General features: G+C 70.4%; 55 protein-coding genes and 1 tRNA gene (2 of these 56 cut by a window edge). 25 read left to right on the top strand and 31 right to left on the bottom strand.

The window, feature by feature from the left end:
* On the top strand, positions 1-1,629 hold the 3' portion of the coding sequence (locus AB0F81_RS02985; RefSeq protein WP_360189938.1) for a DNA repair helicase XPB. The gene continues 33 nt to the left of window position 1, outside the view; only the last 1,629 of its 1,662 coding nucleotides appear in the window; the start codon falls outside the window, past its left edge; its stop codon occupies positions 1,627-1,629.
* Here AB0F81_RS02985 and AB0F81_RS02980 read toward each other — a convergent pair.
* The 3 genes from AB0F81_RS02980 to ligD (AB0F81_RS02970) are packed head-to-tail and all read right to left on the bottom strand — an operon-like array spanning position 1,612 to position 4,243.
* Entirely contained in the window at positions 1,612-2,340 is a 729-nt protein-coding gene (locus AB0F81_RS02980; protein WP_360189935.1) for a GntR family transcriptional regulator, read from the bottom strand. The genes AB0F81_RS02985 and AB0F81_RS02980 overlap by 18 nt on opposite strands.
* Positions 2,341-2,364: 24 nt before the next feature.
* Entirely contained in the window at positions 2,365-3,303 is a 939-nt protein-coding gene (gene ligD, locus AB0F81_RS02975) for a non-homologous end-joining DNA ligase (protein WP_360189932.1), read from the bottom strand.
* Positions 3,296-4,243 carry a non-homologous end-joining DNA ligase gene (gene ligD, locus AB0F81_RS02970; RefSeq protein ID WP_360189929.1) on the bottom strand — a complete coding sequence of 316 codons (948 nt, stop codon included), beginning with the start codon at positions 4,241-4,243 and terminating at the stop codon, positions 3,296-3,298. Before ligD (AB0F81_RS02970) ends, ligD (AB0F81_RS02975) begins: the two co-directional genes overlap by 8 nt.
* Positions 4,244-4,341: 98 nt before the next feature.
* Here ligD (AB0F81_RS02970) and AB0F81_RS02965 point away from each other — a divergent pair, with 98 nt between their 5' ends.
* From AB0F81_RS02965 to AB0F81_RS02955, 3 genes are all read left to right on the top strand, one after another.
* A complete protein-coding gene (locus AB0F81_RS02965; protein WP_360189926.1) occupies positions 4,342-5,280 on the top strand; it encodes a Ku protein in 939 nt (312 codons plus the stop codon).
* 52 nt (positions 5,281-5,332) lie between these two features.
* Positions 5,333-5,821 carry an NUDIX domain-containing protein gene (locus AB0F81_RS02960; RefSeq protein WP_360189923.1) on the top strand — a complete coding sequence of 163 codons (489 nt, stop codon included), beginning with the start codon at positions 5,333-5,335 and terminating at the stop codon, positions 5,819-5,821.
* Positions 5,822-5,885: 64 nt separating this feature from the next.
* Entirely contained in the window at positions 5,886-7,178 is a 1,293-nt protein-coding gene (locus AB0F81_RS02955; protein ID WP_360189920.1) for an MFS transporter, read from the top strand.
* A gap of 64 nt (positions 7,179-7,242) precedes the next feature.
* Here AB0F81_RS02955 and AB0F81_RS02950 read toward each other — a convergent pair whose 3' ends face one another.
* The 3 genes from AB0F81_RS02950 to AB0F81_RS02940 form a co-directional block, all read right to left on the bottom strand.
* Positions 7,243-8,016, bottom strand: a complete 774-nt coding sequence (locus AB0F81_RS02950; protein WP_360189917.1) for a hypothetical protein — start codon at positions 8,014-8,016, stop codon at positions 7,243-7,245.
* Positions 8,017-8,243: 227 nt separating this feature from the next.
* The gene (locus AB0F81_RS02945) at positions 8,244-8,795 is read right to left on the bottom strand and encodes a type 1 glutamine amidotransferase domain-containing protein (protein ID WP_360189914.1); all 552 of its coding nucleotides are present in this window, start codon (positions 8,793-8,795) and stop codon (positions 8,244-8,246) included.
* A 39-nt stretch (positions 8,796-8,834) separates the two neighbouring features.
* Complete coding sequence (locus tag AB0F81_RS02940) at positions 8,835-9,290, bottom strand: DUF2231 domain-containing protein (RefSeq protein WP_360189911.1); 456 nt, start codon at positions 9,288-9,290, stop codon at positions 8,835-8,837.
* Positions 9,291-9,681: 391 nt separating this feature from the next.
* Here AB0F81_RS02940 and AB0F81_RS02935 point away from each other — a divergent pair, with 391 nt between their 5' ends.
* From AB0F81_RS02935 to AB0F81_RS02915, 5 genes are all read left to right on the top strand, one after another.
* Entirely contained in the window at positions 9,682-10,119 is a 438-nt protein-coding gene (locus AB0F81_RS02935; RefSeq protein WP_360189908.1) for a DUF6232 family protein, read from the top strand.
* A 232-nt stretch (positions 10,120-10,351) separates the two neighbouring features.
* Entirely contained in the window at positions 10,352-11,221 is an 870-nt protein-coding gene (locus tag AB0F81_RS02930) for a helix-turn-helix transcriptional regulator (RefSeq protein WP_360189905.1), read from the top strand.
* 55 nt (positions 11,222-11,276) lie between these two features.
* On the top strand, positions 11,277-11,471 hold the full coding sequence (locus tag AB0F81_RS02925) for a DUF397 domain-containing protein (protein ID WP_360189902.1): 195 nt from the start codon (positions 11,277-11,279) through the stop codon (positions 11,469-11,471).
* A 202-nt stretch (positions 11,472-11,673) separates the two neighbouring features.
* Entirely contained in the window at positions 11,674-11,874 is a 201-nt protein-coding gene (locus AB0F81_RS02920) for a DUF397 domain-containing protein (protein ID WP_360189899.1), read from the top strand.
* A gap of 149 nt (positions 11,875-12,023) precedes the next feature.
* Positions 12,024-12,542, top strand: a complete 519-nt coding sequence (locus tag AB0F81_RS02915; RefSeq protein WP_360189896.1) for a DUF6226 family protein — start codon at positions 12,024-12,026, stop codon at positions 12,540-12,542.
* A 41-nt stretch (positions 12,543-12,583) separates the two neighbouring features.
* Here the strand turns inward: AB0F81_RS02915 and AB0F81_RS02910 are convergent, their stop codons facing one another.
* Complete coding sequence (locus AB0F81_RS02910; protein ID WP_360190009.1) at positions 12,584-13,729, bottom strand: geranylgeranyl reductase family protein; 1,146 nt, start codon at positions 13,727-13,729, stop codon at positions 12,584-12,586.
* Positions 13,730-13,790: 61 nt separating this feature from the next.
* On the opposite strand from AB0F81_RS02910, the gene AB0F81_RS02905 reads away from it, so the two are divergent.
* Positions 13,791-14,984: an MFS transporter gene (locus AB0F81_RS02905; protein WP_360189893.1), complete on the top strand. Its 1,194-nt coding sequence runs from the start codon at positions 13,791-13,793 to the stop codon at positions 14,982-14,984.
* Positions 14,985-15,054: 70 nt separating this feature from the next.
* Positions 15,055-15,381 (top strand): hypothetical protein, encoded by a 327-nt coding sequence (locus tag AB0F81_RS02900; RefSeq protein ID WP_360189890.1) that lies wholly within the window; start codon positions 15,055-15,057, stop codon positions 15,379-15,381.
* Between the two features lie 33 nt (positions 15,382-15,414).
* On the opposite strand, the gene AB0F81_RS02895 is transcribed toward AB0F81_RS02900, so the two are convergent.
* On the bottom strand, positions 15,415-15,849 hold the full coding sequence (locus AB0F81_RS02895) for a DUF6228 family protein (protein WP_360189887.1): 435 nt from the start codon (positions 15,847-15,849) through the stop codon (positions 15,415-15,417).
* Positions 15,850-16,161: 312 nt separating this feature from the next.
* Positions 16,162-16,238 (bottom strand) — tRNA-Thr (locus tag AB0F81_RS02890).
* A 102-nt stretch (positions 16,239-16,340) separates the two neighbouring features.
* On the opposite strand from AB0F81_RS02890, the gene AB0F81_RS02885 reads away from it, so the two are divergent.
* The gene (locus tag AB0F81_RS02885) at positions 16,341-18,086 is read left to right on the top strand and encodes a metallophosphoesterase (protein ID WP_360190006.1); all 1,746 of its coding nucleotides are present in this window, start codon (positions 16,341-16,343) and stop codon (positions 18,084-18,086) included.
* On the opposite strand, the gene AB0F81_RS02880 is transcribed toward AB0F81_RS02885, so the two are convergent.
* Entirely contained in the window at positions 18,083-18,613 is a 531-nt protein-coding gene (locus tag AB0F81_RS02880) for a hypothetical protein (RefSeq protein ID WP_360189884.1), read from the bottom strand. The genes AB0F81_RS02885 and AB0F81_RS02880 overlap by 4 nt on opposite strands.
* Before the next feature lie 42 nt (positions 18,614-18,655).
* Between AB0F81_RS02880 and AB0F81_RS02875 the strand changes: the two genes are divergently transcribed.
* Entirely contained in the window at positions 18,656-19,090 is a 435-nt protein-coding gene (locus AB0F81_RS02875) for a MarR family transcriptional regulator (protein ID WP_360189881.1), read from the top strand.
* A gap of 182 nt (positions 19,091-19,272) precedes the next feature.
* On the opposite strand, the gene ricT is transcribed toward AB0F81_RS02875, so the two are convergent.
* Positions 19,273-20,112, bottom strand: coding sequence for a regulatory iron-sulfur-containing complex subunit RicT (gene ricT / locus AB0F81_RS02870; RefSeq protein WP_360189878.1), 840 nt, complete (start codon positions 20,110-20,112; stop codon positions 19,273-19,275).
* A 157-nt stretch (positions 20,113-20,269) separates the two neighbouring features.
* Here ricT and AB0F81_RS02865 point away from each other — a divergent pair, with 157 nt between their 5' ends.
* Positions 20,270-22,129: a hypothetical protein gene (locus tag AB0F81_RS02865; RefSeq protein ID WP_360189876.1), complete on the top strand. Its 1,860-nt coding sequence runs from the start codon at positions 20,270-20,272 to the stop codon at positions 22,127-22,129.
* Between the two features lie 337 nt (positions 22,130-22,466).
* Here AB0F81_RS02865 and AB0F81_RS02860 read toward each other — a convergent pair whose 3' ends face one another.
* From AB0F81_RS02860 to AB0F81_RS02850, 3 genes are read right to left on the bottom strand one after another with little or no spacing between them, the layout of a single operon-like run.
* On the bottom strand, positions 22,467-23,078 hold the full coding sequence (locus tag AB0F81_RS02860; protein ID WP_360189874.1) for a hypothetical protein: 612 nt from the start codon (positions 23,076-23,078) through the stop codon (positions 22,467-22,469).
* Positions 23,078-23,374 carry a hypothetical protein gene (locus AB0F81_RS02855; RefSeq protein WP_360189871.1) on the bottom strand — a complete coding sequence of 99 codons (297 nt, stop codon included), beginning with the start codon at positions 23,372-23,374 and terminating at the stop codon, positions 23,078-23,080. Before AB0F81_RS02855 ends, AB0F81_RS02860 begins: the two co-directional genes overlap by 1 nt.
* Before the next feature lies 1 nt (position 23,375).
* Entirely contained in the window at positions 23,376-23,702 is a 327-nt protein-coding gene (locus AB0F81_RS02850) for a YbaB/EbfC family nucleoid-associated protein (RefSeq protein ID WP_360189868.1), read from the bottom strand.
* 453 nt (positions 23,703-24,155) lie between these two features.
* Between AB0F81_RS02850 and AB0F81_RS02845 the strand changes: the two genes are divergently transcribed.
* Positions 24,156-25,352: a DNA polymerase III subunit delta' gene (locus tag AB0F81_RS02845; protein WP_360189865.1), complete on the top strand. Its 1,197-nt coding sequence runs from the start codon at positions 24,156-24,158 to the stop codon at positions 25,350-25,352.
* A 936-nt stretch (positions 25,353-26,288) separates the two neighbouring features.
* Positions 26,289-27,554, top strand: a complete 1,266-nt coding sequence (locus AB0F81_RS02840; protein WP_360189862.1) for an SGNH/GDSL hydrolase family protein — start codon at positions 26,289-26,291, stop codon at positions 27,552-27,554.
* 85 nt (positions 27,555-27,639) lie between these two features.
* Here AB0F81_RS02840 and tmk read toward each other — a convergent pair whose 3' ends face one another.
* Positions 27,640-29,733 carry a dTMP kinase gene (gene tmk / locus AB0F81_RS02835; RefSeq protein WP_360190003.1) on the bottom strand — a complete coding sequence of 698 codons (2,094 nt, stop codon included), beginning with the start codon at positions 29,731-29,733 and terminating at the stop codon, positions 27,640-27,642.
* A gap of 207 nt (positions 29,734-29,940) precedes the next feature.
* Between tmk and AB0F81_RS02830 the strand changes: the two genes are divergently transcribed.
* On the top strand, positions 29,941-31,146 hold the full coding sequence (locus AB0F81_RS02830) for an amino acid deaminase/aldolase (protein ID WP_360189859.1): 1,206 nt from the start codon (positions 29,941-29,943) through the stop codon (positions 31,144-31,146).
* A 4-nt stretch (positions 31,147-31,150) separates the two neighbouring features.
* Here AB0F81_RS02830 and AB0F81_RS02825 read toward each other — a convergent pair whose 3' ends face one another.
* Complete coding sequence (locus AB0F81_RS02825; protein ID WP_360189856.1) at positions 31,151-31,780, bottom strand: TetR family transcriptional regulator; 630 nt, start codon at positions 31,778-31,780, stop codon at positions 31,151-31,153.
* Positions 31,781-31,936: 156 nt separating this feature from the next.
* Here AB0F81_RS02825 and AB0F81_RS02820 point away from each other — a divergent pair, with 156 nt between their 5' ends.
* Complete coding sequence (locus AB0F81_RS02820) at positions 31,937-33,235, top strand: D-arabinono-1,4-lactone oxidase (protein WP_360189853.1); 1,299 nt, start codon at positions 31,937-31,939, stop codon at positions 33,233-33,235.
* 8 nt (positions 33,236-33,243) lie between these two features.
* Here AB0F81_RS02820 and topA read toward each other — a convergent pair whose 3' ends face one another.
* The 6 genes from topA to AB0F81_RS02790 form a co-directional block, all read right to left on the bottom strand.
* Positions 33,244-36,060, bottom strand: a complete 2,817-nt coding sequence (gene topA / locus AB0F81_RS02815) for a type I DNA topoisomerase (RefSeq protein ID WP_360189850.1) — start codon at positions 36,058-36,060, stop codon at positions 33,244-33,246.
* Positions 36,061-36,259: 199 nt separating this feature from the next.
* The gene (locus AB0F81_RS02810) at positions 36,260-36,925 is read right to left on the bottom strand and encodes a hypothetical protein (protein WP_360189848.1); all 666 of its coding nucleotides are present in this window, start codon (positions 36,923-36,925) and stop codon (positions 36,260-36,262) included.
* A gap of 58 nt (positions 36,926-36,983) precedes the next feature.
* Entirely contained in the window at positions 36,984-37,514 is a 531-nt protein-coding gene (locus tag AB0F81_RS02805) for a hypothetical protein (RefSeq protein WP_360189845.1), read from the bottom strand.
* A 108-nt stretch (positions 37,515-37,622) separates the two neighbouring features.
* Positions 37,623-40,037, bottom strand: coding sequence for a sodium-translocating pyrophosphatase (locus AB0F81_RS02800; protein ID WP_360189843.1), 2,415 nt, complete (start codon positions 40,035-40,037; stop codon positions 37,623-37,625).
* Between the two features lie 338 nt (positions 40,038-40,375).
* Entirely contained in the window at positions 40,376-40,816 is a 441-nt protein-coding gene (locus AB0F81_RS02795) for an ATP-binding protein (protein ID WP_360189840.1), read from the bottom strand.
* Complete coding sequence (locus AB0F81_RS02790; protein ID WP_196417014.1) at positions 40,813-41,169, bottom strand: STAS domain-containing protein; 357 nt, start codon at positions 41,167-41,169, stop codon at positions 40,813-40,815. The genes AB0F81_RS02795 and AB0F81_RS02790 overlap by 4 nt, the downstream gene beginning before the upstream one ends.
* A gap of 111 nt (positions 41,170-41,280) precedes the next feature.
* Between AB0F81_RS02790 and AB0F81_RS02785 the strand changes: the two genes are divergently transcribed.
* On the top strand, positions 41,281-43,815 hold the full coding sequence (locus AB0F81_RS02785; RefSeq protein ID WP_360189837.1) for a DEAD/DEAH box helicase: 2,535 nt from the start codon (positions 41,281-41,283) through the stop codon (positions 43,813-43,815).
* On the opposite strand, the gene AB0F81_RS02780 is transcribed toward AB0F81_RS02785, so the two are convergent.
* From AB0F81_RS02780 to ssd, 7 genes are all read right to left on the bottom strand, one after another.
* Positions 43,793-44,125: an Rv3654c family TadE-like protein gene (locus tag AB0F81_RS02780; protein WP_360189835.1), complete on the bottom strand. Its 333-nt coding sequence runs from the start codon at positions 44,123-44,125 to the stop codon at positions 43,793-43,795. The two genes, AB0F81_RS02785 and AB0F81_RS02780, sit on opposite strands and share 23 nt — an antisense overlap.
* Positions 44,126-44,377: 252 nt before the next feature.
* Positions 44,378-44,737 carry a TadE family type IV pilus minor pilin gene (locus tag AB0F81_RS02775; protein WP_360189832.1) on the bottom strand — a complete coding sequence of 120 codons (360 nt, stop codon included), beginning with the start codon at positions 44,735-44,737 and terminating at the stop codon, positions 44,378-44,380.
* A complete protein-coding gene (locus AB0F81_RS02770; RefSeq protein WP_360190000.1) occupies positions 44,734-44,862 on the bottom strand; it encodes a DUF4244 domain-containing protein in 129 nt (42 codons plus the stop codon). Before AB0F81_RS02770 ends, AB0F81_RS02775 begins: the two co-directional genes overlap by 4 nt.
* A gap of 115 nt (positions 44,863-44,977) precedes the next feature.
* A complete protein-coding gene (locus AB0F81_RS02765; protein ID WP_360189997.1) occupies positions 44,978-45,541 on the bottom strand; it encodes a type II secretion system F family protein in 564 nt (187 codons plus the stop codon).
* A gap of 580 nt (positions 45,542-46,121) precedes the next feature.
* Positions 46,122-46,871 carry a hypothetical protein gene (locus AB0F81_RS02760; RefSeq protein WP_360189829.1) on the bottom strand — a complete coding sequence of 250 codons (750 nt, stop codon included), beginning with the start codon at positions 46,869-46,871 and terminating at the stop codon, positions 46,122-46,124.
* Positions 46,868-48,043, bottom strand: a complete 1,176-nt coding sequence (locus tag AB0F81_RS02755) for a TadA family conjugal transfer-associated ATPase (protein ID WP_360189994.1) — start codon at positions 48,041-48,043, stop codon at positions 46,868-46,870. The genes AB0F81_RS02760 and AB0F81_RS02755 overlap by 4 nt, the downstream gene beginning before the upstream one ends.
* An 11-nt stretch (positions 48,044-48,054) precedes the next feature.
* Positions 48,055-49,131: a septum site-determining protein Ssd gene (ssd, locus tag AB0F81_RS02750; RefSeq protein WP_360189826.1), complete on the bottom strand. Its 1,077-nt coding sequence runs from the start codon at positions 49,129-49,131 to the stop codon at positions 48,055-48,057.
* Positions 49,132-49,315: 184 nt separating this feature from the next.
* Between ssd and AB0F81_RS02745 the strand changes: the two genes are divergently transcribed.
* Together AB0F81_RS02745 and AB0F81_RS02740 are read left to right on the top strand one after the other, a co-directional pair.
* Positions 49,316-49,681: an STAS domain-containing protein gene (locus AB0F81_RS02745; protein WP_360189823.1), complete on the top strand. Its 366-nt coding sequence runs from the start codon at positions 49,316-49,318 to the stop codon at positions 49,679-49,681.
* Between the two features lie 321 nt (positions 49,682-50,002).
* Positions 50,003-50,809, top strand: a complete 807-nt coding sequence (locus tag AB0F81_RS02740; RefSeq protein WP_360189820.1) for an HAD-IB family hydrolase — start codon at positions 50,003-50,005, stop codon at positions 50,807-50,809.
* Between the two features lie 434 nt (positions 50,810-51,243).
* On the opposite strand, the gene AB0F81_RS02735 is transcribed toward AB0F81_RS02740, so the two are convergent.
* Both AB0F81_RS02735 and AB0F81_RS02730 read right to left on the bottom strand, forming a co-directional pair.
* Positions 51,244-51,720, bottom strand: a complete 477-nt coding sequence (locus tag AB0F81_RS02735) for a PH domain-containing protein (RefSeq protein WP_360189817.1) — start codon at positions 51,718-51,720, stop codon at positions 51,244-51,246.
* Between the two features lie 20 nt (positions 51,721-51,740).
* The gene (locus AB0F81_RS02730; RefSeq protein ID WP_360189814.1) at positions 51,741-52,472 is read right to left on the bottom strand and encodes an oxidoreductase; all 732 of its coding nucleotides are present in this window, start codon (positions 52,470-52,472) and stop codon (positions 51,741-51,743) included.
* Between the two features lie 231 nt (positions 52,473-52,703).
* Between AB0F81_RS02730 and acs the strand changes: the two genes are divergently transcribed.
* From acs to AB0F81_RS02710, 4 genes are all read left to right on the top strand, one after another.
* Positions 52,704-54,665: an acetate--CoA ligase gene (gene acs, locus AB0F81_RS02725; RefSeq protein WP_360189811.1), complete on the top strand. Its 1,962-nt coding sequence runs from the start codon at positions 52,704-52,706 to the stop codon at positions 54,663-54,665.
* A gap of 75 nt (positions 54,666-54,740) precedes the next feature.
* Positions 54,741-55,142: a hypothetical protein gene (locus AB0F81_RS02720; RefSeq protein WP_360189809.1), complete on the top strand. Its 402-nt coding sequence runs from the start codon at positions 54,741-54,743 to the stop codon at positions 55,140-55,142.
* A 116-nt stretch (positions 55,143-55,258) separates the two neighbouring features.
* Entirely contained in the window at positions 55,259-55,726 is a 468-nt protein-coding gene (locus AB0F81_RS02715) for a hypothetical protein (protein WP_360189807.1), read from the top strand.
* A 66-nt stretch (positions 55,727-55,792) separates the two neighbouring features.
* Positions 55,793-56,343, top strand: the 5' portion of a protein-coding gene (locus AB0F81_RS02710; RefSeq protein ID WP_360189805.1) for an alpha/beta hydrolase. 376 nt of this gene lie beyond the right edge of the window; only the first 551 of its 927 coding nucleotides appear in the window; its start codon is at positions 55,793-55,795; the stop codon falls past the right edge of the window.

Raw genomic sequence — 56,343 nt, 5'->3', positions numbered from 1 at the left:
AAGACTCTGCTTCTGGAGGTGGACCATCCGGACGCGCAGGCCTGCCGGATGGCGATCGCGCCGTTCGCGGAACTGGAGCGCTCGCCGGAGCACGTCCACACCTACCGGCTGACGCCGCTCGGCCTGTGGAACTCGCGGGCCGCCGGGCACGACGCGGAGAGCGTGGTCGACGCCCTGATCAAATTCTCCCGCTATCCGGTGCCGCACGCGCTGCTGGTCGACGTCGCCGAGACGATGGACCGCTACGGCAGGCTGCAGCTGCTCAACGACCCGGTGCACGGGCTGGTCCTGCGCGGCCTCGACCGGATCGTGCTGATCGAGGTGGCGAAATCGAAGAAGCTGGCCGGGATGCTCGGCGCCCGGATCGACGACGAGACCATCGCGGTGCACGGCTCCGAGCGCGGCCGCCTCAAGCAGGCGCTGCTCAAGCTCGGCTGGCCGGCCGAGGACCTGGCCGGTTACGTGGACGGCGAGGCGCACGAGATCGCCCTGAAGGAGGACGGCTGGACGCTGCGGTCCTACCAGCAGGAGGCGGTCGACGGTTTCTGGGCCGGTGGCTCCGGCGTCGTGGTGCTCCCCTGCGGCGCCGGTAAGACGCTGGTCGGCGCGGCAGCGATGGCGACCGCGAAGGCGACGACCCTGATCCTGGTGACGAACACGGTCGCCGGCCGGCAGTGGAAACGGGAGCTGATCGCCCGCACCTCGCTCACCGAGGAGGAGATCGGGGAGTACAGCGGGGAGCGCAAGGAGATCCGCCCGGTCACCATCGCGACGTACCAGGTGCTCACCTCGCGCCGCGGCGGCGCCTTCACCCACCTGGACCTGTTCGGCGCCCGCGACTGGGGCCTGGTCATCTACGACGAGGTGCACCTGCTGCCCGCGCCGATCTTCCGGTTCACCGCGGACCTGCAGGCCCGGCGCCGGCTCGGCCTCACCGCGACGCTGGTCCGGGAGGACGGCCGCGAGGGTGACGTCTTCTCGCTGATCGGCCCGAAACGCTACGACGCGCCGTGGAAGGACATCGAGGCGCAGGGCTGGATCGCCCCGGCCGAGTGCGTCGAGGTCCGGGTCACCCTCACCGAGGCCGAGCGGATGGCGTACGCGGTGACCGAGGCCGAGGAGCGCTACCGGGTGGCGGCCACCGCCCGTACCAAACTGCCGGTGGTGAAGGCCCTGGTCGAGCGGCATCCGGGCGAGCAGGTGCTGGTCATCGGCGGCTTCCTGGACCAGCTGCACGAGCTCGGCGAGTTCCTGGACGCGCCGATCGTGCAGGGCTCGACCACGAACAAGGAGCGGGAACGGCTCTTCGACGCCTTCCGTGACGGCTCCCTGCGGACCCTGGTGCTGTCCAAGGTCGGCAACTTCTCCATCGACCTGCCCGAGGCGGCGGTGGCGATCCAGGTCTCCGGCACGTTCGGCTCCCGCCAGGAGGAGGCGCAGCGGCTCGGCCGGGTGCTGCGGCCCAAGGGCGACGGGCGGCAGGCGCACTTCTACACGGTCGTCTCCCGCGACACCATCGACACCGAGTACGCGGCACACCGCCAGCGCTTTCTCGCCGAGCAGGGGTATGCGTACACGATCGTCGACGCCGACGACGTGCTCGGCCCGCCGCTACCCCAGATCGACTGACGGCTGCCCGGCCCACTGCAGTGACAGCCGGGTGGCGGCCCGCTCGGCCCGGATCTCCATCAGGTCGCCGAGGATGATCGCCTGGTCCACCACGACCGGGCGATCGTCCAGGCCGAAGGTGGTCCGCTCGCTGACGAAGACCGCACTGCCGGCCGGCCGGCGCAGATGCTGCGCCACCGCGGCGTCCAGCAGGCCGGGGACGATCCGTTCGGTGGCCCGCGCGATGGTCACCCCGGCCCCGGCGAGCGCCGCGTACAGCGACGTCACCCGGAAATCCGCGCCGCTCACCGCATCGGCGTAGGGCTGCGGCACCCAGGACGTCTGGTGGATCGCCGGCTGCCCGCCCAGCCGGCGCAGCCGCTCCAGCCGCAGCCCGGGTTCGGGCGCTTCTTCGACCGCGACGGCCAGCACGTCGGTCGTCACGTCGTGCCCCTGCTCGCGCAGGTCGTCGACGAAGCTGCGCAGCGTGTCCATCCGGTAGGCGGCCTGCACCGGGGCCACGAAGGTCCCCCGGCCGGGCTGCTGCACGATCAGCCCTTCGTCGCGCAGCTCCTGCAGCGCCTGGCGCAGCGTCATCAGCGTCACGCCGTAACTGGCGCTGAGTTCCCGCTGCGCCGGCAGCGCGTCCCCGGGCCGGAACTCGCCGGTCCGGATCCGCTCGGCCAGGTCAGCCGCGATCCGCCGATACGCCGGCGTCCGGGTCAGGCTCATGGGCCCCAGTCTGGCCCATGCCGGTCAAGCAGGGACCGGCGGTCCGGGCCGCAGCAGATCGTCGAGCAGGTCGCCGTGTTCCTCGACGCGGTCCAGCACCTCGCCCGCGCCGAACTGCCGGGCCGGCATCTCGCCGGTCGCCATCGCGATGACCTCGTCCCAGGTCAGCGGCGCTGAACCGGTCGGCCGCTCCCCCGCCCGCAGCGAATACGGGGTCACCGTCGTCTTCGCCGCGTTGTTCTGGCTCCAGTCGATGAAGACCTTCCCGGGCCGGATGGCTTTCGCCATCTTCGCGGTGATCGAGCCGGGCACCATCGCCGCCAGCTCCTCAGCGACCTTCTTGGCGTACGCCGAGACGACCTCCGCGTTCTGTGTGCCGGAGATCGGGCAGCACAGTTGCATGCCCTTCTTCCCGGACGTCTTGGGATAGGCCTCGATGCCGTCCTCGGCGAGCCGGTCCCGCATCAGGGTGGCCACCGCGCAGCACTCCTTGAGCCCGGCGGGCGCTCCCGGGTCCAGGTCGACGACCATCAGGTCGGGGTCGGCGCCGATCCGCCACTGCGGCGTGTGCAGCTCGATCGCCGCGAGGTTGGCGAGCCAGACGAGGGTCGGCAGGTCGTCGACGACCACGAAGTCGATGGTCTCCCGGCTTTTCGTCGACCCGGGGACCGGCAGCGTCTCCAGGCGCACCCAGTCCGGCGTACCCCCGGGTTTGTTCTTCTCGAAGAAGTGCGCGTCCTCGACGCCGTTGGGATACCGGATCCGGGTGACCGCCCGGTCCCGCAGGTGCGGGAGCAGCACCGGCGCGACCCGGGTGTAGTAGTCGATCACCTCGCCCTTGGTGAAGCCGGCCACCGGGTACATCACCTTGTCGAGGTTGGACAGCTCCAGGTCGCGGCCGTCGACGGTGACGGTGAAGCGCTCCCTGGGTTTTCCGCCGCGGGCAGGCTCAGGATCAGGCATCCTCGCCCTCCTCCGCGCACTCGTCGGCCGCCTTGTCGTCGCGCAGCCGCAGGAACCGGGGGAACCGCAGCCGCTTGTCCGGCGTGCGGTTGCCGTACCGGATCTCGGCGACCAGCTCCGGGCGCACCCAATGTGCCCCGCGGGAATCCTCCCGGGGCACCGCACCCGGCACGAAGGGTGATTCCCCGACCGCGAGCGGTTCCAACCTGGCCAGCAGCTCTTTCTCGGCGGCCGCGCCGATCCCGCCGCCCACCCGCCCGCGGAAGGCCAGCCCGTCCGGGGTCGGCACGCCCACCAGCAGGCCGCCGAGCTTGCGGGCGCCGGGCCGCCAGCCGCCGATCACGTAGTCCCCGGTCCGGTCGAACTTGACCTTGACCCAGTCCGGCGAGCGGCTCCCCGGCAGGTAGACCGAGTCGCTGCGCTTGGCCATCACCCCCTCCAGCCGGTTCTCCCGGGCGGCCGACGCGGTGGCCGCGCCGTCGCCGAACGACGGCGGCACCATCCAGTTCGGCCCGGCCAGGCCGAGCTCTTCCAGCCGTTCCCGGCGAGCCAGGTACGGCAGCCCGGTGTAGTCGTTGCCGTCCAGATAGAGCAGGTCGAAGACGAGGTACGTGACCGGCGCGGTCACCGCCAGCCGGGCGGCCCGGTGGCGCTCCCGGACGTGCATCCGCTCGGCGAGCGCGGTGAACGACGGCCGGCCGGCCGTGTCGAAGACCACCATCTCGCCGTCGAGCAGTGTCCCTTCCGGCAGATGCAGGCCGGCGATTTCCGGGTACGCCGCGGTGACCACCGCACCGGAGCGGGCGAACAACTGCGGGGCGTCGCCGGTGAACAGGGCCAGCACCCGCACGCCGTCCCACTTGAACTCGTAGCTCCAGCCCGGCCCGGTCGGCAGCGGGCCGGAGGTGGCGAGCATCGGGGACAGGGGTGGACCCGGCACCCGATCACCATAGGCAGAAGCATTCACCTTACGCAGGCGTCCCAGGAATGCCATTCTGATCAGGGGTCCGGACACTCGACATCGATGAGGAGTCGAACATGCGAGCGATCTGGAAAGGCGCGGTCTCATTCGGCCTGGTGTCGATCGCGGTGAAGCTGTACTCGGCCACCGAAGAGAAGGACATCCGCTTCCACCAGGTGCACCGCACCGACGGTGGCCGCATCAAGTACCAGCGCACCTGCTCGGTCGACGGCGAGGTGGTCAGCTACGACGACATCGCCAAGGGGTACGACATCGGCGGCGGCGAAATGGTGATCTTGACGGATGAGGACTTCGCCGATCTCCCGTTGAGCACCTCCCGCGCCATCGACGTGCTGGAATTCGTGCCGGCCGAGCAGATCGACCCGATCCTGTTCGCCAAGGCCTACTACCTCGAGCCGGAGGGCCAGGCGGCCAAGCCCTACGTGCTGCTGCGCGACGCGCTGCGCGACGCCGACCGGGTGGCGATCGTGAAGATCGCGATCCGTCAGCGGGAACAGCTCGCCACCCTGCGGGTCCGCGACGACGTGCTGGTGCTCAACACCATGATGTGGCCCGACGAGGTGCGCACCCCCGACTTCGGCTTCCTCGACGAGGACATCGAGACCCGCCCGGCCGAGCTGGCGATGGCGAGTTCGCTGATCGACTCGATGGCCGGCAGCTTCAAGGCCGACGACTTCACCGACAACTACCGGGCCGCCCTCCAGGAGGTCATCGACGCGAAGGTGGAGGGCCGCGAGGTCATGCAGCCCGAGGAGGGCGAGGAGGAGCCGGCCGCGGCGATCGACCTGATGGCGGCCCTCAAGGCCTCCGTCGAACGCGCGCGCAAGGCGCGCGGCGAGGAGAGCACCGATTCGGGTACGGGTGACAAGCCCGCGAAGAAGTCGGCACCCGCGAAGAAGGCCGCACCGGCGAAAAAGACCACGGCGGCGAAGAAGGCGACCACCACCGCGAGGAAAGCCACGCCCGCCAAGAAGCCCGCCAAGAAATCGGCATAGCTAATCTCGTCCCCATGGTTGTGATTCCGGTTCTCCGCCGTGGGGTAGCACAGTGGCATTGACGTGGGCTGAGTCGTACCTGGGCAAAGTGCGGGCGAGTGTCGGCGACATCGACACGATCTTCTTCGTGGGGGCGCGCACGCTCGTGCTCGACGAACAGAACCGTCTGCTGCTGATCCAGCGTTCGGACAACCGCCGCTGGGCGATCCCGGCCGGCGCGATGGAGCTCGGCGAGAGCATGGAGGAGTGCGCGGTCCGCGAGCTGTGGGAGGAGACCGGTCTGCGGGCCACCTCCCTCGAGCCGTACGCGTTCTACACGTCGTACACCTACACCAACGAGTACCAGCACACGTACCAGCAGGTGCTGATGAACTTCCTGGTGCACTCCTGGGAGGGCGAGCTGCTGCGGCAGACCGACGAGAGCGTGGACGCGGGCTTCTTCGCGCTCGACGCGCTGCCCGGCGGGAAGTCGTTCATCATCGACGAGGCCCTGGCCGACCTGGCGACGTTCCAGGCCACCGGCCGTCTCGTGATGAAGTGAGTGCGACCGGCATGACGTAAATCGCGGTGCGGGGTAAGGGTCGCCTAAGGCAGGATGGCCCTCCGTGACATCCCGCAAACGCCGGCTCGCGCTGGACCTGACCCCGCTTCGCACGTCCCGGGACTTCCGGCTCGTGTTCATCGGCGGTGTGGTGACGGCCTTCGGGTCCTTCATCAGCTATGTCACCATCCCGTTCCAGGTGGCGAAGCTGACCGACGACCCGCTGATGGTGGGCCTGATCGGGGTCTGCGAGCTGGCCCCGCTGCTGATCATGTCGTTCGTCGGCGGCGCGCTCGCGGACTACATCGACCGGCGGTTGCTGGTCCGCGGCAGCGAGGCGGCGCTGGCGCTGATCTGCGGCATCCTGCTGTTCAACTCGCTCTCCGAGGAGCCGCACCTCTGGCTGCTCTATGTCGCGGCGTTCCTCACCGCGGCCGTCGCGGGCCTGCAGAGACCCGCGCTGGACGCGATGATCCCGCGCCTGGTGAAACCGGAGCAGCTGCCGGCCACCATGTCGCTGCAATCGCTGGGCATGCAGTTCGCCCAGCTCTTCGGCATGCCGCTGGCGGGCATCCTGCTGGCCAGCTTCGACCTCGCCTGGGTGTACGCGTTCGACCTGTGCACCTTCGCGGTCTCGCTGATCTGCCTGAGCCTGGTCCGCGCCGTTCCGCCGCCGCCGGCCGCCGACCGCCCGTCGGTGAAGAGCGTGGTCACCGGCCTGAAGTACGCGAAGTCCCGCCCCGAGCTGCTCGGCACCTACCTGGTCGACATCAACGCGATGTTCTTCGGCATGCCGTCCGCGCTCTACCCGTTCCTGGCCGACCGGCTCGGCGGTCCCGGCGTGCTCGGCCTGCTGTACGCCGCGCCCGCCGTCGGCTCGCTGCTCGCCACGATCGGTTCGGGCTGGACCGCACGGGTGCACCGGCACGGCCTGATGGTGCTGGTCGCAGCCGCCTTCTGGGGTGTCGGCATCATCGGCGTGGGCCTGTCCGGCACGCTCTGGCTGACCCTGTTCTGTCTGGCGTTCGCCGGCGCCGCCGACATGATCTCCGGCATCTTCCGGATGATCATCTGGAACCAGACCATCCCCGACCACCTACGCGGCCGGCTGGCCGGGATCGAGATGCTGTCCTACACCACCGGGCCGCTGCTCGGGCAGCTGCGCGCGGGTGCGATGGCGCGAACCTCGCTGGGCGTCCCCGGCGCCATCTGGCTGGGCGGTGTGCTCTGTGTGGCGGGCAGTCTGGTGCTGGCCGCGGCTCTGCCGAAACTGGTCCGCTACAACGGCAAGGACGGCATGGCCCTGAAGAAGGCCGCCGACGAGGAGTGGGCCGCCGCGGCCGCCTCCCGCGGCTGAACCTTCGGGCGAACGAGCAGCCGCCCGGGCCGATCGGCGACCCGGGCGGCTGTGCTTCGTACGGTCAGCGCTTGACCTTGACGGTGTCGTACTTGGTCTGCGGCTGCTTGGTCGAGCTGCCCGCGTAGACGACCTTCCAGATGCCCGACTTGGTGGCCTTGATCTTCTTGTTGTACTTGCCGTTGGCCGTGGTGACCGTCTTGCCCTTGTAGACGTAGGTCTTCGAGCCGTTGGCCTTGAAGTAGAACTTCAGCGTGACGCCCTTGGCGCCCTTCTTCGCGCCGTAACCGACCGGGTCGATCTTCAGCTGGCCGGAGTGGGTCAGCTTCGCGCCCTTCTTCACCGGCTCGGGCGTCGCGTTGTAGGTCAGCGAGGTCGGCCGCTGCAGCGAGAACGAGTCGCTGCGCTCGATGACGTGATCGTCGTAGTTCTCATCCCACCAGGTCAGCTCGGTCTGCACCTGGTATCGGCCGGGCGCGTGCAGGCCACCGCAGAGGAACACGTTGTCCGTGTAGTAGACGTAGTTGCCGCTGCGTGACGACTGCGACGGGGTGAGGATGTCCACGATGTCACCGTTGGCCGCCACGACGTCCGCATTGACGCTCGGGCTCAGGAACTCTTCATCGCCGCTGGCCGGGTTGTACACCTTGAAGGTCACCTTGAGCCGGTTGCCACAACCGGCGTCGCCGTCGAGCACAACCGTGCTCGACGACAGCGTGACGCCGGCGAGCTTCACATCGGCGGCCTGTGCCGGCGAGGAGGCCAGTGCCACCGCGCCCAGTCCGGTGAAGACGGCCAGAGCCGCCGCGGCACCGCGGCGGACGAGAGACTTGCGCATGAGTATCCCTTTCCCGAACGACCGGACGGGTACGTTCCGTCGTTACGCATCAGGGAGTCTCCATGGCCTTCGCCACCGTTTCCAGACGCCGTGCGAACTTCTGACCTCGGGTACGGCCGACCCTGGCCGAACGGGTGGCAGGAAAGAACCGAAACGCCTTAGCCGCTTACACGCCGACGTGCGCGAGGGCCCGCGGCACACGCCACGGACCCTCGTTCACGCAACTGTTACGCGGGCACCGTCTCGGCCACCCGCTCGACCAGCGCGGCACAGAAGGCCGGCAGGTCGTCCGGCTTGCGACTGGTGATCAGGCTCTCGTCCACGAACACCTGCTCGTCCACCCAGGTGGCCCCCGCGTTGACCAGGTCGGTACGCAGACTCGGCCAGCTCGTCAGCGTCCGGCCGTCGACGACTCCCGCCTCGACCAGCGTCCACGGGCCGTGACAGATCGCCGCCACCGGCTTGCCGGCGTTGACGAAGTCGCGAACGAACCGGACCGCGTCCGCGTCCGCGCGCAGGAAGTCGGGGTTGGCGACCCCGCCCGGCAGCACCAGGGCGTCGTAGTCACCCGCGGCCGCCTCCCGCACACTCTTCTCCACGCGGTACGTGCCGGCCTTGTCCATGTGGTTGACGGCCTGGATCTCACCGGTCTTGATCGATACGAGTTCCGCCGTTCCGCCCGCCGCCTCCACGGCCTTGCGCGGCTCGGTGTACTCGACCTCTTCCACGCCGTCGGTCGCCAGGAAAGCCACGCGCTTTCCCTTGATCGATGCGGTCATCGTGTGCTCCTTCCGGATTACCGGAGACGTTTCGCCGTCTCAGTTCCGGTTCCCGGCAAGAGCGCGGGCAAACGCCGGCGTGTGGCCCGTCGCGATTTTTCCGGCGAACCAGGCGCCGTATCCGGCCAGCACCAGGGCGAGCAATTCCACGAGGAACAAACCGCCGCCGGCGACCCGTTCCGGATCACGCATCCGCACCATCAGGATGACCGTGAAGACCACCAGCACACCCATGTTGAGCAGGCCCCGCAGCACACCGAGGCGACGGGCGCCGGAATGGCGCACGAACATCACGTCGACGGCGCCGGCAAGGGTCGCCAGCAGGCCCGCGAACAGGCCGGCGGCCACGTTCCAGTAGGCCAGCGCGCCAAGAATGCTAGGGCCGCCCAGCAAGTCCGCCATATCGAACAATACGGCCATAGCGAAGAGTCCGAGCGGGAACATGACCAGGATCGGCTGCACCGCCTGGCCGGCGACACTCAATCGGCTTTCCATCCGGCTATCGCCTTCCCACCTGCGAAGATACAGGTTCGTCGCGGCTTCCGGATCTGGCCTACCCGGTGCTCCGCGGGCCGAAACGCCGCGACCGGGAGCCGGTCGTCACATGCCGGAACGACCATGCGGCTTGTACGCAGTCTGCAACATGGCAGATTGAGTGGTGGCGGGCAGCCGGGTGGCGTGCTCTACTACTGGTAGAGCAACAAGGGCGGAGTTGGAGGGAGAGACAAACAACGGCACCCGGCGGCAAACGGGTGCCGTTGTCCGCCTCTGGCGGCTCCCGGCTAAATCTCCGGCGGTTGCGGCACGAGCGAGGCGGGGATGTCTCTCGCGCCAATGGTGGCCCGCTCTTCTCCTCCTCGCAAGGAAAAGTGAAGAGGAGTTCGCCATGCGCACACGCACCTATTACGACAGGCACGACGCCATGGTGACCAACGACCAGTTCGTCTGGCACACCGCTTCCGGACAGTTCGTTTTCAATGTTCAGCATCTGCGTAATGTCGGCCGGGTCCAGGCGCCTCCGCGTGTGCGCCCCTTCGCTCCGGCCCTCGCCGTCTGCACCCTGTTCGCCGCGGTCATCGGTTGGACACTGCTCGCCGACCCCGCGGTGTACGTCGTCTCGTTCCTCGCCCTGGCTGCACCCGCGGTAGCCGTCAGCTGGCGCGAGCCCCGCCACTGGGAACTGCACGCCCAGTACCGCGGTGAGGCCGTGGTGCTCTATTCCAGCGCCGATGAGCGCGTCTTCAACCAGGTGAGCCGGGCTCTGCGCCGGGCCATGGAGGGCACCCCGCGAGCACCGTCGGGTTATGGACTAGCGGCTGCGTGACCTGGATATTTGCGAAGACCTCTCGGGTGAGATCTCTATTCGATCAAAACCACACCTTGCGCTTGTCGTTCTGATAGGACAGTAATCTAGGATGTCGGCGACCTCGCTGGCTGCCAACTGGCAGTTAGCGAGGTAGCAGATAGCAGGATCACCGCTACCGCGGGTAACCACGAACTTCGACGATGAAGGACTCATGGCTGAGGGCGACTCGCCTACGATCGCGCGCCGACGCGTGCGCCTCGCGCTCCGTGAAGCGCGAGAGCGAGCCGACCTCACTCAGGCCCAGATCGCCGAGGAGATGGAGTGGTCGCTCAGCAAGGTGATCCGGATTGAGAACGGGGACGTCAGCATCTCCCCGAACGACCTGAAACCGCTGCTCAGCTACCTTGGCATCAGGGACAAGGCGACGGTGGCGGCACTTCTCTCGGACACTCGTCTCGCCCGGACCCGGCAACGTCAGGCTTGGTATCACACGCCGGAGTTCCGCGATCACCTCACCGACTCGTCGCGAAAGCTGATCGAGTACGAGAGCGAGGCCCAGGAGATCCGGTCCTACTCGATCTACTACATCCCCGGCCCCCTGCAGACCGCCGCGTACTCGAGCGCGCTGATGGCCCGTTTCGAGGACGAACTCACCGAGGATCAGCGTGAGTGGCGGCTGCGCGCCCGGAAGCTGCGCCGTGAAGCGCTGCTGGCGCGGGGCGGCTCGGGGGTGCAGATCTACCTCATGGTCGACGAATCGGTACTGCGGCGCACCATCGGCGGGCCGGAAGTGTTCGCCGAGCAGTTGCGCGACCTGAAGGAACACGCCGACGCGGGCCGGATCCGGATCCGGATGGTGCCGTTCTCGCTCGACGCCTCGGTCACCAACAACGCGAGTTTCGACCTGCTCGTTCTGGGCGAGGGCGAGGTGCTCTACCGGGAGACCGGTCTGGGCGACGAAATGATCGAAGACCGCGAGACGACCGCGAAACACCGTGCTCGTTACGACAAGGTCTGGCAAGAAGTCGCCGATGAAGAAGACACGATCGAATTCATTCGGCGGCAAATAGGGATCCTCGAGGGCGGTGCGACCGATGGGCCACCCCGGGACAGTCGATAAAACCCAAGGCCGAGCCGGCGCCGCCGGCGAGGCACAAAACCGTGGAAGGTCCACAATGGTAGAGAACAACGTGCCCGCCTGGCGGAAGAGCAGCCGCTGCGGAACGTCAACCTGCGTCGAGGTTGCCAAGGTCGACGACCAGTACCTCATCCGGGACTCGAAGAACCCCGAGGCCGCCGCGCTCAGCTTCACCAAGGCCGAGTGGGACGCGTTCGTCGAGGGTGTCAACGCGGGTGAGTTCCGCTTCTGACGTCGTCGGCCCGCCCGCTCTGCGCATTCGAATCGCGGGGCGGGCCGGTCAAAAAATACTCACAAAATTCGTGCATCATCCCGAACGGACGCCGCATACCTCACATTTGAGGTGATAAGCGGCGTCGTTTGGTTTTCATTCATCCTGCTAGTTCGGCACCTTCGCTTACCGTGGATTCGAACCGTCACGGAGGTGCACACACATGATCAAACCGACGGATGAGCCGCGATGGCGTCGTAGCGGTCAATGCTCAACCGGGGCATGCGTCGAGGTAGCCAAGGTCGGTGACCAGTTCCTCGTCCGCGACTCCAAGCAGCCCGGCGGCGCGCCACTCTCCTTCACCAGGGCCGAGTGGGAGGCATTCGTCGCCGGAGTCAAGGCTGGAGACTTCGGTTTCGAATGAGCTTTTTTCAACGTGGCCAGGGCCGTGCGGCCCGGCACCGGCGAACGGCCTGGGACTCTCAGGCCCGACGCCAGGTTGAAAAAAGCTCACCGGCTCCGCTAATGCCGGAGCAGCGGTTTGCCGCGGGCCGAGCGCGGCATACTGCAGTGGTGGACGGCTTCGCGCACGCCACCGACACCGACCGCTTCGCGCTCCTGCACGAGGCGGCCGACGACCTGCTGGACGAGCTCACCGAGCGCTACCAGGTGGAGCGCCGGGAGAGCAAGGAAGCCCTCGGGCTCGACGACGCGCTCGTGCGGACCGTCCGGCTGATTCCCCGCGTGCCCACCGCGGCACCGCTGGCGATCCACTTCACCGACCCCGGTCTGATCCTGCGCCTCGGCCGGTGGTGGGAGGAGTCGTTGCCGGTCTGTGCCTGTGACATCTGCGGTGAGGACCCCAAGGAACTGGCGCAGAAACTGCACACCCACGCCGCCGCGCTGATCGAGGGCGGGCTCTGGGAACGTGTCCGGCGTGGCGTGAGTGGATCCTGGTTCGAGACCAGGCTGATCGGCGCCGGCGTGAAATCGGACCGGGAAGGGCCGCTCTCCGCGGCCGGCGCCCGCGACGCCCGGCGCGGCGGATTCGCCGCACCGGTGCAGTGGGCACCGTGGCAACTCCGGTCCTGACCGACTGCCGATCCTGATCCACTGATGATCGGTGCGGCCGGCTACGCACCCGCGGGCCGGCCGCCCAGCATGCTCACGGCGGCCCGCAGCACGCGGTGCCGCAGCACGCGGGCCATCGAGATCTCGCCGCGGCAGAAACCGGTGAAGGCCCGCCAGCCGAGTGGGCTCGCGAACGCCGCGTGCACCAGAGCGGGATGCCTGCCGAACAGGCCGAGCAGCCGGCGGCCGGCCGCCATCTCCGGCGCCAGCTCCCCGGTCACCAGCCGGTCGTACGCGCTGAGGTCCCCGCCGTTCGCGGCGACCGTGCCGGCCCAGGTGCCGGAACGCAGCGCGTAGCTGATGCCCTCGCGGGTCCACGGTTCGAGCAGACCGGCCGCGTCGCCGGCGACCAGGACCCGGCCCTTGCGCAGCGGGGCGGTCGCGGCCCGGCACCGGGTCAGGTGCCCGGAGTCGCGCAGCACCTCCCGGTCTTCCAGCCCCAGACGGGCGACGAAAGCGCGCAGGTAGCGGCGGGTCTCGGCGCCCCGGCCCTTCTCCATGATCACGCCGACGGTGAGCTGGTCGCCCTTCGGGAAGACCCAGCCGTACGAGCCGGGGACCGGGCCCCAGTCGAGCAGCAGACGGCCCTGCCAGCGGGAACGGTCGGCGTCGGTCGCGGCGAGTTCCACCTCCAGGCCCAGGTCCTGCTGGTCGAAGGTGACGCCGACATGGCGGGTGCTCACCCCGGCGGACCCGTCGGCGCCGATCACTACCCGGGCGGTCACGTCCGTACCGTCGGCGAGGCTGACGGTAGCCGTACGCTCGCCTTGTGAAACGGCCCGGACCAGACTGTGTTGCCGGACCGTCGCGCCTGCCTGGACCACCGCCTGGAACCAGGCGTGATCGAAGTCGTCGCGGCGCACCATGGTGACCACCGGATCGCCCGGCGACCGGCGGGTGAACTGCCGCCGGCCGTCGTGGGTGAAGGTGACCGCGTTGATCGTGTCGCGCGCCGGCACCGGGAGCCGCTCGGCACTCATCCGCAGCGACATCCCGAGCAGGCCACCGCCGCAGGTCTTGTAACGCGGGTGCTCGGCGCGCTCCAGAACCACCACCCGGGCTCCGGCCGAGGCCGCCGCATGTGCCGCCGACAATCCGGCGGGTCCCGCCCCGATCACCGCGACGTCCCAAACCGGGTTGTTCTCCAGCACCTCTGCAGTTTAGATACGGTCTTCGGTAAACCTTCCTCACGATTCACGGGGCGTCAGCTTGAGCACAGCCGTCGCGACCGACCTGCGCGCCTCCACGCGTTCGGTCTACGTCACGTTCACCTTCCTCGGCGTGGCCATGGCCAGCTTCGCCGCCCGCATCCCGCAGATCCGCGACGAGCTCGGCCTCAGCCCGTCCCGGCTCGGGCTGGTGCTGCTCGCGATCGCTGTGGGATCCATCACCGCGCTGCCGCTGGCCGGTCAGATCGTGGCGCGGTTCGGATCACGCCGCACGGTCGGCGTGATGGCGGTGCTGCTCGGCGTCGCCCTGACCGGGGTGGCGATCGGCTACCAGTTCGGGGTGCTGCCGGTCGTTGTCGCGCTGTACCTGTACGGCTTCGCCACCGGCGCCTGGGACGTGGCGATGAACGTGCAGGGCGCGATCGTGGAACGCCGGATCGGGCGGTCGATCATGCCGCGCTTTCATGCCGGCTACAGCGTCGGGACGGTCGCGGGCGCCCTGGCCGGCGCCGGGGCGGTCGCGCTCGGGCTGTCGGTGACGGCACACGTGATCGTCTGCTGCGTGCTGGTGACGGTCGCGGTGGTGGCGGCGGTGCGCTGGTATGTGGCGGACGAGGCGGAACCTTCCGCCGACACCGAGAGCGGCGGCGGCCTGCGCCGCACCCTGGAGACCTGGCGCGAGCCGCGAACCCTGCTCATCGGCGTGTTCGTGCTGGCCTTCGCCTTCACCGAGGGCGCCGGCATCGACTGGATCAGCGTGGCGATGATCGACGACTACGGGACGTCGGCGGCGGTCGGCACGCTGGTGTTCGCGGTGTTCCTGGCCGCCATGACGATCGGCCGGTGGTACGGGCCGGCGCTGCTGGACCGATACGGGCGGGTGCCGGTGCTCCGCGCGCTGGCGGTGACCTCGCTGGTCGGGCTGGTGCTCTTCGTCTTCGGTTGGGCGACGCCGGTGGCGTTCGCGGGTGCGCTGCTGTGGGGCTTGGGCGCGTCGCTCGGCTTCCCGGTGGGCATGAGCGCGGCGGCCGACGAGCCGGCCAAAGCGCCGGCGCGGGTCGGGGTGGTGGCGTCCATCGGGTATTGCGCGTTCCTCGGCGGTCCGCCGCTGATCGGCCTGCTCGGCGACCATGTCACGGTGTTGAAGGGTTTGCTGGCGGTGGCGGTGCTGGTGGTGCTGTCGATCGCGCTGTCGCCGGCGCTGCGCCCGCCGGCGGAGCCTGAGACCGCGTGACCTGCCGCTCTGCCCGGCCGCCAGGCACAAATCGGGTGCGGCCAGCGCTCCGCTCGCGGATCCTCTCCCGATGAGCATTCGGCAGTCCCGCAGGGAGAGGGCGGCAGTGTTGGCCGCGGTGCTCCGGGAAGTCCAGGTCGCGGAATGCTGGCAGCCGTGCCAACCGTCGAACTACATCGACACGGCGGTGCGCCGGTGGATGACCTCGGACCGGCGCATCAAGCCCGCTAAAAGCACACCGGAGAACAGGGTCCGAGATCTTCTCCGAGGGTTGCGGGAAGCGCAGGGTGATGACCTGATCTACGAGGAACCGGGGTGGCTCGAACATCTCGCGGAACGCTTCGGCACCGCGCTGCTTGCCGCTGACCGAGCCTCGGGGGCATCACCCGAGGCCTGATCTGGTCGACGGCGCACCGAAGCGGCGCGGCAGCTAAGTACCCAGCAGGTGGGCGAGATCAGCGGCGAACCTGGTCATTTCTTCGCCCGCTTCGAGCACGAAAACGGCCCTGGCCGACCAGGCGGTGTCATCCCAGTCCGGCCCGGGCGCCCTCAGCGTCACACCAAGGAACACATAGCCACGTCCGTCGTGTCGAGCATCGAGGGCAAGCTCGCACTCCATCGACTGCCAAGTTCGGACACCCTCCCAACCACGCCAGTCACCCGCGAGGCTCTCTACGAAGCCGGCCAACGTCGTCGCCGGAGCGGCGTACAGCCCATCAAGCTTGGCAACGGTCTTCGCAGCTAGACCGCCTTGATACAACTCCGTCTCCGCGGTGTGGACGTAGCCGTCCCCGAAGGGATCTTGCGGCGGGTGCACGACCCAGCGCGCACCTCCCGCAGAGCCCAAGACGAAGGATTCCTCCATGAAGAGGGAGTATGACCGACTTCAGATCACGAGCCTAAGGATCATCTGCGACGCGGTGCGATCAAGGATCGTGCGAGGTCAGAGCGGTCGACGCGGATCCGTCCCGGTCGGTGCGATTGCTGGCGTTGAGGGCGGTTCAGCGAATGCTCGCCCACGCCACGGCCGCCGTGCCCCTGGACGTCCACGCAGGCCCCCTTCGGCGACGACCTGGACGAGGCCTTCACTGCGCGTCATGCGGACTACGAGCTCCCCGGCCGCCGTCGTAAGCCTCGACAAAAGGAGAAGCCCAGGTCGGTGACCTGGGCTTTCTCATGGAGCCGCCTGACGGAATCGAACCGTCGACCTACGCATTACGAGTGCGTCGCTCTAGCCGACTGAGCTAAGGCGGCAACGAAGAGTCAGTGTACGGCATCGACGATCCGAGCCTCGCCAGGGTACGTCCGATGTCGTACCCCGTGACTAGTGTGCACGGTGTGACGGACGATGAATCGATGGCCGCCGCTTCGCGGCAGCGCCCCGCCGAGTCTGAGCAGACCGTGCCCAACCGTCCGCGCAGCCTGGATCCGCAGGAGCTCGGGTTCACGCCGAAAGGGCCGATCGGCTGGCTGGCGCCCCTGTTGCTGCTCAGCACCGGGTTGCGGGCGCTGCTGGCCATCCTCTTCGGGGCATATCTGGACAAGCGCGAGCTGCAGAATGCTCTGGACGGCGAGTTCTTCGATCATTCCGCCACGGCCGACGGCGAGATCTGGCTCGACTACGTCGCCGACCTCGGGGACGGGTTCGACGCGACCTATTCGGTGGCTTACCTGCTGGCCAAGCCCGAGCTGGAGGTCGACGGCGAGTGCCTGCCGCGCGGGCGCCTGCTGCTGATGGGCGGCGACCAGGTCTACCCCCTGGCCAGCGGCGACGGCTATGAGAACCGGATGAAAGGCCCATACCGCGCGGCCTTGCCCGAGGCGCCGGCCGGGGTGCCGCGACCCACGCTCTTCGCGCTGCCGGGCAACCACGATTGGTACGACGGGCTCACCGCGTTCCTGCGCCTGTTCGCGCGCCGTAAGGACGGGCACATCGGTGGCTGGCGCACCGAGCAGCGGCGGTCGTATTTCGCGGTGAAGCTGCCCGCCGACTGGTGGCTGTTCGCGGTCGACGAGCAGTTCGGGGCCTATATCGACGATCCACAGCTGCTCTATTTCGAGAAGGCGGCGCGGGAGGTCGGGCCGGACGACCGGATCATCCTGATGACGCCGTCGCCGACCTGGGTCAAGGCCGTCGACAATCCGGAGGCGTATGACGCGGTCGACTACTTCATCCGGACGATTCTGGCGCCCACGCAGGCGCACGTGCGGGTGCTCGTCTCCGGGGATCTGCACCACTACGCGCGCTATTCCGGGGAGGAGCGGGAGCTGATCACCTGCGGTGGCGGCGGGGCGTACACGTTGGGCACCCAGAACCTGCCGGAACAGATCACCGTGCCACCACGGGAGACGCTGACCCGGAGCAAGAGCCGCAGCCGGCCGTACGATCTGGTGGCGAGATTTCCCGATGAGCCGACCTCGCGCCGCTGGGGGTGGGGTGTTTTTCACCGGCTGCCGCGGCGCAACGCCGGGTTCGCCTCGATGCTCGGGATCATCCAGACGCTGACCATGCTCGCGATGGCCGGCGCGGCCAGTCAGGGCGGCAACATCCAGCGGCTGTTCAGCATCCCGCTGGTGCTCATGCTCGTGCTGATCATGGCGGGCACGGTTCTGTTCGCGAAGCCGCCCGGGGCGGAGTCGTCGAAACATGCCCGGCACTGGATTCTCGGGGTGCTGCACGGTCTGGCGCAGATCGGTCTCGCGGTGGGCGGGACGTGGGTCTGGCTCCAGTTCCCGTTCCGGGATTGGCAGTGGCCAGGTCCGCTGGTGGTGGCCGCAGTCGTCTACGGTCCGCTGATCGCCATCCTGTCGACCCAGCTGTGCGCGCTGTACCTGCTGATCTCAGGCCGGTTCGGGGTGAACCTGAACGAGCTCTTCGCCGGTCAGAGCATCGAGGACGGCAAGAGTTTCCTGCGCATGCACATCGACGCCGACGGCAACCTGACCATTCATCCGATCGGGGTGGACCGGGTCTGCCGGAAATGGGCGGCCGACCCGGCCGGTGGCCCGGAGGCACCATGGGTGCGCCCGGAGGAGCCACTCGTCGCCCGCCGGATCGAGGAGCCGATCTTGGTCGCCGGTCCACGGGCGGCGCGTTTCTAGGCGGGCTGCGGCTCTCTCTGTCCGAGGATCAGCGTGCGGCCGATGCCGGCCATCCAGAGCAGGGTGAAGGCGATGATGGTGGGGTTCTTCACGGCCACCAGCACGGCGTTGACGGCCGCCTGCGCATCGGCCGGGACTGTGGCGGCGACCAACCCGTTCAGGCCGATGTCGAAGATCAGGAAGGCGATCGCGAGGAGTGCCCACTGTCCCCAGAAGGCGACCAGGCGTCGGTCGATGGCGGTTTTCAGCCGCTCCCAAGCGGTCCGCCGGTCGAGCCCTGTCTCGGCGAGCATGAGCCGGACGATCAGGGCCGCAAGCAGGATGCGAACTCCGGCCACCAGGACTTCGCTGGTGATGGAGATCAACGCCGGCGGGTCCCAGTAGACGACGGCGAAGCGCTGCACGGTGGGGATCATCGACAGGCCGAAGACGAGCAGGAAGTGCTGACGGTAGAACCCGGTGGCCCAGGCTGCGGCGTCACGGCCAAGTCGTAGTACGTCGTTCATGGCAACCTCCAGATATTCCACTACGATGGACTATCCGGAGTGCTGAAGTAAAGGGTGAGGACGATGCGTGATTACGGCTGGGAGCTGAGCACCGCTGTCGTGCTGTTCCACGAGGCGATTGCGCGCCGCCTCGGCCTTAACGCCGCCGAGCACAAGGCGCTGGGTGCGATCATGCGCGCCGGGCCGATGCCGATCGGTGCCCTCGCACCGGAACTGGGCGTCGGCGTCACCGCACTGACCGGCATCGTCGACCGGCTGGAACGTGCGGGATATGTGCTGCGTCAACCCGACCCGGCGGATCGCCGGCGGGTGCTGCTCGTCGCCAACCCGGACAAGTCTCCGGACCTGGAGAGCATCTTCGGGGAGCTGGGGCGGTCGATGGGCGAGTTCATGAGCAGATATGACGAGCGCGAGACGGCGGTGATCGTCGATTATCTGGACAACACCATCCGGGTGCTGCGCGAGCAGATCGACAAACTCGCGCAGCGTTCGCCGTAGTGGCCTTCGGCCCCGCGGGCATTTTGCCTGGCGGCTCAGCCTTCGCCGTGGCGCCTTCGTACCCCGCGGCATTTGCCTGGCGGCTCAGCCTTCGCCGTGGCGCCTTCGTACCCCGCGGCATTTGCCTGGCGGCTCAGCGTCCGCCGTAGTGGCCTTCGGCCCCGCGGCATTTGCCTGGCGGCTCAGCCTTCGCCGTAGTGGGCGTCGTGGGCCTGGCGAGGGGCGCAGACCGAGGCCCGGCTGCAGGAGCAGCGGGAACCGTCGGCGTCGAGCCGCACCACCACCGAGTCCTTGGGCACGCTGTGCGCGACGACCCGGCCATCACCCTCGGGCGTTGTCACCCGCGAGCCGACGGCCGGCGCGGATGCCTGGAACTGCTGGTAGAGCGGATGCTCGTACTTCAGGCAGCACATCAGGCGCCCGCAGGCGCCGGAGATGCGCAGCGGGTTGAGCGGCAAGTCCTGGTCCTTCGCCATCCGGATGGTGACCGGCTCGAAGTCGGTGAGGAACGTGGCACAGCACAGGTCACGGCCGCAGGAGCCGATGCCGCCCTGCACCCGGGCGGAGTCACGGGCGGAGAGCTGCCGCAGCTCGACGCGGCAGTGCAGGGTGGCGCCGAGGTCCCGGACCAGGGAACGGAAGTCGACCCGGTGCGGCGCGGTGAAATAGATCGTCGTGCGGGCGTTGCCGGAGCCCTGGTCGAGAACGTGATCGACGGCGACCACCTTCATCGGCAGCTCGTGCGCCTTGATCAGCTTCTTGGCGGCGACCTTCGCCTCCGCTTTCCGCTTGCGCAGCAGCTCGTCCCGGCGTAGGTCGCGGTCGTCGGCGAGACCCACCACCTTCGGGAAACCGGAGGTCTCCTCATCGACCCATTGCGGCGCCCAGACGCACTCCGCCACCTCGGGGCCGTCGTCGGTCGGCACCAGCACGCGATCACCGACTGACGGCGTGAATCCGTTCGGATCGAGGTAGTAGAGGCGGCCATACCGGTTGAAACTGACCGCGCACAGCATGCCCATGGGATCAACCCTACGACCGTCGGCAACCCGTACCAAATGCCGGTTTTGAACTACCCGCGAGGGTTGTCGCATAGATACCGCGCAACCGCCCCAATCGACCTTCGTTGGCCAGTCCCGTAGACGCCGCCGCGGCGGCACGCCCTCGAAAGGACTTGCCATGACACCCGCCAGGTCGGTGGCCGCCAGTGTCGTTGCGCTGGGTTTCGCGAGCACGCTCACCGCGCCGATTCCCGCCTTCGCCGCGCCCGCTCTTGCCGCGCCCGCTCTTGCCGCGCCGGCACCGTGCCAGCGCTTCGAGCACTTCGCCGCGCAAGCCGGCGCCGAGGTGATCCGGATCAACCGGCTCGATCTCGGGCCGCTCGCCGGGCCGGCGCACCGGAACGGGCCCTCAGGGAAAGGTGAGGCTCCACCGGACGGCGACAAATCGGCCGAGCCGGGCGCTGCGGGCAAGCGAGCCGCGTCGGGCCCGGATGCTTCGGGCGCGGGTGCTTCGGGCGCGGGTGCTTCGGGCGCGGGTGCTTCGGGCGCGGGTGCGGGTGCTTCGGGTGCGGGTGCTTCGGGTGCCTCAGGCCTGGGTGCTGCGGATTCGCGTCACCGTGGCACGGGCAAGGGCCGGCCGTCGGCGGAGCAGGACGCCTCCCCCGCGAGCAACGACCAGTCACCGGCCGGTACTGCGCCGGACAGCGGGTCGGATGCCGCCCCGCAGGGCACGGCGGGGCGGGACGACGGCACCAGGTCTCCGCGGAGCGCGGCGGGACAGGGCGGCGGCGCCGGATCGGATGTCAATTCGCTGGGCCGCGCGGCGCAAGCCGACGAGGCTTCCGGCTTTGCGCCTGCCGCATGGTCGCCTTCGGGCCGGAGCAATCGGGTACGGGCGGAGAAGGACCCCAAGCAGTCGATCGGGGGTGTCGGTCTCGGCGACGCGAGGAGCGTTCTGATCGCCGATGGGCCGATCAATTCGGCGGCTGCCGCGCGGATCCTCGACGGGCGGGTCGCGGGTTCGCCGGCCACGAACGACCTGGTGGTGCAGCAGGCCCCGCCGTCCAGCGCAAAGCCGACCGTGCGGCGTACCGGTGAGAAGCGCTTCGGCCCGCTGCGCGCCGGGGCCGGGAAACTCACCGCGCACGCCCGCTGGGACGCCGACATGAACTGCGCGTCCGCTGACGCTGAGGCCTCGCGGTCGGCGGCCGAAATTGATCGGATCACGGTGACGGGGGCGGGTAGCGAATCGCTGCTGCGCGTACCGGAAACGATCTCAGGCCACAGCAACACCGCGGTGCGGCAGCGGGACGGCCGGCCGGAAGCGGTTGCCTCGGCGACCATCACGGCCGGCCGGATCAGCCTGGCCGACGGGGCGGTCCGCATCAAGGTGCTGCGGGCACCCGAGCTTCGGGTCAGCATGTCTGCCGACAGCAAGGGTGACGTTCAGTACCGGCCGGCTGCCATCGAGGTCTCCGACCGGAACGGCCAGGTGAAGCGACTCAGCACTGTTAGTGACAGCATGGAGATCACGGTGAGTGAGGATGTGCGGGCTCTGGAATCTCTCCCGGCATTGATCGAGCCGATCGCTCCGCTCCCCCTGCCGCCCGTCACCGGATTGCCGTCGGCCGGCGAGCCGGAGAGCACGCCGGTGCCCGGCAAGGCCGACGGCACGCGCCTGCGCGTTTCTCTCGGAGACGTCCGGCAGGCCACCAAGGGCAGCGCCATCGCTGCCCGGGCCACCGCCATCAAGGTCTCGGTCGTCCGTGATCAGGGCTCCGGGCGTACGAAGACCGGGTACGGACCGTCCCCTGTGGTGGCTGACCTCGGTATCGGCCTGCTCGAAGGTGCCGCAGTCGCGCCGGTGCCGGCCACGCACGGGCAGGGCGTCTCGTCCGCCGGAGCCGGTGCCGGAAGCAGCACGCTGCCGATCACCGGGCCGCGCGCGTACACGCTGGTCCTGGCCGGCGCAGCCCTGCTGATCGCCGGCGCGGGCGCGGTCTTCATGGCCTCCCGCCGGCGCCGCTTCAACCCCTGACAGGGGCAGGCACTCGTGGGGCGGTCCCAAGCTCGTGGCTGAAGGCCTGTGCGGGTCGGCATCTGAAGATCCCACACAGGGTTGGCAACTGAGGCGCCACGCAGGATCGGCGACCCAGACACCGAGCGGGATGGCGAGCGGTTGGACGCAGCAAAGCCTCTAGCCCGCCAATCTCCCGGCACTACGGATGGCGCAAGGTGAGTGCAACGAGGCCGTCGCTGGCTCGGACTTGGACGACAGCGGCGGGGGATCGGACGTGTGCGGACGGCCGCGGCAACGGCCGTCCGCACGCAACACAGTGGACCCCGAACCGGCACGGCCGGTGGGCGCGATGCGGTCAGGCCAGCAGGACGTTCTGCAGGGGCGCGGAATCGTCGAGAAGTGCCTCGCCTCGGTCGTAGCTGTCGGCGATTGCCTGCAGCAGGAGCGCGGCCACGTTGGCGGCGGCTCTCGCCTCCTCGTCGGGTGGAAGATCACTTCCGGCGGACAGGGTCACCGCTTCTGCTGAGCCCATCGCCTCGGCCAGGGCCATGGCTACGTCGCCGCGGGCACGAGTCATCCACTCGGCGAGGGCGTCGGCGAGGTTTGCGGTCGCCTCCATCCGGTGGCTCAGGCTGTCGGGGCCACCGTTGAGATGTTCTGCGGCTCGGCGGCGGGCCTGCTCGTAGGCATCCGCGGCCTCGCCGGACCAGGCCTCTGACATCGGCAGCGCGTCGGCGAGATCGGCGTAGGCACGGACGTTGGCACGCAGCTCAGGGATCGACTCGAGAATCGCCTCGGGGTGCAGGTCGCACACCGCTCGCACGGCATCCCCGGGCAGCAGCCGGACCCGGCGTAACTCCGGCCAGACGTGGTGGCCCTCGGGCGCGCCCACCATGGAGAGCACGGTGTCGACGCGGCTCAGCAGTGGCCGAGCAGCCTCCACCAATTGATCCAGGCGGTCTGTCATCACAGCCCTCGCTGGAATCGGCGGCGGACCGCGTCGTCGGTGGTGGCGTACTGCTGGGCGTTGGAGCGCACGGCCACGGCCATCCCGCTCAGGCGTTCCGCGGCGTCGGCCGCCTCGCGGGCTCGGGCGGCGAGCACGGCTGTCCAGCCCGCATAGAGCGCACGGCCGATCCGGCCGGGGCGGCCCGGGTCATCGGCACCGAAGGCTGTCGCGCTCGGGATCAGGGCTGGGAGCTGACGGTCCATCGTGGTCAGAGTCGCCGCCACATGGTCGATCTGATCGGCGATGCGATCCATGTCAGTGCCCCTCCAACCCGCGGAACGATCCGAACACCTCACCGTGCAACTTCTCCCGCGCCCACCGAGCGGCTTCCGCCGCGTTCGTCACGACGGCCCGCATCTCCCGGGCGAATTCCGCAGCGTCACGCTGGCGAAGGCCGCCGTGGATGCGGACATCCACGATCTCGCCGGCGGCGGTGACGACCACCTCGATCGACTGGTCCGGCGAGTGCACCGACACGGAGTGCGCAGCGACAGCCTTGTCGAACTCGGCCCGTAAGTTTTCGATGTGCCGATATCGATCGATCGCCTCGTCGATCCACACCTCGTCGATCTCACGGGCCATTCGAGGCTCCTCACCGCGCGTCATGTCGCCGTCGCGTTCCGGGATCAGACCGTACCGGTTGCCGTGACGCTCCCGCTACGCCGGCAAGTCCCTTGTGGATAACCCTCCGACCGGTCGCTGAGTGTCGCCATAGACGCTTGCAATGGTGACTGGAAGTAACATTGCTGGAGCTCGGGAAGGTCTTCAACATCGACCGACGGGCCAGCGTGGGCGGGCCGGCTCGGGCGGGCCGACTCGGGCCGGCCGGCTCGGGCGGGCCGGCTCGGGCCGGCCGGCTTGGGCGGGCCGACTCGGGCGGGCCGACTTGGCGGCGGAGCTGATCAGTAGATCGGCGTGGGGGCGAGGGCGGTTGAGGAGGGTCCGGCCGCAGTGTGTGGCTCGTCGCACAGATCAACTCATCCGGTAGAGACAACCGGTCCCGTTTCTGTCGGGGGCGGGCAATACCATCGTCGGGTGAGTCGGCATGACGTCTTCTCGGAATTGGTCGGCCAGGATGAGCCGGTCGAGACCCTGCGCCGGGCCGCGAGCGCGGCTGCCCGGATCGTTTCCGGTGAGCCCGGTGGCGGCGGGATGACCCATGCGTGGATTTTCACGGGGCCACCCGGGTCGGGCCGTTCGCTGGCGGCCCGGTCGTTCGCGGCCGCCCTGGAGTGTGAGCGTGACGGCACCGGCTGCGGTGAGTGCCACGGCTGCCACACCGCGCTCGGCCGGACGCATGCCGACGTGCGCTTCGTGGTGCCCGAGGGGCTTTCCATCGGGGTCAACGAGATGCGGGCATTGGTCCTGCGAGCGGCTACGGCACCGTCGGGCGGACGGTGGCAGGTCGTGGTGATCGAGGATGCCGACCGGCTCACCGAGGCGGCCGGCAACGCCCTCCTCAAGGCGATCGAGGAGCCACCTCCGCGGACGGTCTTCCTTCTCTGCACGCCGTCCACCCATCCGGACGACATCTCGGTCACCATTCGCTCCCGCTGCCGTGTGGTGGCCCTGCGGCAGCCTCCCGCCGACGCGGTGGCTGAGGTGCTCGCCAGCCGGGACGGCGTGGCGCCGGACGTCGCCACCTGGGCGGCGGCGGCTTCACAGGGGCACGTCGGCCGGGCGAGGTTGCTGGCGGCTGATCCGGAGGCTCGTTCCCGGCGGGAGGCAGTGCTGTCGGTGCCGCGTCGCCTGACCGGGATCGGCGCCTGTTTCGACGCCGCCGCCGCCCTGATCGAGGCCGCCGAAGCGGAGGCCGCCGCCACGGTGGCGGAGAGTGACGCTTCCGAGCGGTCCGCGTTGGAGCAGGCGCTGGGTGCGGGCGGCACCGGTCGCGGGGCCGCCGGAGCCATGCGGGGTGCCGCCGGGCAGATCAAAGATCTGGAGAAGCGCCAGAGGTCCCGCGCCACACGAGCCCAGCGGGACGCACTGGACCGCGCGCTGGTGGATCTCGCCGGCTTCTACCGCGACGTGCTGATCACCAACCTCCGGGCACCCGTTGCGGTCGTGCACGGCGACACGGCGTCCCAGTCCGAGGCGGCGGCTCAGAAGTGGTCGCCGGAGAGCACGCTCCGGCGGCTGGAGGCGATCGTTGCCTGCCGCGACGCCATCGAGCAGAACGTCAAACCGAGGATCGCGGTCGAGGCCATGATGGTCAACCTTTGGCGCGGTTGACCTGGTGGTGGGTAGGTAAGCCGCACGACCGCGCAGGCACGCCGGAGATAACTGCGCAAGCAAGCCGCGGGCTGAGCACGGCCACGCAAGCAAGCGCGGGCTGGGCACGGCCACGCAAGCAAGCCGCGGCCGAGTAGCACGGCCGGGCAGGCAGACCGCGAGCCGGGCACGGCTAACGCAAGCACGCCGGACACGGCCACGCATGCACACCGCGGGCCGGACACGGCTACGCAGGCAGGCCGCGAGCTGGGCACGGCCACGTGAGCACGCTGGGCACGGCTGCGGGAGCAGGGGTTGCGGAATGGCCGGCGACTACGTCCGCGCATCAGTCGGACAGGACAGGCCAGAACTGGAAGAAGTCGGCGGGCGCCCGCCGTCCGAGATCGTGCCTGTGGCGACGGTGAGCGCCTGCGTCGCGCTTGCGCCGGCGGTGAGGGCAGCCGGTGAGTGAACGATGCGGGTGCACCGGATGGGTGACTCGGCGCGCGCAGGGCGGCGCGCCGGCTGGGAAGGCGGGGTGAGTCGGCGCCCGCAGGGCGGCGCGCCGGCTGGGAAGGCGGGGTGAGCACCGGGGCCGTGTCGGCGGACGGTGCCGACACGGCCTCGGTGCGGCCCTCTCCCGACAGCGACTCCGCACCCTGGAGTCGCCGGCCGGACGGACCTCGCGCGCCGGGAAACCACGCCGCGCGGTCTGATGATGCGGCACCCGAGCAACCGCTGACCAGACCAACCCGACGACGACGCATCTGCGAAACTTCCGCCCGACAGGCACGACGGTATGCATAGAGCATGGTCCGCGTCAACCACGTGTCATCGATAATCATCAGAGCGAACATCGGTCCGGCCAGCGCACCAGCAGACCTTGACGCCGTTGAGCGGGCAGTTCTAGGTTACGAAAGCTCCACCGTCCGGTTTCCGAAAGTTTCGGAGCACTCCATGTCGACTCGTCGTGAAATCCTTGCTCTCGCCTCCGGCGCCGCGCTGGCGACGGCGGCCGCGCCGGCGCCCGGGTTCGCCCACGACGGCCACGGTGACGACTGGGTCGCCACCTGGGCGGCCGTGCCGACGACCATCCCGCCGGGCCCGCCGCAGACGCTGGCCGATCAGACAGTGCGGCACGTGGTGCACACCAGCGTCGGCGGCGATCAGGTGCGGATTCGGCTGAGCAACGAGTTCGGCGCGACCCCGCTACGGATCGGCGAGGTGCACGTCGCGGTCCGGGAGGGTGCCGGAGCTGACGCGGTGGTCGGCACTGATCGGCGGGTGACGTTCGGCGGGCGCACGGCGGTGACCGTGCCGGCCGGGGCGCCGCTGGTCAGCGACCCGGGCCGGTTGGCGATCAGGGGCGGGACCGACCTGGTCGTCAGCATCTACCTGCCGGAGTCCACACCCGTCACCACCCTGGCGGCCTTCGCTTTTCAGGACAACGTGGTCGCGGCCGGCAACGTCACCGCGGCCCGCACGGTCACCCCGGTCCGGACCGTGGGGCAGGTGTTCTTCCTCGCCGGGGTGAGTGTGCGCACCCGCGGCTCGGCAATTGTCACCCTCGGTGACTCGATCACGAACGGGGCGAACACCGAGCAGAACGCCAACCACCGCTGGCCCGATCTTCTCGCCGCCCGGCTGCGCGCGGCCCGGCTGCCGCGCGGTGTGGCGAATGTCGGCGTCTCCGGGAACCGGCTGCTGCACGACCCGAATCCGCCGGCCGGGAGCCAGGCCGAGACGTTCGCGGCGTACTTCGGGCATAGCGCCTTGCGCCGCTTCGACCGTGACGTGGTTGCTCAGCCCGGCGCGGCGTACCTCGTGGTTTTGATCGGGGTAAACGATCTGGGACATCCTGGCACCGTCGCGCCGCCCAGCGAGGTCGTGTCGGCCGAGGATTTGATCGGGGGGCACCGTCAGCTGATCGCCCGGGCACATCAGGCCGGGCTGCGGGCCTTCGGCGCGACGGTCCTGCCGTTCAAGGACGACACGCTGGGCTTCTACACCCCGGAGAACGAGCGGAAACGGGCGGCGCTCAACCGGTGGATCCGGACGTCCGGCGAGTATGACGGGGTGATCGATTTCGACCGGGCCGTCCGTGACCCGGCCGATCCGCTGCGCCTGGCCGCCGCCTATGACAGCGGCGACCACCTGCACCCGAACGACGCCGGCATGGCCGCGATGGCGGCCGCCGTCCCACTCCAACTGTTCCGGCACTGACAACGACGGCCGGACAACGACGGCCGGACAACGACGGCCGGACAGCAACGACCGGACAGCAACGGCGCCGACAAAGACAATGCGGCTACGACCGCCGGCGGGCCTCTTCGTCCTCGACGCCGAAGACTTCGGCCATCTCCTCAAGCGGAGGCGGCGGCTCCTGCGGCGCGTCAGCAGGGACCGGATGTGCCGCATCCGACGCGCTGAGCAGCCCGGCGAGCCGCTCGGTCACCGCCGCGGCGATCTCCTCGACCGGCCGCGCCGCGTCCAGCACCAGATAGCGCTTGGGGTCGGCAGCGGCGAGGTCGAGGAACGCGTAGCGGACCCGCTCGTGGAAGGTGCGGGATTCGCTCTCCAGCCGGTCGGTGCCCTCACCGCGGGAGTCGACCCGGGTCAGGCCCACGTTCGGGTCCACGTCGAGCAGCACCACCAGGTCGGGCTTGAGACCGCCGGTGGCCCAGGCGGAGAGCCAGGAGACCTCCTGGACCGGCAGGGTGCGCCCGGCACCCTGGTACGCGAGCGACGAGTCCACATACCGATCGCTGATGACCACGGCGCCCCGGGCGAGGGCGGGCCGGACCACGGTCGCCACGTGGTGGGCGCGGTCGGCCGCGTACAGCAGGGCCTCGGCGCGCGGTGACGGTGCGTCGCCCTTGTCGAGCACCAGGCCGCGGATGCGGGAGCCGACCGGGGTCGCGCCGGGTTCCCGGGTGACCACCACGTCGCGGCCTTCCGCCTGCAGCGCCTCGGCGAGCCGGGTGACCTGGGTCGACTTGCCGGCGCCTTCGCCGCCTTCGAAGACCACGAAGACCCCGGACCGGGCGAAGGACTCGGCCGGCGAGAGCGGACGGCCGCGCAGCGAGCCCCACAGGTCGGCCAGCACCGGTACGCCACGCTTGTCGTCCATCTGCCGGAACGAGCCGATGCCGACCCAGATCCCGACCGCGCCCGCCACCAGCAGCAGCACGCGGGTGGACGACACGTCGAAGCCGACCGGCCCGAGTTCGACCCGCCGGGAGCTGCCGAGCCCGACCAGGAAGCCGGAGAGCGTGATGGCCAGCAGCAGCACCATCCGCACGCCGATCTGCACGACGGCGAAGACCCGCCCACGGAGCTCGTCGGCGATCTCCCCGTAGAGCAGGGTGGTGCCGGCCAGGAACGCCATGCCGGCGCCGGCACCGACCAGCAGAGCGCCGACCAGCGCCATGGAGAGGTGGAAGGCGAAGCCGAGGAACATCACCGAGCCGCTGGCGAGCACGATGCTCATGCCGAACCAGCGGCGCCGGGAAAGGTCTTTCACGATCATCGGGCCGAGCCCGATGCCGAACGCCAGGCCCATGAAGATGACGCCGAAGAGCAGCGCGAAGGCCGCCTCACCGGCGCCCAGCGAGATCGCGAAGGTACGGGCCGCGCCGATCACCACGCCGCCGGCGGCGAACGCGCCGAAGATGCCGAGGACCAGCCCGCGTACGAGCGGCGTGCGCCCGATGTACTTCCAGCCCTCCGTGAACTGGCTGGACATGCTCTGTTCGGCGGCCTTGACCCGTTCCGGGCTCTTCTGGCTGATCTCCTTGATCCCGAAGAAGACCACCAGCGCGGTGGCGAGCCGGGCGAGCGCGTTGATGTAGAGCGCCAGCTGGACCGGCTGCGCCCAGTCGGGCAGCGCCACCCCGGACTGCTGGACACCCGCGGTGAGGGCGGAGAGCGCGAGGGCGGCGAGGATCGGCGTGATCCCGTACGTCGTGACCAGCGTCAGCTGGTTGGAGATCTCGATCCGGCTCTTCGGGATGAGGTTCGGGACCGCGGCCTCCTTGGCCGGGATCCAGATCAGCGTGATCGTCTCGCCGAGGAAGGTGGCGATGGTGGCCCAGGCCACGGTCAGCGCGGGCGAGCCGCCGAGCAGCGGCACCAGCGGGATCGAGCCGTAGATCACGAAACGGAGCAGGTCGGTGATGACCATCGTGTAGCGCCGGTCGAACCGGTCGGCGAACACTCCGGCGATCGGGCCGAGCAGCAGCGCGGGCAGCAGTCGTACGGCGATGGTGCCGCCGAACGCCGCACCCTGGGCGGCCGGGTTCTCGAACTGCGCGGAGGCGAACAGCGCGGTGGCCAGCAGACCGATCCAGTCGCCGAAGGAGGCGGCGGCGAGCACCAGCCAGAGCCGCCGGAAGCCCCGCAGGCGCAGGACGGACCGGAGCGCCGCCGCTCCGGAAAGGTCGACGGGCCCCGGGTTCTGTTGCTTGTCCGTGCTGATGGCCCTTACCTCCCGTGGTCACTGCTCGGAGCACTGTAACCGGCCGCCGCAGCTCACCGTGGGTCCCCACGTACGGGTTGACTAGAGATGAATGTCTTTCGCATTGACCGTAGTGCGGGTTACCGTGCTCGCGTGCTCACTGACCGCACTGCCCTGCGCCAGCGGCTCGACAAGGCCACCGACCACCTGGAGACCCCGGTCGCCGCGGTGGACCTGGCCGCTTTCGACGACAACGCCGATCAGCTGACCGCCCGTGCCGCCGGCAAGCCGATCCGGGTCGCCAGCAAGTCGGTGCGCTGCCGCACACTGCTGGAGCGAGTCCTGGCCCGTCCCGGCTGGCGCGGCGTCATGGCGTACACGCTGCCGGAGGCCATCTGGCTGGTCCGCTCCGGTGTGACCGATGACGTGCTGGTCGCGTACCCCACCGCCGACCGCACCGCATTGCGCGAGCTGGCCTCGGACGCCGCGTTGGCGGCGGCGATCACGATCATGGTCGACCATCCGGCCCAGCCGAATCTGGTCGACCAGGTCGTGCCGCCCGACGACCGGCCGGACATCCGGCTCTGCCTCGACTTCGACGCCTCCTGGCGGCCGGCCGGGCCGCTGCACGTCGGCGTGCGCCGCTCGCCGGTGCACTCGGCCGCGCAGGCCGGCGCCCTGGCCCGGATGCTCTCCGCCCGCCCCGGGTTCCGGCTGGCCGGAATGATGTCCTACGAGGCGCACATCGCCGGCGTCGGGGACGATCCCCCCGGCCAGGCGCTGCGCGCCCGGCTGATCCGGCTGATGCAGAGCCGCGCCCTCCCGGAGCTGCTGGAGCGCCGGGCGGCCGCGGTCCGGGCCGTCCGCGAACATGTCGACCTGGAGTTCGTCAACGGCGGCGGCACCGGCAGCGTGGCCGCCACCAGCGCCGACCCGTCCGTCACCGAGGTGACCGCCGGCTCCGGCCTGTACGGCCCGGCGCTGTTCGACTCCTACCGCAGCTGGCGCCCGACCCCGGCCGCGTTCTTCGCGCTCTCGGTCGTCCGCCGCCCGGGGCCGCGGATCGCCACGGTGCTCGGCGGCGGCTGGATCGCCTCCGGCGCCGCCGAGAAGTCCCGGCTGCCCGCGCCCTACCTGCCGGAAGGACTCGAGTTCAAGGCCGACGAGGGCGCCGGCGAGGTGCAGACGCCGCTGCTCGGCGCGGCCGCCGAGCAGTTGCGCCCCGGCGACCGGGTCTGGTTCCGGCACGCCAAGGCCGGCGAGCTGTGTGAGCACGTCAACGAGCTGCAGCTGATCGACGGCGAGACAGCGACGCCGGCCCCCACCTACCGCGGAGAAGGTCGTGCCTTCCTGGGGTGAGCCTTCAGGCGTCGACGTGCCGGTGCAGGTACTCCCGGATCAGCGCCTTCGCCTCGGTCAGCACCGCCTCGTCACCGCCGGGGTCCCGGCGGAACGCCAGCTTGATCAGCGCGTCGGCCGCCTCGACCGAGATCTGCAGCGCGAACCGAAGCCGGACCCGGTCGATCAGCTGGAACTGCTCGACCAGCAGCTCGGCCAGGCGCTCGGCGATGACCGCGTTGTTGTCCCGGTCGGAGTCGAGCAGGTGCAGATCGACCACGTCACCGAAGTGCAGCGTGCGGAAACCCGGGACGCTGCGGTGCATGTGGATGTACGCGTCGATCGCCGCGTCCACCGCGTCCCACCAGTGGGTGAACGTCTCGCTGGCGAACCGGTCGGACAGGCTCTGCAGGTACGCGTCCATGTTGCGCAGTGCGAGGGCCTGGACGATGGCCCGCTTGTCCGGGAAGAACTGGTAGACCGAGCCGATGGCGACCTCGGCCCGTTCCGCCAGCAGGGTGGTGGTCAGGCCCTCATAGCCGACCTCGTCCACCAGCTCGGCGCAGGCGTCGAGCATGCGCTGGACCCGGGCAACGCTTCTGCCCTGCACCGGAACGCGCCTCAGCGGTCCGGTGCTGACGGTTGGTGTCGACACGCGTCGCCACTCCCTCTCAGCAGTGAGATTCACCCACGACGACGAAGGTCGTGAATAAATCTCAGTGATAAATCGAACGTTACTCGGATCAACGAGCGAGGCGCATCGACGGGACGCCAGGTGCTGGTGTCCGCTCGGACGGAGGACAAGGCCGTAATGACTACACCCGTTAACTCGCGTCGCTGGACCAACTGGGGGGGTAATCAGGAGTCCGTGGCGGAGGTGTTGACCCCCGCCACCGTCGACGAGGTGACCGCCCAAGTGAACCACGCCACCGAAACCGGGCGGCGTATCAAGGTGGTCGGCAGCGGGCACTCGTTCACCGCGATCGCCGTCGCTGACGACCAGCGGATGCTGCTGCACCGGCTGAACGGGCTGGTCGCGATCGACGGGCCGCTGGTGACGGTGCAGGCCGGCATGCTGCTGTCCACTCTCAACACGCTGCTCGCCGAGCACGGGCTGGCCATGCCGAACCTGGGCGACATCGACGCGCAGACCGTCTCCGGCGCCATCTCCACCGGCACGCACGGCACCGGCGCCGGCCACTCCACCCTGGCGTCCTGCGTCGAGGCGGTGACCCTGGTGACGGCCGGCGGCAAGGTGGAGCGCTTCACCTCCGACGCGCCGGAGTTCCCGGCCGTCCGGCTCGGCCTGGGCGCGCTGGGCATCCTCGTCGACGTGACGTTGCGCTGCGTGCCGACGTTCACCCTGCTCGCCGACGAGCGGCCGATGTCGCTGCCGGACGTGCTGGCCGGGGTGGGCGAGTGGAACGAGGAGTTCGACCACGTCGAGTTCTTCTGGTACCCGTACACCGACCGGACGTCGCTCAAGCGCAACCGGCGGGTGGCGGCCGACGATCGGCCGCTGTCGCGGTTCCGCGGCTGGCTCGACGACGAGCTGCTGTCCAACACGGTCTGGCACGGTGTCTGCAAGCTTGGCCAGCGGGTCCCGGCCAGCGTTCCGGCGCTCAGCGCCATGGCGGCCCGCGCGCTGAGCGCGCGGACCTACACCGGTCGTTCCGACCGGGTCTTCTGCTCACCCAGGCGGGTCCGGTTCACCGAGATGGAGTACGAGATCCCGCGCGCCGCCCTGCCCGAGGTCCTGCACGCACTGAACCGGATTCTCGAACAGCTGCCGTTCAAGGTGCAGTTCCCGGTCGAGGTCCGCTTCACCGGCCCGGACGACGTGTGGCTGTCGCACGGGTACGGCCGGGACTCCGCCTACATCGCGGTGCACCAGTTCCTCGGCAGCCCCTCCGAGCCCTATTTCCGGGCCTTCGAGGACGTCTGTGCGGCGCTGGGCGGGCGCCCGCACTGGGGGAAGCTGCACTATCGGGACGCGGAGTCACTGCGGCCCGCGTACCCCCGCTTCGACGACTTCCTGGCCGTGCGCGACCGCCTGGACCCGAACCGGGTCTTCACCAACGAATACCTGGATCGGGTCCTGGGAGGCTGAGCGGCTGACTACTCGGCGGCGGTGGTGGCCTTTCGGGGCGCGGCCTTCTTGGCCGGCGCCGCCTTCTTGGCCGCGGTCGTCTTCTTGGCCGCCGCGGTCTTCTTCGCAGCCGTGGCTCGCTTCGCCGGCGCCTTCTTGGCCGGCGTCTCGCCGTCCGCCGCGGCCTTGGCCGGCGCCTTCTTCGCGGCCGTCCGCTTCTTCGGCGCCGGGCCCTTGGCCCGCTTCTCGGCGAGCATCTCGGACGCCTGCTCCAGGGTGAGCTCCTCCGGCGTCTGGTCGCGCCGCAGGGAGGCGTTGTACTCGCCGTCGGTCACATACGGCCCGAACCGGCCGTCCTTGATCACCAGCGGCTTCTCGGTGGCCGGGTCGTTGCCCATCTCGCGCAGCGGCGGCTTGGCGGCCCGGGCCTGCCGGGTCTTCGGCTGGGCCAGCAGGGCGAGCGCCTCGTCCAGCGTCACCGTGAACAGCTGCTCCTCGCTGCCCAGCGACCGGGAGTCGGTGCCGCGGGCGATGTACGGCCCGTAGCGCCCGTTGCGAGCCACGATCTCGTTGCCCTCGGGGTCCTTGCCGACCACCCGGGGCAGCGAGAGCAGCTGCAGCGCCTGCTCCAGCGTGATCGTCTGGGTCGAGTGCGTCTTGAACAGCGACGAGCTGCGCTCACCGCTCTGCACATAGGGCCCGAACCGGCCGGACTTCACCACGACCGGCTCACCGGTGGCGGGGTCGTCGCCCAGGGCCTTGTCGCCGTTGCCGTTGAGGAAGAGCTCCTCGACCTTCTCCGGCGTCAGCTCGTCGGGCGCCAGGCCCTCGGGCACCGAGGCGCGGTCCTCCGGCGACTCCTCGGTCGCGTCCGGCGACTGGCGCTGCAGGTAGGGCCCGAACCGGCCGACCCGCACCACGACCGTGCGGCCCTGCTCGTCGGTGAAGAGCGGGATCGAGTTGACCGTGCGCGCGTCGATCGCGCTCAGGTTCTCGGTGACCATCTTCTTCAGGCCGCCGGCCTTGGCGATCTCGTCGTCCGCCCCGCCGGTCTGGCTGCCGAAGTAGAAGGAGGTGAGGAAGTCCAGCTGGGTGTGGTCGCCGGAGGCGATGTCGTCGAGCTGACCCTCCATCGCGGCGGTGAAGTTGTAGTCCACCAGCCGCGGGTAGTGCCCCTCGAGCAGGCCGATCACGGCGAACGCCAGGAACGACGGGACCATCGCCTGGCCCCGCTTCTCCACGTAACCCCGGTCCTGGATGGTCCGCATGATCGACTCGTACGTGGAGGGCCGGCCGATGCCCAGCTCCTCCAGGGCCTTGACCAGCGACGCCTCGGTGTACCGGGCCGGCGGGGAGGTGTGGTGGCCCACCGCGTTCAGCTCGTCGGCCGTCAGCGGCTGGTCCTTGACCAGGTTGGGCAGGCGGCGCTCGGCGTCCTCGGCCTCGGCGTTCTCGTCGTCGGAGGATTCCACGTAGGCGCGCAGGAAGCCCGGGTCGGTGATGGTCTTGCCGGAGGCGCCGAAGTCAACCTCCTCCTGCGCGGTGGAGATGGCCCGGATCCGGATGCTGACCGAGTTGCCGACCGCGTCGGTCATCTGCGACGCGATGGTGCGGCGCCAGATCAGCTCGTAGAGCTTGAACTCGTCGGTGTTCAGCTCCTTGGCGACCTCACCCGGGGTGCGGAAGTTGTCCCCGGCCGGCCGGATCGCCTCGTGCGCCTCCTGCGCGTTCTTCGCCTTGGTGGTGTAGCGGCGCGGCTGCGGCGGCACGTTGGCCGGACCGTAGAGGTCGGCGATCTGCCGGCGGGCAGCCGCGATGGCCGTCTCGGAGAGGTTCACCGAGTCGGTACGCATATAGGTGATGTAACCGTTCTCGTACAGCTTCTGCGCGGTACGCATCGTCTGCGACGAGGAGAAGCGCAGCTTGCGGGCCGCTTCCTGCTGCAGCGTCGAGGTGATGAACGGCGCGTACGGCCGGCGCCGGTACGGCTTCTCCTCGACCCGGGTGACGGTGAACGGGCGGCCCTCCAGCCGGGCGGCCAGGCCCCGGGCGCCGCTCTCGTCCAGGTGCACCACGGTCGAGCCGGCCTTCACCTGACCGGTGGTCGGCTCGAAGTCCTTACCGGTGGCGACGCGGTCGCCGCCCAGCGCGATCAGGGTGGCCTGGAAGGCACGCGGGCCCTCGACCTTCCCCTGCACGGCGAGCGTGGCCAGGATGTCCCAGTACTCCGCGGAGCGGAACGCCATCCGCTGACGCTCCCGCTCGACCACGATCCGGGTGGCGACGGACTGCACCCGGCCGGCCGACAGCTTCGGGCGCACCTTCTTCCACAGGACCGGGCTGACCTCGTAGCCATAGAGCCGGTCCAGGATGCGGCGGGCCTCCTGCGCGTCGACCAGGTCGCGGTCGATGTCGCGCGGGTTGGAGACGGCGGCCTGGATGGCCGGCTTGGTGATCTCGTGGAACACCATGCGCTTGACCGGCACCTTGGGCTTGATCGTCTCGATCAGGTGCCAGGCGATCGCCTCGCCCTCGCGGTCCTCATCGGTGGCGAGGAAGATCTCGTCGACCTCCCGGGCCAGTTTCCGCAGCTTGGCGATCTGCTGCTTGCGGTCGGCGGAGACCACGTAGAGGGGCTGGAAGCCGTTGTCGACGTTCACACCGAGCTTCGCCCAGGCCTCGCCCTCGTACTCGGCGGGGACGTCGGCGGCGTTGCGCGGCAGGTCACGGACATGGCCGATGGAGGCCTCGACCAGATAGTCGGGGCCCAGGTAACCGGCGATCGTCTTGGCCTTCGACGGGGACTCGACGATGACCAGACGGGTCGTCCTGGTGTCACTCGGCACGGCACTCCCAATTTCGTTGCGATCCTCGGCGCTCTCCGTCTTGCCCGGCGGAGCACAGATGTTCAACGTAACGCGCCGGACGAGCCACCATTCCCGGGGAACCCCGCAGTCGGATGGTAACGGCCCGGCCACCGCACGCGTCCGACCGCGACACCGTACACCGGGAAGACGTTGTTATGTCGGACACAATCAAGGAAGATCACGCAGCTGCGCCGCCGGGCCACACCTCCCGTGGTGCCGCAGGTGGGCGCTCCCCCACCAACTCCGCCAGCCGCCGCAGGCGCCGCCGGCCGGTGATCAGGTAGTAGCGTCCGTCATCCGACAGGCGCCCGGCCAGACCGGCCCGGACCAGCGCGGCTTCCACCGCCGGCGCGTCCTTCTCCGGGTCCAGGCCCAGCGCGTAACCGCCGGGCCGGGGCCCGCCCGCGGCGGCCACCCAGAGACGCAGCCGAGGTCCGCTGAGAAACAGCTGCGCGGCGGCCGCCGGCCAGGCACGGGCCAGACCGTTCAACCTCTGGGAGTACGCCGTACGCACCTCGAAGATCTGTGGGGGCGGTTCCCCGGTCCCCTCCTCGGGTGTGGCGAGGTCGTCATCTCGTACCCCATCGGGGTTTTGCTCGACCGGCGCCCAGGTGGCCGCCAGGCCACGCGCGACCAGCTCGCTGACCAGCACATGCACCCGCCAGGCGGCGTCGACGCACACCGTGACCCGCGCGGTGCCGCCCATCCGGCCGAGCCGGCCCGGGCCGGCGAGCAGGCCGGCGAGGTCGGCGGGTGAGGGCTCGGTGGTCTCGGCTCCGAACATCGACAGCTGGCGGCCGGCCTCCCGGCCCGCCGCACCGCGCTGCTGATGCCTCTTCGCCACCGGGACCGGAGGAGGGAGGACCTCGCGCGGTATCAGCGGCCAGCCGGTCTCGGTCATCTCACTGGCACTCGGGCAACGAGTCGAAGGCCTGTCTCAGCTCGACCGAGTCCAGCTTCGTGGTGTCCAGGCTGCTCTTCTCGTATTCCTCGGTGAGGCGCTCGACGACCTTGCCGACCTCGTCGTAGAAGGTTTTCGCCGGGCTGATGGCCAGGGCCTCGATGCCGCTGCGGGCATGCCCGTAGGCGTCCCGGATGCCGGCCAGCGAGCCGAGGAAGCCGTCGGCGATCGCGTCGCCGTTGGTGACGTCGGGCACGCCGGCCCGCTCGACACCGACCCGGGCCTCCTCGCTCGCCGTCGCCGCACCGTCGAAGAGCCGGGCCAGATTCTCTTTCGCCTGGCCGGGCGTGGTCTTCGTGGTCATCTGCTGCTGGGTGCGGCTGGTGAGCGAATCGATCTCGCTGCGCCATGGGCTCAGCGCGGTGCACACGAGCGCCGCCCAGGCCTGCGGGCCGGGCTGGGCGGAACAGGCGCTCAGGGGCGTGGCGAGCACGAGGACGAGAGCCAGGGAGATCGGTCGGACCGCGCGCATGGGAAGCAGCGTACGACTCCGGTCCGACACTCCACACGCCTCGATCGAGTCAAAGCGGGAGGGCACCCGAATTTCCGGGTGCCCTCCCATCCAGCTCGGACCGTTTCGTCAGCTGACGTTGTCCTTGATCCGGGACGCCTCGGCCTCGCGGGCGTCCTGCGCCGCCTTGGCCGTGTCGGCCGCACCGGCGGCGCTGGCCGCGGCGGGGTCGTCGCCCATCGAGATCGGCTTGCGCTTGCTCCAGATCACCGCGGCGCTGACGATCGCGACCGCGAGGACCGCGACACCGACCCGGGCGCCGACGCTGGCGTCCGTGCCGTAGGTCAGGGTCACGACGGCCGGCGCGATCAGCAGCGAGACCAGGTTCATCACCTTGAGCAGCGGGTTGATCGCCGGGCCGGCGGTGTCCTTGAACGGGTCACCGACGGTGTCGCCGATGACCGTGGCGGCGTGCGCCTCGGAGCCCTTGCCACCGAAGGAGCCGTCCTCCACCAGCTTCTTCGCGTTGTCCCACGCGCCGCCGGAGTTGGACAGGAAGACCGCCATCAGGGTGCCGGTGCCGATCGCACCGGCCAGGTACGCCGCGAGCGCGCCCGGGCCCAGCCCGAAGCCCACCGCGATCGGCGCCATGATCGCCAGCAGACCGGGGGTGAGCAGCTCACGCTGCGCGTCCCGGGTGCAGATGTCGACGACCCGGCCGTACTCGGGACGCTGGGTGCCGTCCATGATGCCGGGGAAGTCGCGGAACTGGCGCCGGACCTCCATCACCACGGCGCCCGCCGACCGGGAGACCGCGTTGATCGCCAGGCCGGAGAAGAGGAACACCACGGCCGCACCGATCAGCAGGCCGACCAGGGCGCGCGGGTTCGAGATGTTGAGCTGGGCCAGGATCTCGGCCCCGACGTCGGTCACCCCGGCGTCGAGCATCGAGCTGGCCAGGCTGTTGGTGTACGAGCCGAACAGCGCCGTCGCCGCGAGGACCGCGGTGGCGATCGCGATGCCCTTGGTGATCGCCTTCGTGGTGTTGCCGACGGCGTCGAGCTCGGTGAGGATCTGCGCCCCGCGCTCGTCGATGTCGCCGGACATCTCGGCGATGCCCTGCGCGTTGTCCGAGATCGGGCCGAAGGTGTCCATCGCCACGATGACCCCGACCGTGGTCAGCAGGCCGGTACCGGCCAGCGCGACCGCGAACAGCGACAGGGTGAGCGAGGAGCCGCCGAGCAGGAAGGCGCCGAAGACGCCGGCGCCGAGCAGCAGCGCCGAGTAGACCGCCGATTCCAGGCCGACGCTGATGCCGGCCAGGATCACCGTGGCCGGACCGGTCTGCGACGACTTGCCGATGTCCTGCACCGGGCGCCGGTTGGTCTCGGTGAAGTAGCCGGTCAGCGCCTGGATGGCGGCGGCCAGCACGATGCCGATCACGACCGCGCCGATCGCCACCAGCTGCGGGTTCCGGTCGCTGGCCAGGATGTCCTCGGCGATGCCGGTGTCGCCGAAGCCGGCGAAGGTGTCCGGCAGGTAGAGGAAGCTGACCGCGGCGACGGCGATCGCGGCGAGCGCGGCCGAGATGTAGAAGGCCCGGTTGATCGCGGTCAGGCCGTTACGGTCGCTGGCCCGCAGCCGGGTGATGAAGACACCGACGATCGCGATGACCACACCGATCGTGGAGACGATCAGCGGGAAGATCAGGCCGTCCTGGCCGAACGCCGCCGAGCCCAGGATCAGCGCGGCGACCAGGGTGACCGCGTACGACTCGAAGAGGTCGGCCGCCATGCCGGCACAGTCACCGACGTTGTCGCCCACGTTGTCCGCGATGGTGGCGGCGTTGCGCGGGTCGTCCTCGGGGATGCCCTGCTCCACCTTGCCGACCAGGTCGGCGCCGACGTCCGCGGCCTTGGTGAAGATGCCGCCGCCGACCCGCATGAACATGGCGAGCAGCGCGGCGCCGAAGCCGAAGCCCTCCAGCACGGTCGGCGCGTCGCTCCGGAAGATCAAGACGACCAGTGCGCCACCGAACAGGCCCAGGCCGACGGTGAGGAAGCCGACCACGCCACCGGTACGGAAGGCGATGCCCATCGCCTTCTCCCGGCCGCCGGGCTCGCCGGCCGCCGCGGCCACCCGCAGGTTGGCGCGGGTCGCCAGCGCCATCCCGGCGCCGCCGATGAACGAGCTGAAGATCGCGCCGACGATGAAGAAGAGCGACCGGCCGATCTTCACCCAGGTCTCGTTATCGGTCTCGTGCACCGGCAACAGGAACAGCAGGACGACCGCGATCACGACGAAGATCGCCAAGGTCCTGAACTGGCGGATCAGGTAGGCCGAGGCGCCCTCCTGCACGGCGCCGGCGATCTCCTGCATCTTCGGTGTGCCACGCGCGGTACGCAGCACGGATTGGACGAACATCGCGGCGAAGCCGAGCGCCACCAGGGCGAATGCCAGCGCGACGATGACGAATGTGACGTTTTCTCCGCTGAGGGACACTCCACCGCCCTCGGCGGCGAGGTTTATCGAGGTCCCGGACATCAATGTCCTCCTGTACACCGAACGCACCCGGAAGACGGACGAGACCCTCCGGGCGCCTCCCCGGGGAGCCGGGGAATGACCGACCAGACCCGCGGGCGCGGGACCAGCAGTAGCTGACAACTCGCGTACTGTATAGGTCCCACGTGGCGATCGTCACACGTGCCACCGGCCGTGTCGCGGTGATGTTCACCGCTGTGTTAGCGACATGGCGAGCGGGTATAGGGCGCGGTTGATCTCCCGCCGCAGGTCGGCGGGCATGCCAGGTCCAGTTTGGTGGTATCTCAGTGGATCTACGCCGGATTCACGGCGGATTCCCGCTTAAGGGGAAATCGCCGCCCTCAGCGGCGGCTGACCGGCCAGATCATCCGGACCTCGGTGCCCGGGCCGTCCTCCACCGGGCGCACCTGAAGGTCGTCGACAAAACCGGCGAGCAGCGCGAAACCGACACCGGTGGTGAGCGCCTCGTCGGTCAGTGACTCGTCGGCGAGTTCGTCCGGCGGCAGTTTCGCCAGGCCCACACTCGCCTCGATCGGGGCATGGTCGATGACCCGGACGGTGTACGAGTCCGAGTCGGACATCTCCACGGTGACCAGGTCGGCGAGGCCGTACTGGCGGTGCAGGGCGACCGCGCGGGTGCATGCCTCGCCGATCGCCAGCCGCACCTCGTCGAGCAACTCCTCGGCGACCCCCGCACGTCGGGCAACCGCGACACCGACGAGCCGGGCGGTGCGCACGTGCACCGGCGCCGGCGAGAAGGAGAGCCGAACAGTCGCCATCACGAAGCGGGACCGCTGCCGTCGCGTTCGGTGGCCGCCTCAACCGTCGGGAAGATCGGGAAAACCTGGTCCAGCGCGGTGATCCGGAAAATCTTGAGCAGCGGCTCCTTGGCGCAGACGAGACCGAAGGTCCCCTGCGCGGTGCGCAGCCGCTTCAGCGCGCCGACGAGCACGCCGAGCCCGGTCGAGTCGAGGAACTCGACCCGCTCCAGATCGACGACGACGTCACGGGCACCCGCGTCCACCAGCTCGATGAGACGCTCGCGCAGCCGGGGGGCGGTGTAGACATCCACCTCTCCACCGACCTCGAGCACGGTGTGCTCGGCGACGGTCCGGGTCGCCAGCGACAGCTCCATCGGTCCTCCTCCCTGATCTCCCCCCGCGAAATCTAACCACCGACGGGTACCGCGCGACGCGTGGCACCCACCGTCCTACCCGTTTGAGGTTCGGGGCATACCGGTGTCACAGTGCAATGCGTGACGTTCACCGCCATCGGTCCTGCTGAGCTGCTTCATCGGCTGCAGGCCCGCGGATCCGCGGCGGCGGTGTCCCCGATCACACACATCGAGCGGATGCCCGCCAGGGCCGGGCGTGCGGCGCCGTGGCCCACGTGGACCGACCCCGCCGTGCGCGACGCCTTCATCGCACAGGGGATCGCCGCGCCGTGGGAGCATCAAGCGGCGGCCGCCACCCTCGCCTGGGAGGGCACGCACGTCGTGCTGGCCACCGGCACCGCATCGGGAAAATCCCTCGCGTACCAGCTGCCCGCGCTCAATGCGCTCGCCAGGGACCCTAAGGCGACAGTGCTGTATCTGTCACCCACCAAGGCACTCGCGGCGGATCAGTTGCGGGGAATTGTCCGGCTTGGGGTGGACAGGGTACGGCCTGCGACGTACGACGGGGACACCCCGCGCGAGGAACGCGAGTGGGTCCGGCAGCATGCGCGGTTCATCCTGACCAACCCCGACATGCTGCATCACTCGATGCTGCCCGGGCACGCTCGCTGGGGGGTCTTTCTCCGCAGGCTGTCGTACGTGGTGGTGGACGAGTGCCACACCTATCGCGGGGTGTTCGGCTCCCATGTGGCGCACGTCCTGCGACGGCTGCGCCGGGCCGCGGCCCGGTACGGCAGCTCGCCCACCTTCGTGCTGGCCTCGGCCACCTCGGGCGATCCGGCGGGGACGGCGTCCCGCCTGGTCGGTCTACCGGTGACGGCGGTGACCGAGGACGCCTCGCCTCGGGGAGCGGTGACGTTCGCGCTGTGGGAGCCGCCCCTCCTGCCGGCGTCGACGTTGTCCCTGCCGTCAGCGTCGACCCTGCCCTCAGCGTCGTCCTTGCCGCCGACGCCGTCCCTGCCGTCAGCGTCGGCCCTGCCGTCGGCGTTGTCCCTGCCCAAGCAGCCCAGCCGGGCTGACGCCGCACCCGTCGCTGCGGACCTGGCCGGCTCTGATCCCGCCGTCGCTTCAGCTGACTCGGATCCTGCCGCCTTCGGGGATTTCGTGGATGTCGAGCTGCCGCCGATCCGGCGGTCGGCGCTGCGGGAGACCGCCGATCTGCTCGCCGACGCGGTGGCGGCCGGCACCCGGACCCTCGCTTTCGTCCGGTCCCGGCGGGGCGCCGAGGTCGTCGCCACGATGACCCGGCGCGCCCTGGACGAGGCGGTGCCCGGGCTCGGCGAGCGGGTGGCCGCCTACCGGGCCGGCTACCTGCGGGAGGACCGCCGGGCGATCGAACGTGCCCTGCTCTCCGGCGAACTACTCGCCCTGGCCTCCACCAACGCTCTCGAACTCGGCGTCGACCTGGTCGGCCTGGACGCCGTCCTGATCTGCGGTTATCCGGGCACCAGGGCCTCGCTCTGGCAGCAGGCGGGCCGCGCCGGGCGAGCCGGCGGCGAGGCGCTGGCCGTGCTGATCGCCCGGGACGATCCGCTGGACACCTACCTGGTGCATCATCCCGAAGCGGTCTTCGGCCGCCCGGTCGAGGCGACCGTGCTGGACCCCTCGAACCCGTATGTCCTCGGCCCGCAACTCTGCTGCGCCGCCTCGGAGGCCCCGCTCACCCAGGCTGATCTCGACCTGTTCGGCGGCCCGGAGGCGGCCGCCGCCGTCCGGGCGCTGACCGAGGAGGGCGCGCTGCGCCGCCGGCCGTCCGGCTGGTACTGGACGCATCGCGGCCGTCCCGAGGTGGACCTGCGCGGCACCGGCGGCAGCCCGGTCGCGGTCGTCGAGTCCTCCACCGGCCGGCTGCTCGGCACGGTCGACCCCGGCTCGTCGCACGTCATGCTGCACGCCGGTGCGGTCTACCTGCATCAGGGCGTCTCCTACGTGGTCGACGAACTGGACCTGGAGGACGGCGTCGCGCTGGTCCACCAGGAGGAGCCGGACTGGTCCACCCACGCCCGCGATGTGACAAACCTCTCAGTGGTCAGCGTCAGCTCGTACGTGGACGCCGGACCGGTCGGGCTCTTCTTCGGCGAGGTGGACGTCACCAACCAGGTCGTCTCCTATCAGCGGCGGCGGATCAGCACCGGCGAGGTCATCGACACCCGGCCGCTGGATCTGCCGGTCCGCGAGCTGCGGACCATGGCCGTCTGGTTCACCGTCTCGCCGGACGCCCTGGTCGCCGCCGGAGTGGAGCCCGCCGATTTCCCCGGCGCCCTGCATGCCGCCGAGCACGCCGGCATCGGTCTGCTGCCGCTGATCGCCACCTGCGACCGGTGGGACATCGGCGGCCTGTCCACGGCCAACCACGCGGACACCGAGGCCCCCACGGTCTTCGTCTACGACGGGCACCCCGGCGGCGCCGGTTTCGCCGAGCGCGCCTACAACACCGCCGCCGAGTGGCTGACCGCCACCCGCGAAGCGATCGCCGCGTGCGTGTGCGAGGCCGGGTGCCCGTCCTGCGTGCAGTCCCCCAAATGCGGCAACGGCAACAACCCGCTGAACAAGGCGGACGCGGTGAAGGTCCTGGACACCGTCCTCACGGCCCTCCCGCCACAGTGACGGCGTCGGCGGAGACCGGTCCGGCCCGGGCGGCCGCCTCGGCAACGCCGGAGACGCCGGGCAGGGGGTTCACGGCGACCTCGACCCGGATCACGATCTCCAGTCCGGACACCGTGCACCTGGTCATCCGGGCGCCGTTCGCGGCCGCATATCGGGCGGCCTGGGCGCAGGCCGCGCCCTCACCCTCGATCGCCCGCTGCGCGCCCGCCAGAGCGCCCAGATCGGCGGCGTTGCGCACTTGATGCCGGGCCACCCGGGCGGATCCCACCGCCGCACCGGCCAGGCCCAGCGCCACCAGAACCAACCCCACCCCCAACACGAAGATCGAGGCCGCCCCGCGGTCGCTCCCAGCGCCACGCCTTCCGGCGGAGCCGCGAACCACCCCGCGATCGCTGCGGCCGCTCACAGCGGCACGCTTCCGGTTGAGCCGCCAACCAGCCCGTAGGCGCTGCGGGCGGTCACAGCGGCACGCTTCCGGGCCAACCAGCCCGTAGGCGCTGCGGGCGGTCACAGCGGCACCTTTCCGGTTGAGCCGCCAACCAGCCCCGGGCGCTGCGGGCGGTCACAGCGGCACGCTTTCCGGTTCGCGGGCGGCGACGGCTCTGGCCTCGACCGTGATCCCGGGGATTCGGCCGCCGAGGAACGGCACTCTGGCCGACACCACGGCCGTGACCTGCTCGCCGTTCCTGGAGACGGTGATGTCCGCGCCGTCCGGGGCCGTCGCCCGGGCCGCCGACGTGGGCTCACCGCGCGCGACCGCCAGGGCGGCTTCCCGGGCCGCGTCCAGGCACTGCGCCCGGGTCAGCACGCCCGCGACCGCCCCGACCCCGGCCAGGAACAACAGCATGAGCGCCGGCAGCCCGGCCGCGAGCTCGGCGGTGAACGCTCCCCGGTCCCGGCCGGGCCACCGGCGCCGTGTCACTTCAGCGCCCGGCCGATGATGCCGGCGAGTGCCGAGGACACGCTGCCGCTCGACACGACCTTGAGCAGCACCCCGGCGAAGGCGACCGCGGCGAGCGTGCCGACGGCGTACTCGGCGGTGCTCATCCCGGCATCGGCGGCCTCAGCCTGGAGCCGCCGGAAGTTGGCGATGAGTTTGTGCACTTTGTTCCTCCTCAGGTGGGGCGGTGCGGGAAGCCGTCGAGCCCGCACCACCGGGTTCTCACAGGACGTCGCCGAGAACGGCGACCAGCACCGGCACCAGACCGGCGAGCAGGAAGGCCGGCAGAAAGCACAGGCCGAGGGGCAGAACGATGAGGACGCCGGCCCGTTGAGCGGCGGCCTCGGCCGCGACCGAACGGTCCGAGCGCAGATCTCCGGCGAGGCGTTCCAGCGCACCGGCGAGGGCGCCGCCGGAGGCGTGCGACCGGACGGCAGCCGCGACGAGCCGCTCCGCTCCGGTCACGTCGGCGAGGTGACCCCACGCCTCGGTCGGTCCGGCGCCGAGCCGCACCGAGCGGGCCACACGCTGCAGCCGGGAGCCCAGCGGACCGCCGAGGGCGTCGGCAACCGCTCCGGCCGCCCGGTCCACCGGCGCGCCGGCACGCAGCGCGGCCGCCAGCAGGTCCGCGGCCAGAGGCAGGTCGGCCAGCGCACGCAGGCGCTCCCGCCGGACCTCAGCCGGCTCCCGGCGCCGCAGGAAGCGCTCCGCACCGATCCCCGCGGCCAGGCCCACGGCGAGGCCCCACCAGGTTCCGATGAATCCGGCGACGGCCAGGCCGGCCATCGCCGACAGCAGCAGTCGGGTACGGCGGTCGGTGGCCCGGCTCGTCGCAACGCCCGAGTCCCGGCGGACCCGCGAGAGCCGCCGCCCGGCGGGCTTCCGGCCTTGCAGAGGCACCGCGAGCAGAACAGCGGCCAGCGCCGTGCAGAAGGTGACGATGAACGCCGCCATCAGCACGCACCGCCCGACGACGCCGTTGCGCCGGCCACGCCGGGCGGTCCACCCCGCGCCGCACCACTACCACCGAGGAGCGCCGGGCGGGACCGCCGCGCAGGACCAGCAACATCCGCCGCACGGGACGGCCGCGCAGGACCAGCAACATCCGCCGCATGGGACGGCCGTGCAGGATCAGCAACATCCGCCGCACGGGACGGCTGGGCAGGACCGGCATCATCCGCCGGGTCCGAGGGCATCGCGGTGAGTGCCGCGCAGCCACCGACCTCCGCGGGGACGCCGATCAGGGCGGCAACGCAGCACTCCCGCAGCGGCACCCGCACCGGGCCGCCGCGCCGAAGCAGCTCCGCCGCCCCGCAGGTCGCGACGATCACGGCAAGGCCGGGCAGGCCGGCCGACTCGACCCGGCTCATCGGCCCAGCCCGTCAGTCAGCTGCTGTGCCCACCGCAATCCACCGCACTGCAGCGCAACCGCGACCACCGCGCATCCGGCCCCCACCGGCGTGTGCAGCAGCACCGCCAGCGGATCCGCCCCGATCGCATATCCCAGCCCGATCCCGCCCACCGGCAGCGCCGCCAGCAGAAACGCGGTCGCCTGCGCCCCGGCCGCCTGCGCCGCCGCGGCCTTGGCCGCCCGATCGGACGCACGCGCGTCGGTCTCGATCCGCTCCAGCAGGTCGGCAGCCGGCGCCCCCGTGTGCTCGGCAAGCCGCCCCACCGCGGCGGCGAGCCCGGCGATCCGCTCGTCCCCCGCCAGTTCTGGTGCGACCGGCGCAACCGCGGGCGGCACCCCCGCCCGCAGGTCGGCGACGAGCGCACAGAGCCCGTCCAGCGCCGCAGTCCGGCCGGCCGCTACCCGTTTCCGGCCGGCCCGCCGGGTCATCTCCCGGCCGGCGAGCCCGGCGTAGACGGCCGCGACCAGCGCGGCGACCGGCCCACCGAGCAGCAGCGCGGGCACCGCCGGCAGCGCCGCCATGAGCAGACCCGCCCGCACCGGTGACGTGGGCCAGGCCCCGGCCACCACGCGGCGGAGCCGGGCCATGTCGACGCCCACCCGGCCGGAGCCGGCACGGCCGGGCAGCCGGTTGCGGGCCACCGCGGACGGCCGGGCGACGAACACCGCCCCGGCCAGCAGAGAAGCCACCAACAGCCAGATCACGCCGACCGCCCGTCACCGACGGCGGCCCGGAGCACGCCCGGCACCCCGACGCCCCGCTCCGCCAGGAACCGCGCCAGCACACCCGCTGCCGGCCCCGCACCGCCCTCACGCACCCAGGCCGGTACGACCGTCGCGAGCCGCTCCTGCCCCGCCGGCATCAGCACGCTGATCGACTCCAGGACGCGGCCCCGAGCCGTACGCCGGACCTGGAGCACCACCTGCAGCGCCGCCAGCACCTGTGCGTGCAGGGCCGCTCTCGGCAGCCCGCCCAGCATGCCCAGCGCCTCCAGCCGGGCCGGCACGTCACCCGGCGCGTTCGCATGCAGGGTTCCCGCCCCACCGTCGTGCCCGGTGTTCAGCGCCCCGAGCAGGTCGACGATCTCGGCGCCCCGGCACTCCCCGATCACCAGCCGGTCCGGCCGCATCCGCAGCGCCTGCCGGACCAGGTCGGTCAGCCCGATCGCACCGGCGCCTTCCACGTTGGCGGTGCGTGCCTGCAGCGCCACCACGTGCGGATGCACCGGCCGCAGCTCGGCGGCGTCCTCGACCAGCACGATCCGCTCGGTCGGCGGGACCAGGCCGAGCAGCGTCGACAGCAGCGTGGTCTTCCCGCTGCCGGTGCCGCCGGTCACCAGGTACGCCAGGCGCGCCGCCACCACCCCCGACAGCACCGCCGCCGCGGCCGGGTCGACCGTCCCGTGCGACACCAGGTCGGCGAGGCTGAACGGCCGCTGCCGGAAGGTCCGCAACGACAGGTACGGCCCGTCGGTGGCGACCGGCGGCAGAACGGCGTGCAAGCGAGTCCCATCCGGCAGTCGCGCATCCGCATACGGCTGGCCGTCGTCGAGTCGCCGGCCGCACGCGGCCACCAGACGTTGCGCCAGCCGGCGTACCTCATCGGGGTGGTCCAGGCGCACGGCCGTGCGCTGCAGGCCGGCGCCGCGATCCACCCAGACCTGCTGGCGGTTGACCAGGACGTCGGTGACTTCCGGGTCGGCGAGCAGGGGCGCCAGCGGCCCGGCGCCGATCAGTTCGTCGCGGACTCGGTCGGCGAGGCGCAGCACGGCCGTGTCGCCGAGCACCCCGCTCTCCTCACGGACGGCACTCACCACGGCCGCCGGCGTCGCCTCCACCCCGTCGAACGCGAACTTCCGCCGCACCCGGTCCACCACCGGCTCGGTGCTCACGCCGCTGCCTCGCTGCCCGCCGTACGCATCAGGTCCTCGATGAGCCGCACGCAGAGTTCCGCGAGTGGCCCTTTGCCGTCCGCCGTCGGCGGGGTGCCGTGTTCCAGGGCCTGGCACATCGCCGGCTCGGGGCGCAGCGTCCCGGCCAGCGGAAGGCCGAGCGCCTGGGCGATCTCCCGCGCCCGCAGCCGGCCCGGCGCCGGGCCGCGCACCACCACCGCCACGTCCTCGCAGTGCAGCTTGACCGTGGCCGTCGTCCGCACCGCCGAGGCGGCGGCCCGCAACTCGGCCGGCACGACCAGCAGGGTCTTGTCGGCCGCCTGGAGGGCCAGCACCGCCGCGTCGTCGAGCTGCCGCGGCAGGTCGGCGACGATCACGTCGCGCCCGCGCCGGGCCGCGTCCAGGGTGGCCGCCATCGCCTCGACCGGCACACCGGGCAGCTCTCCCCGGTCGAACGAGAGCAGCACCAGATCACCGCGCCGCGGCAGAGCGCTGAGCAGGGTGGGCGGATCCACCCGCCCGTCGGCGCCGGCGAGGGCCCGCCAGCGCAGCCCGTCGACCTTCTCCCAGCCGAGCACCAGGTCCAGCCCGCCGCCGAGCGGGTCCGCGTCGACGAGCAGGGTCCGGTGGCCGGCGCGGACCGCTGTGGTCGCCAGGCCGGCCGCGAGGATGCTGGCCCCGGCCCCGCCGCGCCCGCCGATCACCGCGATGCTCCGCGCGGTGGCGGCCGGAGCCGGCGGTTGGGTGAGCTGATCGACCACCCATGGCTCGGCGGCGGGCAGCACCGCCACGTGCTCGGCCCCGATCAGCTCGGCGATCTCCCAGGTGTGGTCGGGGGCGCTGCCCCGGGCGATCACGATGGTCCGGGGCCGGCGCGGCAACCGTGCCCGCAGGCAGGCCGTGACCTGGTCGGCGCCGACCAGAACGAGTGGCGCGGCGGGATAGCGAACCCGGGCCGCCGCCGGGTCGGGAGCGACGTCGGCCTCGGTGCCGCCCGCCGCGGCGAGCCGGAGCAGATCGTCGAGCAGATCGGGGTCGGCGGTCACGATCAGGGGACGGCGCGGGGCAGACATCGGTGACCTCCTGCGGGACGCGGCGGTTGAGGGCGCCCACCGTCGCTGGAACGGCTGGACCCCGGCAACCGCCCGTCATCCCTGCTGTGGATATCGTCCACGGCTGTGGACAAGACCCCGCCGGACGGGTTGATCTTCTAAGGCTTGGGTATCTTTGGTGCCGACACGGACCGATGGAGCTGGCATGGATAACTCGATCCGGACCACGCTTGCCGACGACGGCACGGTCACCGTCACCGTGCTGGGCGAGATTGATTTCTCGAACGCCGACGAGGTGGCCCAGGGCATCCGCGATGCCGTCATCGACTGTTCCCCGACGTGTGTCCTGGTCGATCTGCGCGACGCCGCGTTCATCGACTCGACCGGTCTGGGCGCCCTGATCGAGGGCTATCGGGCCGCATCGGAGCGGGGGGTCGAGTTCGCCGTCGTCAACCCGAGCGACACGTTCCGGCGAGTGCTGACCGTGACCGGCCTTTCCGATTTCTTCGGTCTCGTCGACGCGGACGACACGTCCCGCGAGGCCGAGCCCAGCCAGGCCACCGGGTCCTAAGGGAACGACCCCCGTCGGGGGAGACGGGGGTCGTCCTGGGATTCGGCTCCGGGGGGGTCGAGCCGAATCAACTCGGCAATCGCGGGGGGCGCGATCACCGAGGGCCAGCGTTTGATCAGAAGTTCACCAGACGCGACGGTAACAACACTCTTTCCAGTCGCAAACATAAGTCTGCCTCAGAATCAGCGTCCGCGCGAGTACCGATTGTTGCCGGTTGCCATGCTCCCTGCCCGTCTGACCGTTTTCACAGCGCGTCACCGGCAGGTGCGTCGGACGCGCGGGGCAACCGGCACGAGCGTCATGCGGCTACACTTTCGGCCCGTGGGCCTGAGCGCCGCCTTTTTCGACCTCGACAAGACCGTCATCGCCAAGTCCAGCGCCCTGGCCTTCGGACGGCCGTTCTACCGTGACGGCCTGATCAGCCGGCGTGACGTCGTGAAATCCGCCTATGCCCAGCTGATGTTCCGGCTCGGCGGCGGCACCGACGAGCAGGCGATGGCGCGCACCCGCGACTATCTGGCCGCCCTCTGCAAGGGCTGGCGGGTGGAGCAGGTGCAGCAGATCGTCGCCGAGACGCTCAACGACCTGATCAATCCGTATGTGTATGCCGAGGCGGCCGCGCTGATCGCCGAGCACCAGGCAGCCGGCCGCGACGTCGTGCTGGTCTCCGCTTCCGGCGACGAGATGGTCCGGCCGATCGGCGCGCTGCTGGGCATCACCGACATCATCGCGACGCGGATGGCGATCGTCGACGGGCGCTACAGCGGTGAGGTCGAGTTCTACGCCGCCGGCCCGGCCAAGGTGGTCGGCGTCCGCGAGCTCGCCGCCGCGCGGGGCTACGACCTCAGCGACTGCTTCGCCTACTCGGACTCGAGCAGCGACCTGCCCCTTCTCGAGGCGGTCGGTCATCCCAGCGCGGTCAATCCGGATCGGGCGCTGCGCCGGGTGGCCCTGGAGCGTTCCTGGCCGGTCCTGGAGTTCCGTCACCCGGTCCCGCTGGGCCGGCGCCTGCGCGACCGCCCGGCGGTGCCGGTCGCCGCGGCGGCCCTCGGCGTGGGCGTCGGCGTGGCCATCGGATTCGCGATCTACGGACGCCATCGCCGCACGCGCGCGGCAGCGGTCGCCTGAGAAAACCCCTTTCTGGTACGGGTCACAGAGCGCCCGTGGCCAGCGGCCGGCTACGTCGTGGTCAGGGCCGACCCCCGGCTGCCGGGCTGATGCGGTGGGCGCCCGGCGCTGGCGCGCCGGGAACCCCACACATGCGCAGTGAGCTGCGTGAATGGCATTGGTCTGAGTAATAGTGGTACGCCAGGTTTGCCTGGCTGATACCTGGCGATCATGCGCGAACCGGCGTAGAAATAACTCGCGGGCCCGAGTGAAATCGGGCACCGTGCACGGCCACCGGGAACCCACGCGCGATCAGCCACGGCAGGCACGTTGCGACGGGACCTATGCCATGTTGGCACTGGACCGTCGACAACGACCCAGGTGCACGCTTGATAACCCGGTCGGACGCGCGCAGCCGGCGCCCCTGTTGGGACGCCGGCTCTAATATTTCCCGCTCAGGAGCCGGCCGCGGCCAGGTGCCGGTTGCGGATCTCGTGGTAGACGGCCCGGAAGAGCTTCGGGCGGGAGTGGAAATCCACCCCCTGCGCCCACAGTTCGGTGTTGATCGTGCCGCCGTCGTGCCGCTCGATCAGGACGGTCATCCCGCTCTCGATCTCCCACGGCCCGACCCGGTGGGTGGCGCGGTGCAGCCGTACGCCGGCGATCTCCTGCCACCGCACCATGCGCGACCGCACCAGCCCGCGGATGAGGACGCCGTCGGCGCTCACGTAGACGCCGTGCTGCAGGATCCGCCACGTGCCGATGGCCCAGACCACGGCCAGCAGCCCGGCAACCGCCCGGACGCCGTGCCCCATCAGGTCGAACTGCATGACGGTGGCCCAGGTCAGGAAGGCCAGTGCACCGGCTTCCCAGGCGATCACCAGCCAGCGGCCGGTCCCGGGCGTGTACGGACGGATCCAGTTCTCACCCACGCTGGAAAGTATGCCGCTGCTCAGACGGAAGCCAGCACACTGTCGCCGACCACGACGATCTGCTCGGCCCCGGCGGTGATCGCCGACGCGTAGTGCCGCAGCCACGAGCGCACACCGTCGGGGGTGCCGGTGGCGTAGGCGCCGGCGGAGCCCACGTACTCCGGCTCGCGGTCGAGGTGGCCCACCTCGACGGCGACCAGGCCGCGCGGGTCGAAGCCGCGCCCGATCAGGGTGAGGCGGGCCGCCGCCCGGGCCACCACACCGGCCGGGCCGGCGAACGGGCGCAGGGTGAGCAGCTCGGCGTGCACGATGGCGGCCAGCAGCAGCGGCGGGGTCTCCTCGTTGCCGGCGACCAGGCCGGCCAGCGCGTCGATCCGCTCGGCGCCGGAGGTGAGCCGGCCCAGGTCGTGGTCGTGCACGACACCGCGGGCGGCGAGCACGTGCAGTTTGGCGAGCACCTGGCGGGGCGCGCGGGGCCACAGGTCGACGAGCCCGCCGAGCGACTCGGCGACACGCAGGGCGCCCTGGACGATCGGGTCGGTGACGGTTCCGCCGCGTACCTCGTCCAGGTCGTACCTGCTGCCTTCGAGCGCGGCGCTGGCGACCGCGGCCCGCAGGCTGGCTTCGGCCGCGACCTGACCGCCGTGCCGGCGCAGGGATCGATGCCGCATCGCGGCGTCGACGGAGTCACGGGCACTGGCGAGGGCGGGCGCGACGTCGGCGAGGTCGAGCAACGGAGCTAGTGGATCCACGTGAACACGGTAACCGGTAAAAGACCCGAAACACGGGGTGCACAAATCAGCGTGGAACTGGCAAGATTCGCGCAGGAGCGATCACCGTCTCGCCAGTCGGCGCGCGTACGACACCGTCGGGCGCGCTCCGCCACGCAACCCTTCGCCGGATCCACTGGCGGAACTAGTGTGCAACGAAAAGACCCGATCGGGCCCCGAATTTATCCTGCAGCAGGCAGAGGAGCCGCCCTCATGAGCGAGACACTGGAGAACCTGTACTCCGAGACGCGGCAGTTCCCGCCGCCCGCAGACCTGGCGGCGAACGCCAACGTCAAGGCCGAGGCGTACGAGGAGGCCGCCTCCGACCGGCTCGCCTTCTGGGCGCGCCAGGCCGAGCGGCTGACCTGGGCCAAGCCGTGGGATCAGGTGCTGGACTGGTCCAACCCGCCGTTCGCGAAGTGGTTCGTCGGCGGTGAGCTGAACATCGCCTACAACTGCGTCGACCGGCACGTCGAGGCGGGCAACGGCGACAAGGTGGCGATTCACTGGGAAGGCGAACCCGGTGACACGCGCGCGGTTTCGTACGCCGAATTGCAGAAGCTGGTCAGCCAGGCCGCCAACACGCTGACCGACCTCGGGGTCGCCGCAGGCGACCGAGTGATGATCTACATGCCGATGATCCCGGAGGCCGCGGTGGCGATGCTCGCCTGCGCCCGGATCGGCGCGACGCACAGCGTCGTGTTCGGCGGTTTCTCGGTGGACGCGCTGGCCACCCGGATCGAGGACGCCGCCGCCAAGGTCGTGATCACCGCCGACGGTGGCTACCGGCGGGGCAAGCCGTCGGCGCTCAAGCCGACCGTGGACGAGGCCGTGGCCCGCACCAAGGGCATCGAGCACGTGCTGGTGGTCCGCCGCACCGGCCAGGACGTCGCCTGGACCGAGAAGGACAAGTGGTGGCACGAGACGGTCGAGCAGGCCAGCCCCTCGCACGAGGCGAAGCCGTTCGACTCGGAGCACCCGCTGTTCATCCTCTACACCTCGGGCACGACCGGTAAGCCGAAGGGCATCCTGCACACCACCGGCGGCTACCTGACCCAGACGTCCTACACCCACCACGCGGTCTTCGACCTGAAGCCGGAGACCGACGTCTACTGGTGCACCGCCGACATCGGCTGGGTGACCGGCCACTCCTACATCGTCTACGGCCCACTCTCCAACGGCGCCACCCAGGTGATGTACGAGGGCACCCCGGACACCCCGGACCGCGGCCGGTTCTGGCAGATCGTCGACAAGTACAAGGTGTCGATCCTCTACACCGCACCGACGCTGATCCGCACCATGATGAAGTGGGGCGACGACATCCCCGCCAAGTACGACCTGTCGTCGCTGCGGGTCCTGGGCAGCGTGGGCGAGCCGATCAACCCCGAGGCCTGGATGTGGTACAGGGAGCACGTCGGCCGCGAGCGCGCCCCGATCGTGGACACCTGGTGGCAGACCGAGACCGGCGCCATCATGATCTCGCCGCTGCCCGGTGTGACCTCGGCGAAGCCCGGCTCGGCGATGACCCCGCTGCCCGGTATCGGCGTCGACGTGGTCGACGACCAGGCCCAGTCGGTGCCGGACGGGGGCGGCGGCTTCCTGGTGCTGACCGAGCCGTGGCCGTCGATGCTGCGCACCATCTGGGGTGACGACCAGCGCTTCATCGACACCTACTGGTCCCGGTTCGACGGGATGTACTTCGCCGGCGACGGCGCGAAGAAGGACGAGGACGGCTCGCTCTGGCTGCTCGGCCGGGTCGACGACGTCATGCTGGTCTCCGGTCACAACATCTCGACCACCGAGGTGGAGTCGGCCCTGGTGTCGCACCCGTCGGTGGCCGAGGCCGCCGTGGTGGGCGCCACCGACCCGACCACCGGGCAGGCGATCGTCGCGTTCACCATCCCCCGCGGCAACGTGGACACCGAGGGTGACGCCGGCGAAGAGCTGATCAAGGAGCTGCGCAACCACGTGGCCAAGACGCTCGGACCGATCGCGAAGCCGCGGCAGATCATGCTCGTGCCGGAACTGCCGAAGACCCGGTCCGGCAAGATCATGCGCCGGCTCCTGCGCGACGTCGCGGAGAACCGTTCGCTGGGCGACGTCACGACGCTCCAGGACTCGGCCGTGATGGACCTGATCTCCTCCGGGATGCAGTCCGGCAAGTCCGAGGATTGAGAGAGATGGTTACGTGTTGTGGCCCGGCCATAACACGTAACCGTTGATCATCGATTCGTCGTCCGCCTCGCCGCGATGGTCACCAGCGTCGGAGCTCTGGCTCCGACGGTGACCGTCGCGGCGCCGCCGTCAGATCCGTCGCCGGCACAGGCCGACTCGTCATCGGTGGTCGATGATCTGCCGAACCCTCTGGAGGACAAGCGCCGCGCGCTGCGCGAGCAGGCCATCAGCCAGGTCCTCACCGGCGAGTCCAAGGTGGAGACGCGCAACGGCAGCAAGGTCGTCAACCTCCGCCGGACATACGGCAACGGGGCGGAATCGGTCATCAAGCCGCAGCTCGGTGACCCGGTCTTCCACAACAAGGACAAGTACTTCTTCGAGGAGCTGCCAAACCACGGCGTCAAGCTCCCGGCGGTCGGTGTCAAGATCGCCGTTCTGAGCCAGGTCGGCACCTCGATGACCGTCGCCGTCTACTGACACGGCACCGAACCGGCGCCCGGGAGGGTCACTTCCCGGGCGCCGGCTCGTTCGTGGAACCGATCAGGGCCGCATTTCGTCCCATCCGGGACAGGTCCAGCGGGAAGGATGAACTGATGCGCGAACACGCCACGTTCCGGATCGGCCTGGCCGTGGCCGCCGGAGCCGTCCTGGCCGGATGTGCCAACTCCGCACCGTCGGCGTCCGCCCCGGCCTCTCCCTCGGTGACTGCGCCGTCCGCTACTGCTCCCTCGGTGGCTGCGCCGTCCGCTACTGCTTCCTCGGCGGCTGCGCCGTCCGCTACTGCGCTTCCCACCATCACCAAGACCGTCAACCCGCCCCGGGAACCCACCGACAACCTGCCGTCGACCGGCTGGGTCGGCGGCATGGTCACCCGCGGGGGTAAAGGTCCCTGCTACGGCCTGATCGCCGACGACGGCACCCGATACGCCCTGTACTCCACCGACGGCGTCGAACTGACCAAGGGCGAACGGGTCAAAGTGAAGCTGGAACCCTCGATGCTGCGCATCTACTGCGGTCCCGGCGCGCTGATGACGATGCTCGAAGTCGAGCGCATCAAATGATCACCGCAGGGTTCATCTTCGCCACTGCCCCGCAACGACCGTGACAGCGGCGCATAGGCTGACGGCATGGGCGGTCAGGTGGACGAGTCGGTGGTACTGACGGAGGGGCCGTGGAGCCACCGCTTCGTCGGCGCCAACGGCAGCCGGTTCCACGTCGCTGAAGTCGGCACCGGGCCACTCGTGCTCTTCCTGCACGGCTTCCCCGAATTCTGGTGGGCCTGGCACGACATCATGCCCCGCATCGCCGACGCGGGCTTCCGCGCGGCCGCGATCGACCTGCGCGGTTACGGCGCCAGCGACAAACCACCCCGAGGGTACGACGGATACACGATGGCCGCCGACGTCACCGGCCTGATCCGGGCCCTGGGCGAGCGCTCGGCGACCGTGGTCGGCGCCGGCGCCGGCGGCATGGTCGGCTGGGCGGCGGCGTCGTTCCATCCGAAACTGGTGAACCGGCTGGTGGTGCTGGGGGCGGCGCATCCGCTGCGGTTGCGGGCGGCGCTGTTCGCCGACCCGCGCGGACAGTTCGCGGCCTCCTCCACGGTTCTGCGGTTCCAGGTGCCCCGGTTCGAGCATGTGCTGACCCGCGACGACGCGGCCCTCGTGGGTGAACTGAT

This window comes from Actinoplanes sp. NPDC024001 (assembly GCF_040638955.1).
Taxonomy (GTDB): domain Bacteria; phylum Actinomycetota; class Actinomycetes; order Mycobacteriales; family Micromonosporaceae; genus Actinoplanes.
This window is presented reverse-complemented; position numbering and strand designations above follow the sequence as displayed.

Bases quoted from the DNA above. Each gene is read 5' to 3' on its own strand.
- AB0F81_RS02980 (WP_360189935.1), bottom strand. From the start codon at position 2,340: ATGAGCCTGACCCGGACGCCGGCGTATCGGCGGATCGCGGCTGACCTG.
- ligD (WP_360189932.1), bottom strand. From the start codon at position 3,303: ATGCCTGATCCTGAGCCTGCCCGCGGCGGAAAACCCAGGGAGCGCTTC.
- AB0F81_RS02965 (WP_360189926.1), top strand. From the start codon at position 4,342: ATGCGAGCGATCTGGAAAGGCGCGGTCTCATTCGGCCTGGTGTCGATC.
- AB0F81_RS02950 (WP_360189917.1), bottom strand. From the start codon at position 8,016: ATGCGCAAGTCTCTCGTCCGCCGCGGTGCCGCGGCGGCTCTGGCCGTC.
- AB0F81_RS02945 (WP_360189914.1), bottom strand. From the start codon at position 8,795: ATGACCGCATCGATCAAGGGAAAGCGCGTGGCTTTCCTGGCGACCGAC.
- AB0F81_RS02940 (WP_360189911.1), bottom strand. From the start codon at position 9,290: ATGGAAAGCCGATTGAGTGTCGCCGGCCAGGCGGTGCAGCCGATCCTG.
- AB0F81_RS02935 (WP_360189908.1), top strand. From the start codon at position 9,682: ATGCGCACACGCACCTATTACGACAGGCACGACGCCATGGTGACCAAC.
- AB0F81_RS02925 (WP_360189902.1), top strand. From the start codon at position 11,277: ATGGTAGAGAACAACGTGCCCGCCTGGCGGAAGAGCAGCCGCTGCGGA.
- AB0F81_RS02920 (WP_360189899.1), top strand. From the start codon at position 11,674: ATGATCAAACCGACGGATGAGCCGCGATGGCGTCGTAGCGGTCAATGC.
- AB0F81_RS02900 (WP_360189890.1), top strand. From the start codon at position 15,055: ATGAGCATTCGGCAGTCCCGCAGGGAGAGGGCGGCAGTGTTGGCCGCG.
- AB0F81_RS02895 (WP_360189887.1), bottom strand. From the start codon at position 15,849: ATGGAGGAATCCTTCGTCTTGGGCTCTGCGGGAGGTGCGCGCTGGGTC.
- AB0F81_RS02885 (WP_360190006.1), top strand. From the start codon at position 16,341: ATGGCCGCCGCTTCGCGGCAGCGCCCCGCCGAGTCTGAGCAGACCGTG.
- AB0F81_RS02875 (WP_360189881.1), top strand. From the start codon at position 18,656: ATGCGTGATTACGGCTGGGAGCTGAGCACCGCTGTCGTGCTGTTCCAC.
- ricT (WP_360189878.1), bottom strand. From the start codon at position 20,112: ATGGGCATGCTGTGCGCGGTCAGTTTCAACCGGTATGGCCGCCTCTAC.
- AB0F81_RS02865 (WP_360189876.1), top strand. From the start codon at position 20,270: ATGACACCCGCCAGGTCGGTGGCCGCCAGTGTCGTTGCGCTGGGTTTC.
- AB0F81_RS02860 (WP_360189874.1), bottom strand. From the start codon at position 23,078: ATGACAGACCGCCTGGATCAATTGGTGGAGGCTGCTCGGCCACTGCTG.
- AB0F81_RS02855 (WP_360189871.1), bottom strand. From the start codon at position 23,374: ATGGATCGCATCGCCGATCAGATCGACCATGTGGCGGCGACTCTGACC.
- AB0F81_RS02850 (WP_360189868.1), bottom strand. From the start codon at position 23,702: ATGGCCCGTGAGATCGACGAGGTGTGGATCGACGAGGCGATCGATCGA.
- AB0F81_RS02840 (WP_360189862.1), top strand. From the start codon at position 26,289: ATGTCGACTCGTCGTGAAATCCTTGCTCTCGCCTCCGGCGCCGCGCTG.
- AB0F81_RS02820 (WP_360189853.1), top strand. From the start codon at position 31,937: ATGACTACACCCGTTAACTCGCGTCGCTGGACCAACTGGGGGGGTAAT.
- AB0F81_RS02805 (WP_360189845.1), bottom strand. From the start codon at position 37,514: ATGCGCGCGGTCCGACCGATCTCCCTGGCTCTCGTCCTCGTGCTCGCC.
- AB0F81_RS02800 (WP_360189843.1), bottom strand. From the start codon at position 40,037: ATGTCCGGGACCTCGATAAACCTCGCCGCCGAGGGCGGTGGAGTGTCC.
- AB0F81_RS02790 (WP_196417014.1), bottom strand. From the start codon at position 41,169: ATGGAGCTGTCGCTGGCGACCCGGACCGTCGCCGAGCACACCGTGCTC.
- AB0F81_RS02770 (WP_360190000.1), bottom strand. From the start codon at position 44,862: ATGAGCACCGCCGAGTACGCCGTCGGCACGCTCGCCGCGGTCGCCTTC.
- AB0F81_RS02765 (WP_360189997.1), bottom strand. From the start codon at position 45,541: ATGGCCGGCCTGGCCGTCGCCGGATTCATCGGAACCTGGTGGGGCCTC.
- ssd (WP_360189826.1), bottom strand. From the start codon at position 49,131: ATGTCTGCCCCGCGCCGTCCCCTGATCGTGACCGCCGACCCCGATCTG.
- AB0F81_RS02745 (WP_360189823.1), top strand. From the start codon at position 49,316: ATGGATAACTCGATCCGGACCACGCTTGCCGACGACGGCACGGTCACC.
- acs (WP_360189811.1), top strand. From the start codon at position 52,704: ATGAGCGAGACACTGGAGAACCTGTACTCCGAGACGCGGCAGTTCCCG.
- AB0F81_RS02720 (WP_360189809.1), top strand. From the start codon at position 54,741: ATGGTCACCAGCGTCGGAGCTCTGGCTCCGACGGTGACCGTCGCGGCG.
- AB0F81_RS02715 (WP_360189807.1), top strand. From the start codon at position 55,259: ATGCGCGAACACGCCACGTTCCGGATCGGCCTGGCCGTGGCCGCCGGA.